The following is a 56693-nucleotide window of genomic DNA, read 5'->3' on the forward strand; positions in this document are numbered from 1 at the left end:
CGTCGCCGAGCGCGAGGGTGTTCAACCCGCGCGCGCTGAGCATCGCCAGCGCGGCGCCGACCAGCAGGAAGGGGGCGACCTGCTCCAGCGCGTCGTAGGTGGCGCCGCCCACGCCGCCGATCTGCCAGGAGCGCACGCTGTCTCCGATGTCCGAGCGCGGCAGCATCACGGCGCTGATGAACGAGGTCAGCGCGGCTCCGGTGGCGGCGCCCGCGAGGGCGAGCTTGAGCGGGGTCGCCCCGCCCTGCCCGAGAGATCCCAGCGTGTAGACCAGCACGGCGGTCAGCGAGGCGCCCGCGATCGCCACCCAGATGTAGCTCGAGGCGACGGTCAGCCCGAAGTGCGCGATCCCGATGACCACGGCGAGGGACGCCCCGGTGTTGATGCCGAGGATCCCGGGATCGGCCAGGGGGTTGCGGGTCACGCCCTGCATCACCGCGCCGGAGACGGCGAGCGCGGCGCCGGCGACCACGGCGAGCAGTGTGCGGGGGATCCGGGTCGCGACGGCGGCCGGGCCGAAGCCCTCGGTGGATCCGCCCAGCGCCGCGAGGATGTCCTCGAGCCCCACCTCCCGGGAGCCGATCACCACCGAGACCGCCATGAGCACGCCGAGCACCGCGAGGGCGGGAAGGAGCCACAGCAGGCGCGTGCGCGAGGACCGCCGCAGTGCGGCGGCGGTCCTCGAGGCGGTGGCGCCCGGAGTGCTCGGAGATGCGGTGGTCATGGCGTCGGAGGGTCAGGCGCCGGCGGTGGCCGCGGCCTCGAGCTCGGTGAGGTAGTCCTCGAGGATGTAGGGGATCGCGAGCGGGGTGGGGTTCGCGGCGGTGCCCAGCGGGCTGTCCGAGGGCAGGCTCACCACGGCGTTGTTCTGCACGGCAGGCATCTGCGAGAGCAGCGGATCCGCCTGCAGCGCCTCGACCAGTGCGGCGTCGCCGTAGGTCACGATGATCTCGACGTCGTCGAAGGCGTCGGCCTGCTCGGCGCTGACGGTCGTGGAGAACTCGGGGGTCTCCTCGCTCGCGGCGACGACGCTCGGAGCGATCGCCAAGCCGAGGTCCTCGAAGAACATGGTGCGCGTGTCGTGCGCGGTGTAGAAGCTGACCTGGGAGAGGTCCGTGGTGTCCACATGGGTCAGGAACATCGCGTTCTTCCCGGCGAGCGCGGGGTGGCCGGCCACGGCCTCCTCGATCCGGCCCTCGAGCTCGGTGACCAGTGCCGCGCCCTCCTCGGCCCTCCCCATGCCGGTGGCGTTGACGGTGATCATCTCGCGCCAGGGCGTCCCCCAGGCGATCTCCGGGAAGGGGACCGTGGGCGCGATCTCGGAGAGGGTGTCGTAGTCCTCCTGGGTGAGCCCCGAGTAGGCGGCGAGGATCACGTCGGGGGCGGTGTCGGCGACGCCCTCGAAGTCGATGCCGTCGGACTCGTCGAAGAGCACCGGGGTCTCGGCACCGAGCTCGTCGAGCGCCTCCTTCACCCACGGGAGCAGGCCGTCGGCGTCGTCGTCGCCGAAGTTCGCGGCGGCCATGCCGGCCGGCACGACGCCGAGCGCGATCGGCACCTCGTGATTCGCCCAGGCGACGGTGGTGACCACCTCGACCTCTGCGGGGACCGTGGTGGAGCCGAAGGCGTGCTCGACCGTGGTGCCCCCGTCGGAATCCGCGGCGCCCCCGCCGTCGGAGGATCCCGCGCCGGACCCCTCGGAGGAGGAGCACGCGGCCAGCGCGGCGGCGAGGGCGGCGGCAGCGGCGGAACCGGCGAAGGCGCGACGGGAGAAGCGGGTCATGGGGGCCTTTCGGGAGGCCGCGGAGCGGCAGGGGCCCGGTCCGGTGGGGCCCGGAGCGGGGGTCAGGACGATCCCGACCGGCCGGACGCATCACGGCGGCCCGCGCCGGAGCGGTCGGACCGGCGGTCCGGGGACCGTCCGTGAGCGCCTCGATGCGCGGCTGAGGATTGCCTCACCAAAGTACTGGCGGTCCCTCGTCCCCGCAAGACGGCACCGGGGAGCCCTCCGCCGCGCAGGCCCTCCTGCCGCGGTCGCCGCCTCGCCCGAGCATCCGCTGTGCCGGAGCTCACAACCGGGGTGACCTGGCAGGGGTGCGCGCGGACCGCGCCCAGCGCGGCGGTCAGTCCGCCTCGCGGTGCGCGATCCCGGCGTCGCGGGCGACCGCGCGCCAGTCCTCGGCCAGGGAGGAGACGGTGGCGTGGGCGTTCAGGCCGCTGGGCTGCGGCACCACCCACAGCCCGATCTCCGCGGGCCACCCCGGCACGAGGGACGCGTCCTGCCGCCCCAGGCGCGCCGACGGCAGGGCATAGGCGGTGCGGAAGGCCGTGATCCCGGCGATCGCGACGGTCCGCGGCCGCAGTCGGGGGAGCCGGTCGATCAGCGCGGACCCCGCCGCCCGCAGCTCGTCCCGGCTCAGCTCGTCGGCCCGCGCCGTGGCCCGTCCCAGCAGGTTCGTGATCCCGATGCCGCGCTCGTGCAGGTCGCTCTCGTCCTCGGTGTCGAGCCCGCGGGAGGCGTCCACCGGGCGGGAGGTGAGGCCGGCCCGGTGGAGCGAGGGCCAGAAGCGGTTGCCGGGACGGGCGAAGGGGGCGTTGACCGCGGCGGTCCAGAGCCCGGGGTTGATCCCCACGATGAGCAGGCGCAGCTCCTGGCCGCGCGCGGGATCCGGCAGCACGTCGTCGATCGCGTCCGGTGCGGGGACGGCGAAGCGGGCGAGGTCCTCGCGGGTGGGCTTCCGTCCGGCCAGGGGAGAGGGGCGCCGCGTGCTCATCCCCGCACTGTAGCGATCCCGGCGGCTCCCGGGCGGGGTCGCGAGCGCGCGTACCCTGGCCGCATGCGCGCCAGGGAGGCAGGACCGCTGCACGTGATCGCCGGGCCGATGTTCGCCGGGAAGACGGAGGAGCTGCTCCGCCGTGTCCACCGCGCGCAGCTGGCCGGGAGGCAGGTGGAGGTGATCGGCCATCGGCTGGACACCCGCCCGGGGGCCGAGGTGCTGCGCACCCATGTCGGCCGCACCGCCCCGGCGCGGATGCTCGCCGCGCCCGAGCCCCTCCGGGAGCTCCTCGACGATCCGCGTCCCGACCTGGTCGCGATCGACGAGGCGCAGTTCTTCGGCCCGCGGATCGTGCCGATCGTCGAGGAGCTGCTGGCCGCCGGGATCCAGGTGGAGGTCGCCGGTCTCTGCGTCACCTACGACGGGGAACCCTTCGCGCCGCTGCCCGATCTCATGGCGGTCGCCGAGGAGGTCGTGAAGCTCACCGCGGTCTGCGCCGTCTGCGGGGCGGATGCGGCCTTCCACGTCCGCCTGATCGCAGGCGGCGGCGACGCGACGCGCGCCACCGCGGAGCAGATCGGCGGCGCGGAGTCCTATCAGGCGCGGTGCCGCAGCCACCGCTGAGGGGTGGAGCTCAGGTGAGGGGCTCGGCCCCGTCCTCGACCAGCTCGATGCCGTCGAGGTCCCACTGCCCGTCCACACGGCGCACGTAGTAGCGCAGCGAGACGTCCACCTCCTCGCCGTCGACCGAGTACGTCTCGGTGACCTCGAAGATCGCGTAGCCCCGGCGGTTGATCCGCTCCTCGACCCGGTACTCGACCGAGGAGATCCCGCCCAGGTTCTCCTCGAAGACCTCGCAGCTGGTCAGGCCCGTCATCTCGCGGTACTGCTCGGTGGTGGAGTCCATGAAGAGCGCGCAGTCGGTGCTCTCCAGTGAGGTGTAGAAGTCATCCAGGGTCGATTCCGGATCGCCGCGGGTCAGGAGCTGGACGGCGATGACGATCGCGAACACGCCCACCACCAGCAGGCCCAGCAGCGCGATGCCGGCCAGCACCAACCAGTGCCACAGCGGCCGCCCGGCGCGGCCCGGGCCGGGGCGCGGACCCCCGCCCTGTGGAGCCTGTGCATGGACCATCTCGTCCCCCGCTCGTCGCGTCCCCTGGGGCGGAGTATTCCGCAGATCGGGCCGTCGTGCATCGTCCGGCGCGGATCCGCCGCGCGGTCGGGTGCGCGACCCGCGCGGCGCGCCGCCCACCGCGCGCGCAGTCGCTAGCCTGACGGGCATGGATGTCTCCGTTGACCAGGGCCCTGTCGGATCTCCCACCAGCAAGGACGGTGCGGGCTTCCTGGCCCGCACCGCCGTGCGCTACGCGACGCGCCCCGGCGAGAGCGCGGCGGCGGCGCTGCCGGCGCTCGAGGACGTGCCCTCCGCCGTCGGCCGCACCGTCGAGGAGGGGGACGTGCTGCGGGTCTTCGTGCATCCGCGGCTGGACGCGGGGCAGACCTGGGGCGCCACGTACGTCGCGGTGGATCTTGTGTTCACCGATGGCTCGCGGCTGTCGGAGCTCGCCCCGCAGGACCAGTACGGAACGCTCGCCACGGCGCGCGGGATCGGCGAGGGCCGGATCCTCTACGCGGACCAGTGGAACGACGTCCAGGTCGCGCTCGACGCCGCGGCCGGGCGCACCGTCGCCGAGGTGCTGTGCGTTCTCGAGGTGCCCGAGGACGAGGAATCCGATCTGCTCGATGCGCCCGACGGCACCGAGCCGGCGCCCGCCGCGGAGCCGGAGGAGATGATCGGCTGGATCGACGGACCCTACGTGGGCCCGCTGCCCGCGGACCCGCCGACGGACGACCCCGTGGCCTGGGTCGACACCCGACGGGGGACGCACGCCAGCGGCGACTTCTCCCGGGGGAACAACCTGCCGCTGACCGCGGTCCCGAACGGCTTCGCCTTCTTCACCCCCGCGACCGACGCCCGCACCCGGCGCTGGGTGTACGAGTACCACCGCGCGGGCGGCGAGGACAATCGTCCCCGCCTGCAGGGCATGGCGCTGTCCCACCAGCCCAGCCCGTGGATGGGGGACCGGCTGCAGCTGCAGCTGATGCCCCTGCTGGGTGAGGCGCCGGATGCGAGCCCCGCGGCTCGCTCCCTCGGCTTCGACCATGCAGGGGAGACCGCGCGCCCCGACCTGTACCAGGTGGCCCTGGACGGCGGCACCGCCCTGCGCCTGGCGCCCACCGACCACGGCGCGATCTGCGAGGTCGACTATCCCGACGGCACCGAGGGCCGTCACCTCCTCGTCGAGGGGATCGACGAGCACCACCGGATCGAGGCGGCCGGCGCGGTCTTCGACGGCCGGCTCACCGGATGGGTCGATGCCGGACCGGAGCTGGGCCACGCCCGCGCCGACGGCGCCACCCGCCTGTTCGTCCACGCCGAGGTGTCCCCGGCGCCGGTGGCCGTGGAGCGAGCCCGGGGCGACTCTCGCGGCAGCGTGCTCACCTTCGCTCCCGGCACGGAGCGGGTCGCGCTCCGCCTGGTCACCAGTTTCGTGGGGCTCGAGCAGGCCGAGCGCACCTTCGCCCAGGAGCTCGCCGGGCGTTCCTTCGAGGAGGTCCGCGCGGCCGCGCACGCCGCCTGGACCGAGCGCCTGCGGGTGATCGAGGTGCCCGAGGCGACCCCCGCCCAGCGCCGCACCCTCTGCGGGAACCTCTACCGGCTGAACCTGTACCCGAACTCCCACTGGGAGAACGCCGGCACCCCGGAGCGCCCGCAGCCCGTCCACGCCAGCCCGGTGCTGCCGGTGCGCGGCGAGGCCACCGACTCCCGCACCAACGCCCAGGTGCTGCCCGGGACGATGTACGTCAACCACGGCTTCTGGGACACCTACCGCACCGCGTGGCCCGCCTATGCGCTGCTCTACCCCGAGCTCGCCGCGGAGCTCGCCGACGGCTTCGTCCAGCAGCACCGCGAGGGCGGGTGGATCGCCCGCTGGTCCTCTCCGGGCTATGCCGACTGCATGACCGGCACCAGCAGCGACATCGCCTTCGCCGATCTCCAGGTCAAGGGCGTCGAGCTGCCCGATGCCCTCTCCGCCTACGAGTCCGGGCTGCGCAATGCGACCGTCGCCCCCGCGTTCCCCGAGGTGGGGCGCAAGGGCAACGAGCGGGCCGTGTTCACGGGCTACGTCGACACCGACACCGAGGAGTCCGTCTCCTGGGCGCTCGAGGCCCACATCAACGACGCCGGTCTGGCCGCCCAGGCCCAGCTGCTCGCCGAGCGGGCGGAGGCGGAGGACCAGCGGGAGCGGGCCGCGCAGCTGCGCGAGGAGTCCCACTACCTGCGAGCACGCTCCAGCAACTACCTGCTGCTGTTCGACCCCGCGGTGCGTTTCTTCCAGGGGCGACGGGCCGACGGCGCCTTCGCCCAGACCCCTGAGGAGTTCGACCCCACCGTCTGGGGCGGGGACTTCACCGAGACCGACGGCTGGAACTTCGCCTTCCACGTCCCCCACGACCCGGAGGGCCTCGCGGCGCTCTACGGCGGCCGGGACCTGCTGCGCGGGAAGCTCGAGGAGTTCTTCGCGACCCCCGAGCGGGCCGACAAGAAGGGCACCTACGGTCACGTGATCCACGAGATGGACGAGGCGCGCGCGGTGCGGATGGGCCAGTTCGGCGTCTCCAACCAGCCCTCCCATCACATCCCCTTCCTCTTCCACCACGTCGGCGCGCCGGAGGAGGCCTCCCGGGTGGTGCGCGAGGTGCATCGGCGCCTCTTCGTCGGCGAGCAGATCGGCCAGGGCTACCCCGGGGACGAGGACAACGGCGAGATGAGCGCCTGGTGGCTGTTCACGGCGCTGGGCCTGTACCCGTTGCAGCTGGGCACCCCTCGCTACCACCTGGTGGCGCCGCTGTTCGATCGGGCGACGGTCCGCCCCCTGGGCGGCGCCCCGTTCACCGTCACGGCCGAGGGCCAGGCGCCCGGGAACGACTGCATCACCGGGTGCTTCCTCGACGACCGCGAGCATCCGCAGTCCTGGATCGACCACACCGAGCTGCGGGGCCGGGTGCACGTCACGCTCGGTCCCGAGCCCACGGGGTGGGGCGAGGTGCCTCCCTCGCCCACCGCCCCGGGCGAGCGGCCGGAGCCGCTGCGCGATCTGTTCGCCGCGGACCCCGCGGACCCGCTGCGGGACGACGACTCCCGCACCGAGATCGCCCTGGACCGTGCGAGCGCCGTGATCGACCTCCCCGAGCTCGGCGAGCCGATGGTCGCGCGCTTCCTCACGCTGACCTCCTCGGCCGAGCCCGGCGGGGATCCCGTCGCCTGGCGCCTCGAGGGGTCCGCGGACGGCGACACCTGGGAGGTGCTCGATGCGCGCTCCGCGCAGAGCTTCCGCTGGCGTCGCCAGACCCGCCCCTTCGAGATCGCCTCGCCGCGAGCCTGCACGCACCACCGCCTGGTCATCACGACCTCCCAGGGCCCGCTGCGCCTGGCCGAGCTCGAGCTGCTGGGCTGACGGCCGCGAAGGGCTCCCCGCGGGGCGCGCCTGAGGCGTCGGCCATGGTCTCGGCGCTCGGTCGGGCCCTGCGGCGCCCCGGCCGCTACCATCGACGCACCCTGCGCCGACCGCACCCGAGGAGAGACCCGATGTCCCAGGCCTACCATGCCGATTCGACCGATCTGCAGACCAAGGAGGTCCTGGGCTGGGAGCAGTTCGGCACGGCCTCCCGCGAGCTCGCGCAGACGATCGCCGATTCGGGCTTCGGACCCGAGATCGTCATCGCGGTCGCGCGCGGCGGGCTGCTGCCGGCCGGCTCGCTCTCCTACGCGCTCGGGCTGAAGCTCGCCGATGCGATCAACGTCGAGTTCTACACCGACGTGCACGAGACCCTGCCGGACCCGGTGCTGCTGGCTCCGATGCTGGACACCGAGTCGCTCGTGGGCAAGCGCCTGCTGGTCGTCGACGACGTCGCGGACTCCGGCCGCACCCTGTCCCTCGTCCTGGAGCTGCTGCGCGAGCAGGGCGCCGATGCCCGCAGCGCGGTGCTGTACGCGAAGTCGGCCTCCGTGGTGTCGCCGGACTTCGTGTGGCGACACACCGACGAGTGGATCGTCTTCCCCTGGTCCGCCGAGGAGCCGGTCACCCCGGCCGCCGGCACCGCCGTGGAGGCCTGAGAAGCCCCTCGGGGCCCGGGCCGCGGGTGCTCAGCGCTCCTGGTCCTCGGGCGCCTCGGCGGTCGCGGGCGCTGCCTCCTCGTCGCCGTGCGACGCGCCCGTCGCCCCGTGGTGCCCGAAGGGCAGGACGTGCATGATCGCCGCGACGACGCCGCCGATGAGCAGGCCGAGCACGAAGGAGAAGGCGGTGTTGACCAGCCAGCCCAGGAATCCGCCGAGAGCCGGGGCGCCGGCGGCGATCCCCTCCAGGTGGTGCACGAATCCGTAGGGCTGGGCGAGGCCGAGGTCATGGGTGCCCACCAGCAGGATGTGGCCGCCCACCCAGAGCATGGCGACCATGCCCACGTAGCTGATGACGTCCATGACCCGCGGCATGGCCCGGACCAGGCCGTCGCCGAAGCGCTGCCTGGCGGGGGAGGACTCGTCCGCGGCGAGCTTCAGACCGACGTCGTCCATCTTCACCAGGATGCCGACGGCGCCGTAGACCAGGGCGGTGATGGCCAGTGCGATGACGATCAGCACCGCGGCGCGCATCCAGAGGCTGTCGGTGTCCACGGAGTTCATCGAGATCACCATGATCTCGGCCGAGAGGATGAGGTCGGTGCGCACGGCGCTGGAGACGATCCGGTCCTCGGCCTCGGCGCCCTTCGCGGTGGCCGGGGCGTCCTTGGGCTTCCCGCGCACCAGCTCCCAGATCTTCTCCGCGCCCTCGAAGCTGAGATACAGCCCGCCCAGCATGAGGATCGGGGTCAGCAGCCAGGGTGCGAGGACGCTGAGCAGCAGCAGCGCGGGCAGGATGAACAGCAGCTTGTTGCGCAGCGAGCCCTTGGTGATCCTCCAGATGATCGGCAGCTCGCGCGCGGGCTTGATGCCCTGGACGTACTGCGGGGTCACCGCGGCGTCGTCGACCACCACCCCGATCGCCTTCGAGCCCGCCTTCGCGGAGGCCGCGGCGACGTCGTCGGCGCTGGCGGCCGCCAGGCGGGCGAGCGCGGCGACGTCATCGAGCAGTGCGGCGAGGCCACCGGCCATTGAAGTTCCTTCCCCCGAGGAGAGCGGACCGCCGTCGCGGCGGCCCGGGCCAGGATAGCGGGGCGCAGCGCTCGCGAGGGCCGATGGTCGCACTCTCGACGCCCTGCGATGCGAGTGACACAGTGGGGGCATGGAGATCGCACTCATCGGAGGACATGGCAAGGTCGCGCTGCTGGCGGCACCGCTTCTCGTGCAGGCGGGTCACACCGTCCACGCGGTGATCCGCAACCCCGAGCATGCCGAGGAGGTCGAGGCCACCGGGGCGAGCCCCGTGCTGGCCGACATCGAGACCCTCGACGCCGGCGGCTGGGACGCGCTGCTCGAGGGCCGGGACGCGGTGATCTGGTCCGCGGGGGCCGGCGGCGGCGACCCCGCGCGCACGATCGCGGTGGACCAGGAGGCGGCGATCGCCTCGATGGAGTCCGCGCAGCGCGTCGGCGCACGGCGCTACCTGATGGTCAGCTACTTCGGCGCCGCGCTGGACCACGGTGTCCCCGAGGACAACCCCTTCCACACCTACGCCGAGGCCAAGGCGCGCGCCGACGAGCACCTGCGCGGCACCGCTCTGGACTGGACGGTGCTGGGCCCCTCTGGTCTCACGCTCGAGGAGCCGACCGGGCGGATCGACCTCGCCGCCGCGGAGGCCGGCACCGTCTCCCGCGCCAACGTGGCCCGCGTCATCGCGGCGACGGCAGAGGAGCCCGCCACGGTGGGCCGGACCGTGCGCTTCAATGACGGCGACACCCCGATCGCCGAGGGGCTCGCCGGCACCGCCTGAGCCGGCCCCGAGGGGCCCCGGCACCGTCCGGTGCCGGGGCCCCGCCCTGCTTCCGCCGCCGCACGCGATGCCGTATCGTGGCAAGGCTGTCCTCGCGCGCACCGCGAGGTCCGTTCTGCCAGCAGTTCCCCGGACAGGCCGGGGCGAGGACCGTCAGGAGGATTCGTGGAGAGCGCGCGTCGATGGGCAGGGGTGGCGACCCTCGCCGTGGGGATCTTCGTGCTCATCACGATCGAGGAGCTGCCCATCGGGGTGCTGAGCGTGATGGCGCCGGACCTCGGCGTCTCCGAGGGCGTCGCGGGCCTCACCGTGACGGTCCCGGGGATCCTCGCCGGGGTGGTCGCGCTGGCCACCCCGGTGATCGTGGGCCGGCTGGATCGTCGCCTGGTGCTCGTCATCGCGCTGGCCTCCGTGGTGCTCTCCTGCGCGCTCAGCGTGGTGGCCCCGAACTTCGCGATCCTGCTGGTCGCGCGTCTGTTCGCGGGGATCTCGATCGGCCTGTACTGGGCGGTGATGGCCATCGTCGCGATCGGCCAGGTGCCGCCCGCGCACACCGCTCGCGCGCTGACGGTCGCCTTCAGCGGCGCCGGGGGAGCGCTCGTGCTCGGCGTCCCGGTGACCGCATGGATCGGCGCGCACGTGGGCTGGCGGATGAGCTTCGCCGTGGTCGGCGCGCTCGCGGCGGTGGTCGCGGTGCTGATCTTGGTGCTGGTCCGCCCCGTGCGCTCCACGGCGAGGATCACGGGGCCGATGATGCTGCGCGCGGCCCGCACCCGCGGCGTGCGCTACGCCTTCGCCATCACCGCCCTGGCGGTGGTCGGCCAGTTCGCCACCTACAGCTACGTCAGCCCCGTCCTCATCGAGCGCGCCGGGGTGTCGACCACCGATGTCGGCCTCATGCTCCTGGCCTACGGCATCGCCGGGCTCATCGGCAACTTCGCGGTGGGACCGCTGGTGCGTCGCAGCGCGTCGATCGGTGTGCTCGTCGTGATGACGGGCACCGCCGGCTCCCTCCTCCTCGTGCTGCTCCTGATGCATGGGGAGCTGTCCGCACTCGTGATCATGCCGCTGTGGGGCCTGTTCGTCGGCGCGATCTCCGTGGCCGTGCAGGCCTTCATCACCTCGGAGGCGTCCGAGGTGCTCGAGGAGGCCACCGCGATGAACAGCGCCGCCTTCAACGCCGCGATCGCGGTGGGCGCCCTGATCGGCGGGCTGATCCTCGACGCCGCCGGGCAGACGCCGATGATCCTCACCTCCATGGTGATGGTGGGCCTGGGCGCGGCGATCGCCCTGCTCTACCGGCGCCGGGCGGGCATCCCCGCCTGATCAGTCGTTGTCGCCCCCGGTGTCGTCCCCGGCGCCGGCGACCTCCTGCTCGTCCTCCCAGGTCCACTCGAGCACCTCGGGAACGTCCTCGCCGTGCTCGTAGGCGTGGGCACGGGCCCGGATCCGCGCGTCCTGCAGCCGCTGCCGCAGCCCGGCGCAGCGCGTGCCGAGCCCCTCGACGCGGTCGATCACGTCGATCACCAGGTGGTAGCGGTCGGTGTCGTTGAGCATCAGCATGTCGAAGGGCGTGGTGGTGGTGCCCTCCTCCTTGTAGCCGCGCACGTGGAAGCGGGAGGTGCGGTCGTGGCGGTAGGCCAGACGATGGATGAGCCACGGGTACCCGTGATAGGCGAAGACCACCGGGAGATCGGCTCCGAAGATGCCCTCGAACTCCCGCCGGGAGAGGCCGTGGGGATGCTCGGTGTCCTCCTGCAGGCGCATCAGGTCCACCACGTTGACCACCCGCACCCGCAGCCCCGGCACCTCCTGGCGGAGGATCTTCGCGGCGGCGAGCACCTCGATGGTGGGGATGTCCCCGGCGGCGGCGAGGACCACGTCCGGCTCCTCGCCCGCGGTCTCGGTCCCCGCCCACTCCCAGATGCCCAGGCCCCGCGTGCAGTGCACGATCGCCTCGTCCATGCTCAGCCAGGTGGGACCGGGCTGCTTGCCGGCGACCACCACGTTCACGTACTGCGTGGTGCGCAGGCAGTGGTCGAAGGTCGAGAGCAGCGTGTTCGTGTCCGGCGGCAGGTAGACCCGCACGATCTCCGCCTTCTTGTTGACCATGTGGTCGATGAAGCCCGGGTCCTGATGGGAGAAGCCGTTGTGGTCCTGGCGCCACACATGGGAGCTGAGCAGGTAGTTCAGCGAGGCGATGGGGCGGCGCCATTCGATCTCGTTCGTGACCTTCAGCCATTTGGCGTGCTGGTTCACCATCGAGTCGACGATGTGGATGAAGGCCTCGTAGGAGGAGAACATGCCGTGGCGACCGGTGAGCAGGTAGCCCTCGAGCCAGCCCTGGCACTGGTGCTCCGAGAGCATCTCCATCACCCGTCCGGCGCGGGCGAGGTGCTCGCTGCGGTCGTGCTCCTCGTAGTCGGCGTTCCACTGCTTGGCGGTGACGTCGTAGACGGCCTGGAGCCGGTTCGAGGCCGTCTCGTCCGGGCCGAAGATCCGGAAGCTCTTCGGGTTCTGGGCGACGACGTCGCGCAGCCAGGTGCCCAGCACCCGAGTGGCCTCGGCGACGGTGGCGCCCGGATGGGGGACGTCGACGGCGTGCTCGCGGAAGTCCGGCAGCCGCAGCGCCTTCAGCACGCTGCCACCGTTGGTCGACGGATTGGCGGACATCCGCTGCTCGCCCGCGGGGGCGGCCCCCGCGACGAGGTCCACCACCCGGCCCTCCTCGTCGAACAGCTCCTCGGGGCGGTACGAGCGCAGCCAGGTGTCGAGATCGGCGAGATGCTCGTCGGTGTCGCGCGCGTTGGCCAGCGGCACCTGGTGGGAGCGCCAGGAGCCCTCGGTCTGCTTCCCGTCGATGGTCGCCGGGCCGGTCCAGCCCTTGGGGGTGCGGAAGACGATCATCGGCCAGGCGGGCCGCTCGGTCTCCCGTCCGGCCTCCGCGTCCTCGCGCGCCTGCTCCTTGATCGCCGCGATGCGGTCCAGAGCGGTGTCGAGCACCTCGGCGTAGCGACGGTGCGCCGCGGCCGGGTCCTCGCCGTCGAATCCGCCGGTGAAGAACAGCGGCTCGTGGCCGTAGCCGCGCAGCAGCGCCTCGAGCTCGTCCTCGCCGATCCGGGCGAGCACGGTGGGGTTGGCGATCTTGTAGCCGTTCAGGTGCAGGATCGGCAGCACCACTCCGTCCTGCTGGGGGTTGAGGAACTTGTTGGAGTGCCAGGAGGTGGCCAGCGGGCCGGTCTCCGCCTCGCCGTCGCCCACCACGGTGAAGGCGATCTGCTCGGGATTGTCGAACATCGCCCCGTAGGCGTGGGAGAGGGCGTAGCCCAGCTCGCCGCCCTCGTGGATCGACCCGGGCGTCTCCGGCGCCACGTGGGAGGGGATGCCGCCGGGGAAGGAGAACTGGGTGACCAGCCGCTTCAGGCCCGCCTCGTCCCGGCTCACTGCCGGGTAGACCTCGGAGTAGGTGCCCTCGAGGTAGCTCGCGGCGACCAGGCCCGGACCGCCGTGTCCGGGCCCGGTGATGAACATGGCGCGCAGCCCGCGCTGACGGATGGCCCGGTTCGCATGGGCGTACAGGAAGGTGAGCCCGGGGGTGGTGCCCCAGTGCCCGAGCAGACGCGGCTTGACGTGCTCGCGCTGCAGGGGGCGGCGCAGCAGCGGATTGTCCTTGAGGTAGATCTGCCCGACGGAGAGGTAGTTCGCTGCCCGCCACCATGCGTGGAGCTGATCGAGCTCCTCCTCGGTGAGGGGATGGCTGGCGGAGTTCGGCCACGGGGCGAGAGCAGTCATGACGCCTTCCTGATGCGAGGAGTCCTCGGGCCTTCCCGAGAGGACGATCACACCGTACGGCGGAGTGCCACGGCGGCGGAAGGGACCTTCGGCGAGCTGCGCCGTCGCGCCGATGAGACCCTGGTCAGACCGCGATGAGAGTGTTCTCAGGCTCTGCGGCGGCCTCCGGGCGCGCCCGTAGGCTGGCTCCATCGACCATGCGCCGGGGACTCCCGGCCCGAAGGAGGCAGTCATGACCCGCACCATCGCCCGCCGCCGCGGTCCCGTCCGCGCCGCGGCCCTCGGTGCCCTCGTCGTCGCCCTGGCCGCCGGCTGCTCCGGCGGCGCGGAGGAGGACCCCGCGGCCACGGAGGCCGGGGGTACGACGAGCAGCGACGGCGGAGCGGCCGACGGGCCCGCGGGCGATGGCGCCGCGGGCGATGACGACGCGACCGACGACGGCGCGGCCGATGACGGCGCGGCCGACGACGGCGCGACCGACGACGCGGCCGAGGGTGGCGGGGACGCCTCACCGCTGCCCGGGTCCGCCGATCTCGCGACCGAGGAGCTGCCGGTCCCGGCCGAGGAGGCCCTGCGCCTGGCGACCGAGGCCGCCGGCGGCGGAGATCCGACGTCGATCCAGATCGACCACGACGACGACCGCGGCTGGGTGTGGGAGATCGAGGTGACCCTGGACGGCCGGGAGCACGAGATCGACCTCGACGCCACCACGGGCGAGGTCCTCGAGCACAGCGAGGACGAGGACCGGTACGTCGACCCGGCGATCGACGTCACCGACCCGCTGCCCTACGCCGAGGCGCTGGACCTCGCCGTCGCCGAGCAGGACGGCCGCGTGAGCGGCTGGGACCTCGACACCGACGACGGCCGTCCGCACTACCAGGTGGACATCGAGCAGGGCGACGAGGACGTCGAGGTGGACGTCGATGCCGAGACCCGAGAGGTCCGCGTCGAGCAGGACTGACGGCCCCGCGGGCGGCGCGCACCCCCGGGCCGCCGCCCGCGCGGGGATCGCCCGCTCGGCGCCCCCTCGCGCCGTCAGCGCGGCGCGATCACCGGTTCGCCGGCCGCATCGCGCCGCATGACCTCCCGGCCCTCCTGCCACACCCGCAGCGAGCGGTTCCGCACGTCCAGCGGGTCTCCCTCCCACAGCACGAGGTCCGCCTCCTTGCCCACCTCGATCGACCCGATCCGATCCGCGAGGCCCAGCACCTCGGCGGGATGGAGAGTGATCGCGCGCAGGGCGTCCGCCGGCGCCATCCCGTGCTTGACGGCGAACGCCGCCTGGTAGACGAGGTGCTCGATCGGGACGACCGGATGATCGGTGATGATGCTGACCTGCACTCCCGCGGCGGTGAGGATCCCGGGCGCCGTCGGGGTGCGGTGGCGCACCTCCACCTTCGAGCGGGAGACGATCAGCGGCCCGTAGAGCACCGGCACCCCGGCGGCGGCCACCCGGTCCGCGATCAGATAGGCCTCGGTGCCGTGATCCAGGACCAGGTCGTAGCCGAACTCCTCGGCGATGCGCAGCGCGGTGGCGATGTCGTCGGCCCGATGGGCGTGCTGGCGCCAGGGGATCTCGCGCTCGAGCACGCGGACCAGCGCCTCGGAGACCAGGTCCGCATCGCGCTCGGCGGGATCCTTCGCGGCCCACGCGCGGGCGGTGGCGAAGGCCTTGCGGATGGTGAGCGCGACGCCCAGCCGGGTCGAGGGGGTCTGCTTCATCTCGCCGTAGACCCGTTTGGGGTTCTCCCCGAGAGCGGCCTTGAGGCCCGAGGGGCTGCGCAGCACCATCTCGTCGACCACGCGGCCGTGGGTGCGCAGCGCCACGGCGAGCCCGCCGATCGGGTTGCCGGAGCCCGGATTCACGTTGACCGCGGTCACGCCGCCGATGATCGCGTCGTCGAAGCCCACCTCGACAGGATTGATCGCGTCGATCGCCCGCGCCGCCGCCATCACCGGATCGGTCATCTCGTTGGTGTCCTGGCCGGCCCAGCCCTCGCCCTCCTCGTCGACCCCGAGGTGCACGTGGGCGTCCACGAAGCCGGGCAGCAGCCAGCCGCCCTCGGCGTCGATGACTGCGGCGTCCGCCGGGATCTCGAGATCGGGGCCGGCCTCGAGGATCCGTCCCTCCCGGACGAGGACGGTGCCGTCGAAGGGCTCTCCCTGGATCGGCACGACATGGGCATGGATGATGGCGGTGCAGGTCATGGACAGACTCTTTCCCGAGGCCCACGCGGCGTCAAGCCGGGGCGCGGCTAGAGTGTCCCGATGGCTCCTCAGCACCCCCGTCACCCCGGCGTCCCCCGGGACCAGACCCCGCGCGGCGTCCCGATCCCGACGGGATGGGACGGCTCGGTCACCGCGATCGACCCCCGCTCCACCCCGGGCTTCACCGGAGGCAAGAAGGACGGTCGCCGGCGTCTGGCCGCGCTCGACGAGCCGGTCGACGAGCTGCAGGAGCGCCTGTTCGCGGACTCCCGTCCTGCCGGAGAGGGGCGCAGCGTCCTGCTGGTCGTGCAGGGCATGGACACCGCCGGGAAGGGCGGGATCATGCGGCACGTGGTGGGCAGCGTGGACCCGCAGGGCACCGAGATCGTCGCCTTCAAGGCGCCGACGGAGGAGGAGCGCGCCCACGACTTCCTGTGGCGGATCCGCCCGCACGCACCCCGTCCCGGCATGATCACCGTCTTCGACCGCTCCCACTACGAGGACGTGCTGATCCACCGCGTCCACGGCTGGGCCGACGAGGCGGAGATCGCGCGCCGCTACGAGGCGATCAATGCCTTCGAGCGGGAACTCGTCGACCAGGGCACCGAGATCATCAAGGTCATGCTCCACCTCTCCTACGAGGAGCAGGGCGAGCGGCTGATGGAGCGCCTCGAGCGGCCGGACAAGCACTGGAAGTTCGCCCCGGGGGACGTCGACGAGCGCGAGCACTGGGCGGCCTACCTGGCGGCCTACGACGCGGCGCTGCGGGCCACCTCCACCGCGCACGCCCCCTGGACCGTCGTCCCCGCGGACCGCAAGTGGTACGCCCGCATCGCCGTCCAACAGCTGCTGCGCGACGCCCTCGAACGGATCGACCCGCACTGGCCCGCGGCGGGCTTCGACGTCGCCGAGCAGATCGTGCGGCTGCGGGCGACGATGGCGTGAGGCGTCCGGGCTCCGGTCGGATGCGGGAGCCGGCGGGCGGCGACTTGTGCCGTCGCGCTCCCGGGGTCGATGATGAGGACATGGCTTCCATCACCTTCCAGAACACCCCTGCCACCACCGTCGGCGAGCTGCCCGCCACCGGTTCGACCCTCCCGGCGTTCGAGCTCGTCGGTCAGGACCTCTCCCCGGTCTCCTCCGCGGACCTCGCCGGCAAGCGGGTCGTGCTCAACATCTTCCCCTCGCTCGACACCGGCACCTGTGCGACGTCCGTGCGTCGCTTCAACGAGATCGCCGCCGGCCTCGAGAACACCGTCGTGGTGTGCGTCTCGAAGGACCTGCCCTTCGCGCAGGCCCGCTTCTGCGGCGCCGAGGGCATCGAGAACGTCGTCACCGGCTCCGCCTTCCGCTCCTCCTTCGGCGAGGACTTCGGCGTGACCCTGGCCGACAGCCCGCTGGCCGGTCTGCTCTCCCGTGCGGTGGTCGTGGCGGACGCCGACGGCACCGTGCTCCACACCGAGCAGGTCGCCGAGGTCACCGAGGAGCCGGACTACGAGGCCGCGGAGAAGGCCCTGGCCTGAGCGACGAGCTGCCGAGGAACGAGGCGGTAGGAGCTGAGGCGGACGAGCACGAGCCTGAGCGAGTCCGCACCGCACCTCCCGGGACCCGGTCCGCGCCCTGCGCAGGCCGGGTCCCGCGCAGTCCGCCCCGAGGAGGAGCCGTGATGAGCGCCCTGCGCATCGACCTGGCGCGCGTCCACGACCTGCTGGATGCCGGCGCCTCCGCGCCCGGTGAGCACCGCGTCCTCGTCGATCGCCTCTGGCCGCGCGGCATCTCGAAGACGCGCCTGGCCCTCGACGAGTGGGACCGGGACGCCGCCCCCAGCACGGACCTGCGCCGCGCCCTCCACCACGGCGAGATGGGCTTCGAGGAGTTCACCGCCCGCTACCGCCGCGAGCTCGACGCCTCGGGCGCGGCCCGTGCCCTGCGCGAGCGCGCCCTCGCCGCCGGCGCCGAGGACCTGACCCTGCTCTTCGCCGCGAAGGACACCGAGCACACCCACGCCCTCGTGCTGCGCGAGGCCCTCGAGGACTGCGAGCGCGCCGAGGGCTGAGCCGCGTGCCGCGACGGTGCGGCGCGGAGGTAGGGTCGTCCCTCGTGGAACCCGTCTCGCTGATCGTCCTGCTCGTCATGGGCACCCTCGCCGGAGCGATCAACGCGGCGGTCGGCTCGGGCTCCCTGCTCACGCTGCCGGTGCTGCTCGCTCTCGGCGTCCCACCCGGAGTGGCCGTGCGCACCAACACCATCGGCATCCTCTTCTCGACCATCGGCTCCACCTACGGGTACCGGCGCGAGATCGCTCAGGAGAAGGGGAACCTCGGGCCGCTGGTCCTGACCACCGCGCTGTGCGCGACCGCCGGCGCGCTCCTGCTGCTGATCTCGCCGTCCGAGGCCCTCGACGTCGTGGTGCCCGTGCTGATCGTGGTGGCGCTGGCGATGGTGATCTTCCAGAAGCCCCTGACCACCGCCCTGCGCCGGCGCGCCGAGCGACGAGCGGCACGGAGCGGGGGAGCGGAGGCGCCCGGCGCCGAGGACGCGGAGCGCAGCCCCCTGCGGTCGCGCGGCCTGCTCGGCGCGATGGGTGCCGCCTCGATCTACGGCGGCTACTTCACCGCCGCCCAGGGCATCCTCTACCTCGGCGTGCTCGGCATCTTCACGGGCCGCACGATGGGCTCGGTCAACGGCGTCAAGAACCTCATGAGCCTGGTGGTGAACCTGGCCGCGGCGACCGTCTACGTCGTGGCGCACTTCGTGCTCGGGGTGGAGGTCCTCTGGATCGCCACCGCCGCGATCGCCGTCGGCGCGCTGCTGGGCGGCTACTTCGGCGCCCACCTGGCCAAGCGCCTGCCCGAGGTGGTGCTGCGCGGCATCATCGTCGTCGTCGCGCTCGTCGCCTTGGTCCGGCAGGTCCTCTGACGCCCTGCACGGCCGTGCTCTCCGTCCGGCCGCGCCCGCGGGATCCTGACCCTGCCCTCGAGGGCAGCGCTGCAGGTCACTTCACCGTGTTATGACTCCCTGATTCCACGTCGGAGTGTCCTGCAGCGAACCGTCTGCCGCCGACACCGCCGGCCGCTCCCGCACCGCCGGCCGCGTGCGTCCCGCACCGTGGCGCACGCGGCGACGCCGGCCCGGTCCGCGCGGGGCGGGCCGGACCGGCGTCGTGGCGTTCCGTGGGGACAGGCGGCCTCAGAGGGCCGCGGAGATCTCCTCGAGGATGCGGTTGAAGGTCGCCGAGGGGCGCATCACGGCGGAGACCTTCTCCAGGTCCGGGCGGTAGTAGCCGCCGATGTCCGCGCTCTCGCCCTGCACGGCGAGCAGCTCGCCGGCGATGGTGTCCTCCGCCTCGGTGAGCTCCTTCGCGATCGGTCCGAAGGCCGTGGCGAGCTCGGAGTCATCGGCCTGCTGCGCCAGCTCCTGGGCCCAGTACATGGCCAGGTAGAAGTGGCTGCCGCGGTTGTCGATGCTGCCCAGCTTGCGCTGCGGGGACTTCCCCTCGTTCAGCAGGGTCTCGGTGGCGCGATCCAGGGCGTCGGCGAGCACGCGGGCGCGCTCGTTGTCCGCGGTGCGGGCCAGGTGGCGCAGCGACTCGGCCAGCGCGAGGAACTCGCCGAGCGAGTCCCAGCGCAGGTAGTCCTCTGCGACCAGCTGCTGGACGTGCTTGGGGGCGGAGCCGCCGGCGCCGGTCTCGAACAGTCCGCCGCCGTTCATGAGCGGGACCACCGAGAGCATCTTGGCGCTGGTGCCCAGCTCCATGATCGGGAACAGGTCCGTGAGGTAGTCGCGCAGCACGTTGCCGGTCACGGAGATGGTGTCCTGGCCGGCGCGCACTCGCTCGAGGGTGTGCTCGGTCGCGGCGACCGGGTCGAGGATCCGCAGGTCCAGGCCCTCGGTGTCCTCCTCGGCGAGGTACGCCTCGACCTTGGCGATGAGGTTGCGGTCGTGGGCACGGGCCTCGTCGAGCCAGAACACCGCGGGCATCCCGGACTCGCGGGAGCGGCGCACCGCGAGCTGCACCCAGTCGCGGATCGGGGCGTCCTTGGTCTGGCAGGCGCGGAAGATGTCGCCGGCGGCGACCTCGTGGCGCATGAGCGCCGCGCCCGCTCCGTCGCGCACCTCGACGGCGCCCGCGGCGGAGATCTCGAAGGTCTTGTCGTGGGAGCCGTACTCCTCGGCCTTCTGGGCCATGAGCCCCACGTTGGGGACGGTGCCCATCGTGGTGGGGTCGAAGGCGCCGTGGCGCTGGCAGTCCGCGATGGTGGCCTGGTAGACGCCCGCGTAGGAGGAATCGGGGATGACGGCGAGGGTGTCCTGCTCGGCGTCGTCCTTGTTCCACATGTGGCCCGAGGTGCGGATCATCGCCGGCATCGAGGCGTCGACGATGACGTCGGAGGGGACATGGAGGTTGGTGATGCCCTGGTGGGAGTTGACCATCGCCAGGTCCGGACCATCGGCGAGGTCCTGCTCGACGGCGGCCGCGATGCCCTCGCGCACCGACTCCTCGAGATCCTGGACCCCGGCGAGGATCCCGCCCAGGCCGTTGTTCGCGGAGAGCCCCGCGGCCGCGAGCTGGTCGCCGAACTGGGTGAACAGCGTGGGGAAGAAGGCGCGCACGGCGTGCCCGAAGAGGATCGGGTCCGACACCTTCATCATCGTGGCCTTGAGATGCAGCGAGAACAGCACTCCCTGCTCCTTGGCGGCGGCGATCTGCTCGCGCAGGAACGCATCCAGCGCCTCGGCGCGCATCACGGAGGAGTCGACGACCTCGCCGGCCAGCACCGGCAGGGAGGCCTTGAGGACGGTCTCGGTGCCGTCGGTCGCGACGTGGACGATCGAGAGGGTGTCCTCGGCCTCGGAGACCACGGACTGCTCGTTGGAACGGAAGTCGTCCTGACCCATGGTGGCCACGGCGGTCTTGGAGTCCTGGGTCCACTCGCCCATGCGGTGCGGGTGGGCCTTCACGAAGTTCTTCACCGCGGAGGGAGCGCGACGGTCGGAGTTGCCCTCGCGCAGCACCGGATTCACGGCCGATCCCTTGACCGAGTCGTAGCGGGCGCGGATGTCCCGCTCCTCGTCGGTCGTGGGGGACTCGGGGTAGTCCGGCAGGTCGATGCCCTGGCCCTGCAGCTCCTTGACCGCGGCCACCAGCTGGGGCACGGAGGCGGAGATGTTGGGGAGCTTGATGATGTTGGCCTCGGGCGTGCGCGCGAGCTCGCCGAGCTCGGCGAGGGCGTCGGCCTCCCGCTGGTCCTCCGGCAGCAGATCGGAGAAGGCCGCGACGATGCGGCCGGCCAGCGAGATGTCCCGGGTGGTGACGTCGATCCCGGCGGTGTCGGAGAAGGCGTCGAGGATCGGCAGGAACGAGGCCGTGGCCAGCATCGGCGCCTCGTCGGTATGGGTGTAGATGATGCGCGCCATGTGTCGCGGGGCTCCCTCGGGTCGGTGCAGCATTTGTCTTGACGTCAAGACTAATCGACGGCGGGCGCGAACCCGACCGGTCGATCCGGACGGGTCCACGGTACGTGACGAGGGCCTCGTCACCTACCCGCTCAGTAGACGGGCTCGTCCTCGAGGACCTCGACGTCCCAGGGGTCCGAGACCACCACGTGGGTGGTGCCCTCGGCATCCACCGTCGCCGCGACCGCGTGCGCGCGATAGGTCCCGGGGGAGAGGGCCGGGGTGTGGCACGCCCCCTGCGTTGTCCAGGCCGTCTCGGCGCGGGTCATGCCGTCCTCGCCGAGCCACTGCAGCGGGATCTCCGGGCTGTTGCGAGCGCCGGCGACGATGGTGCCGGTGGCCGGGTCCGTCAGGACCACGCCCGGCAGCAGGGCGCGCGTGCCGAGGTCCTCGGAGGTGACGGTGACCTCCGCGGTGACTCCTCCGGCCCCGTCCTCCGGAGGTGTGGTCGAGACGGACTGTGCCGCATCGCTCGCCGTGATCGCGAGGCCGTCGCCGTCGCCCACCGCCCGGAGCTCCGCGCCGCAGGCGAGAGGGCCGAGGTCCGCAGGGATCTCGCCGCCGGGCGCGGTGACCGCGCCGGGCACCGGCTCGAGGGCTCCGCCGACGACGTCCACGAGCACGTCCCCACTCGCGCTCCAGCCCGCGTCGTCCTCGCCGCGTCCGGGTCCGTCGAGCTCCCCGCCGGTCAGCCGCAGCAGGTACTGGCCGTCCGGCAGCGGGGCGTCGTCGCAGGTGCCGAGGGTCAGCTGCGCCGTCGCCGCGGACGGCGCGGGGGACTGGCCGCCGCTCTCGACCCGTTCGCGCACCACCATCGGCGGCACCGGCGCCCCCTCGACGCCGAGCTCCCCGTCGTAGCCCTCGAGGGGACTCCCGCGGTCCTCCGGTGCCGCCGGGAGCATCACACCCACCGGGGTGAAGCCGGCGTAGTCGTAGCCCTCCTCGAGCCGGAAGGGCCCCGAGACCTGGAGGTCGTTCCCCTCGGCCCGCACCGTCTCGGGGATGAGGGTGCCGCCCTCCGCGGAGCGCAGCGGGGGCTCGTCCTCCCCTGGGTGGCAGAGCCAGCCGGGGTCCACCGGGGTGGTCGCGGCGGCGGCGACCTCCTCGGGATCCATCGGCTCCCCGCGCGCGGCGGGCTGTGAGGTGCCGCCCGGGTCGACGCCGGGGAGACGATCGCACGCGGTCGGGGTGAGCGCCAGCACTCCGACCCCGAGTGCGGCGAGCGCGCGGGCGGCGAGGCTCCGCGCCGCCCGGTGCGGCCGGGCGGCGGGGCGCGCGGACCGACCGCGACGGTCGGCGCCGCTCCGCGACAGATCGCTCATCGGCTCGCCCCCTCGGTCTCCTCAGCCGTCCTGATCGGCGCGGACAGGATCTGCGCCAGAACGTACCGGACCTCCGCCGGTGATCACAGCACCAGCAGCGTGAGCGCCATGATCGCCATCCCGCCGATCAGCGAGTAGATGACGGTGTGGTGCTCCCCGGTCTCCTCCGCGGCCGGCAGCAGCTCGTCGAGGGAGACGAACACCATCACCCCGGCGACCCCGGCGAGGATCGCGCCCATCGTGGTGCCGTCGAGGAAGGGGCCCAGCAGCAGGTAGCCGATCACGGCGCCGGCGGGCTCGGCCATCCCGGACATGGTCGCGAGCCAGAAGGCCTTCGACCGCGAGCCGGTCGCGCGGCGCACGGGCACCGCAATCGCGAGCCCCTCGGGGATGTTGTGCAGGGCGATGGCGGCCACCACCGGGATCGCGATCTCGGGCGCCTGCAGGGCGGCCATGAAGGTCGCGAAGCCCTCGGGCACGTTGTGCAGGGCGAGCGCGCCGGCGGTCACGAGCCCTGTGCGCAGCAGCCGGGCGCGCAGCGCCCTGTCGGCCGCCTGTTCCTCGGCGTCGCGCACCTCCGGTCGGCCGCCGCTGCCGCTCATCCGTCCGGCGAACTCATGGGGATTGACCGCGGTGGGCACCAGGCGGTCCACGACGGCGATGACGAGGATGCCCACGAAGAAGGAGAGGACGGCGAGGGCGGTGCCGCGCGGGGTGGCCGCGCCGCCGCCGGAGAGCACGCTCGCCCCCTCGGGCAGCAGCTCCACGAAGGAGACGTAGAGCATGACGCCCGCGGAGAGGCCCAGGCCCCCGGCCAGCACCTTCGGGCTGGTCCCGCGACCCATCACGCCGAGGGCGGCGCCGATGCTCGTGGTCGCGCCGGCGAACAGGGTCAGGAGGAAGGCGAGGAGCACGAGGACGACCATAGCGGCGCCGCGCGCCCCGGGCGGCGCGCACCGGCGGCGCGTCGCGCCACGCCCGTAGACTGGCCCGCATGTCCGATGCCGCCCCGTTCCTCGCCGTGACCGACCTGCGCTCCCGCCGCCTGAGCAGCGCCGAGCTCCACGCGACCCTGCCCCGCGCCGCCCTCGACGTCGAGGCCGCGACCGCCGCGGTGCGCCCCGTGGTCGAGGACGTCGCCGCGCGCGGAGCCGCGGCGGTGCTCGACGCCTCCGAGCGCTTCGACGGCATCCGGCCGGAGCATCTGCGCGTCCCTGCCGCGGAGCTCGAGCGTGCCCTGGAGGAGCTGGATCCGCAGATCCGCGCCGCTCTCGAGGAGTCCGTGGCCCGGGTGCGGCGGGTCGACGGCGCGCAGACCCGCGCGGAGGAGTCGGTGCAGGTGGTCCCCGGCGGCACCGTCACCCAGCGCTGGGTGCCGATGCGCCGCGTGGGCCTGTACGCCCCCGGTGGGCGCGCCGTCCTGCCCAGCTCCGTGGTGATGAACGTGGTCCCCGCCCAGGTGGCCGGGGTGGAGCAGATCGTGCTGGCCTCCCCGCCGCAGAAGGAGTTCGGCGGTCTGCCGCACCCCACGATCCTCGCCGCCTGCGCCCTGCTCGGCGTCGACGAGGTGATCGCCGCGGGCGGCGCCCAGGCGATCGCCCTGCTGGCCCACGGCGCCGAGGACCTCGGCGACGGCACCCCGCTGCCGGGTGTGGACCTGGTGACCGGTCCGGGCAACGTCTATGTCGTCGCGGCCAAGCGCCTGGTGCGCGGCCGGGTCGGGATCGATGCCGAGGCTGGCCCCACGGAGATCGCGATCCTCGCCGACGCCGCCGCGGACCCGTCCTATGTCGCCGCCGATCTGATCTCCCAGGCCGAGCACGACCCGCTCGCCGCGAGCGTGCTGGTCACCGATGCGCCGGAGCTCGTGGCCGCGGTCGAGCGGGAGCTGGCCGTGCAGGTCCCCGCCGCGCTCCACCGCGAGCGGATCGAGGAGGCGCTGCGCGGTCCCCAGAGCGGCGCGGTCCTCGTCGACGATGTGGAGCAGGGACTCGCGGTGGTCGATGCCTACGGTGCCGAGCACCTCGAGATCCAGACCACAGACGCCGCGGCCGTCGCGGCCCGGGTGACCAATGCCGGCGCGGTCTTCGTCGGTCCGCACAGCCCGGTGAGCCTGGGCGACTACGCCGCCGGCTCCAACCACGTCCTGCCCACGGGCGGCACCTCCCGCTTCACCGGCGGCCTGGCCGTCCAGACCTTCCTGCGCGGGATCCACGTGGTCGAGTACGACCGCGAGGCGCTGCACGGCGCCCGGGAGGCGGCGACCTCCCTCGCGGCGGCCGAGGGCCTGCCGGCGCACGGGAGCGCGATCGACATCCGCTTCACCCGCTGAGCGCGGGGGGCAGCGTCCGGGCTCTGACCTGGCCGTCAGTGCGCCCCGGTGCATATCGCATCGTCCTCTTGCATCGATGCGTCGTGAGGGTTGCTCTCCGCCATGGAAGCGCTTACGCTCGAAGCAGCGGGTTGTAAGCGCTTCCGGCCGTGGCCTCCGACCACGCCGGATCGCTGTGCGACTCCCGCAGGGCACTCGATGACGAGGAGGTTCGACGATGTCCACCAGAACACCCGGATCCGGCGCCACGATCTACCAGGTCGCCGCGCTCGCCGGGGTGTCCATCGCGACCGTCAGCCGCACCTTCGGCAGCAGCGAGAGCGTCGCACCCCGAACCCGTGAGGCGGTGCTCGCCGCAGCCCGGGAGCTCCACTACGTCCCCACCGCCTCCGCTCGGGCGCTCGCCGTGCGCCGCAGCAGGGCGCTGGGCGTGGTTCTGCCGCACATCGACGGCGCGTACTACGCGGAGCTCCTGGTCGGCTTCGAGGTGGCCGCCTCGAAGCTCGGCCTCTCCATCGTCCTGGCGCTCGAGAGGCCCGGGGCGGCGCGCCCCTCGACACTCACGGATCTCCTGGGCCGGGTGGACGGCGTGGCCTTCATGGCCCGCAGTGGTGCGGATGACGAGACGGTCCGTCGCGTCGCCGAGGTGCGCCCGGCGGTGAGCGTCGCCCGCGGCCAGGTCGACGGGGTCGACGCCTTCTTCTCCGAGAATCGCCGAACCGCGCAGGACATGACCGAGCATCTGATCGGGCACGGCCGGCGGCGCATCGGCTTCGTCGGCCGTCCCGAGGCCGGCTCGGACATCGGCCAGCGTCACCAGGGATATCTCGAGGCGCTCTCGGATGCGGGGCTCCGCCCCGCACGGCAGTGGCCCGTCGACCCGGTCGAGGAGGCGGGCGTCGAGGTCGCCGGCCAACTGCTCGCCGACGGCGGACCGGGTGATCTCGACGCGCTGGTCTGCGGCAATGACGAGCTCGCCGCGGCGATCCAGGACCGCCTCACCGCTGGTGGGGTCGAGGTGCCGGATCGCCTGGCTCTCACCGGATGGGATGACACCGTCACCGCGCGGTATCTCCGCCCCGGTCTCACCACGGTCCGGCAGGACGTGGCGCGGCTCGGGGGCCTCGCCGCCCGGCGCCTCGCCGCGAGGATCGACGGAGATCCGGCACAGGAGGCGGTCACGGTCGGCACCTCCATCATCCTGCGCGGCTCCTGCGGATGCCCGCCCCACGATCCCGCACCTCCGGCGGGACCGGGCAGTCCCTGAGCACGACGACACGACCCCACCGCCACCAGTCCCGACCGACGAGCAGCATCGACGAAGGAGTCACCATGACCCGCTCACCGCACATCACCCGCCGCGCCCTCGTAGGACTGGGCGCCGCCGGAACACTCGGCGTCCTGACCGCCTGCGGTCGGGACGAGAGCGGCGGCGGCCCTGCCGAACCCGCCGAGCCCATTGCCGAGGGGCCGGCCACCGGCTCGCTCACCGTCTGGGCCATGGGTGCCGAGGGCGAGAAGCTCCCCGAGCTGCTCGCGAGCTTCGAGGAGGCGAATCCCGATGTCAGCATCGAAGTCACCCCGGTGCCCTGGGACAGCGCGCACGACAAGTTCACCTCCGCGATCGCTGCGGGCACTGCCCCTGACGTCGCCCAGGTCGGCTCGACCTGGATGGCCGAGTTCGTCAGCCTCGACGCCCTCGAACCCACGCCGGAGTCGATCGCCACCGACGACTATTTCGCCGGCGCCCTGGAGGGCGTCACTGTCGAGGACACCGTCTACGGGGTTCCGTGGTACGTCGAGACCCGCGTGGTCTACTACCGCACCGACCTCGCTGAACAGGCCGGCATCACCGAGCCGCCCACCGACTGGGACGGCCTGGTCGCCCTCGCCCAGGCCTACCAGGAGCAGGCCGGCGCCACCTGGGGGATCTCGCTCCAGCCCGGGGGCCAGGGCTCCTGGCAGACTGTCCTGCCGCTGATGTGGTCCAACGGCGGACAGGTGGTGGACGAGGCCGGGGCACAGTTCACCTTCGAGTCCGCGCAGAACGAGGAGGCGCTGGCCTACTACCAGTCCTATTTCACCGACGGGATCGCGAACCCCGCCCCGGCCGAGGGCGTCACCGAGCAGGACTTCGTCTCCGGCGACGTGCCGATGTTCATCTCCGGCCCGTGGATGATGTCCGCGGTCGAGGCGGTCGGTGGCGAAGGATTCGCCGACAAGTACGGCGTGTTCGTGATGCCCGCGGCGGAGACCAGCTCGAGCTTCCTGGGCGGAGCGAATCTCGGTGTCTTCCAGGGGACCCAGAACCGGGACGCGGCCTGGAAGCTGGTCCAGCACCTGTCCATGCCCGAGGTGCAGGTGGAGTGGTTCGGCCTCTCCACGGACCTGCCCTCGCTGCAGCAGGCCTGGGAGGACGAGTCCGTGTCCTCGAACGAGAAGTTCGAGGTGTTCCGCACCCAGCTGGACACCGCCCTGGCTCCGCCCGTCGTCGCCACGTGGGAACAGGTCGCTTCGAAGTTCGACGCACAGATCGAGGAGGTCTGCAAGAACGACCTCGCCCCGGCGGAGGCGCTCGCCACCACCCAGTCCGAGGCGCAGGGCATCGGCACCGGAGTCTGAGATGAGCCACGCCCCCAGCACCCCCGTCGGCGCGAGCAGCGCCCTTGGCGCGGTCGCCCCGCGCCGCGGGCGCTCGCGCCGCGGCGGAGCGGAGGCCCGCGCGGGCCTGCTGCTCTCCCTGCCCTTCGTGATCCTGTTCCTGGTGTTCACCGCCTGGCCCGTCGTGCAGTCGATGATCATGTCCTTCACGGACATGCGGATCACCGACATCCGCTCGCCCTTCGCGGTGGAGTTCGTGGGCCTGGAGAACTACCTCACCGCCTTCCAGGACCCGGTCTTCCGTCGGGCCGCCGCGAACACCGCAGTTTTCGTCCTCGTCGGCGTCCCACTGACGATCGCGGCGGGCCTCGCCGCCGCACTCGCCCTGGACCGCGGCGTGGGAAAGCTGCGCGCGGTCTACCGGGTCGGCTTCTACACCCCGGTGATCACCTCGATCGTCGCGGTCGCGGTGGTGTGGCGATTCCTCCTGCAGCCCGAGAACGGGCTCGTCAACACGGTGCTGGCGTGGGTGGGCATCGACGGCCCGCACTGGCTCGGCGACCAGCGCACCGCCCTGCTCTCGCTGATCGTGATGGCCGTCTGGCGCAACTTCGGCACCTCGATGGTCATCTTCCTGGCGGGCCTGCAGGCCGTGGACCGTCAGCTGCACGAGGCCGCGGCCCTCGACGGCGCCGGCGCGTGGCAGCGCTTCCGCAACGTCACCCTGCCCTCGATCCGGCCGACGATGCTGTTCGTCCTGGTCACCACCTCGATCGGGTATCTGCAGTTCTTCGAGGAGCCGTTCGTCATGACCGGAGGCGGGCCGCTGAACTCGACCATCTCCGCCTCGATGTACACCTACAACCAGTTCGGCTTCGGGAACTACGGCGTGGCGGGGGCGATGGCGTACCTGACCTTCCTGGTCATCGCGATCGTGACCGTCATCCAGTTCCGTCTGATGAGGGAGAAGCGATGATCGAGAAGCGTCGCCCCGTCCTCACCTACGTGGTGCTGAGCATCTTCCTGCTGCTGGTGATCACACCGTTCCTGTGGATGATCCTCGGCAGCATCAAGACCCAGGGCGAGCTGCTGCGCGTCCCGCCCACCTGGTGGCCGGAGGAACCCACGCTCGACAACTTCCGCCGCCTATTCGAGCGGCCCTTCGCCCGGTACTTCACCAACTCGACCGTCGTCGCGGTGGTGGTGACTGCTGGCAACCTGCTGATGTCCTCGATGTTCGGGTACGCCCTCGCACACCTGCGCTTCCCCGGCAAGCGGATCCTCTTCGCCACCGTTCTCGCGTGCCTGATGATCCCGGGGCTGGTGACCTTCATCCCCCAGTACGTGCTGGTGGTGAACATGGGGCTGGCCAACACGATCCCGGCACTGATCCTGCCGTTCCTGGTGCAGCCCTTCAGCGTGTTCCTCATGCGCCAGTTCTTCCTGGGCATCCCGCGCGAATTGCAGGAGGCCGGGCGCCTCGACGGCGTCGGCGAGATCGCCATCTTCTTCCGCATCTACATGCCGCTGGCCGTGCCCGCCTTCGCGACGCTCGGTATCTTGACGTTCCTCGGCTCCTGGAACAACTTCCTGTGGCCGCTGGTGGTGTCCTCCTCCGAGAGCACCTACACGCTCCCGGTCGCTCTGGCCCTCATCTCCACCGGCCAGAACGAGACGGACTACGGGTTGCTGCTCGCGGGCGCGACGCTCATCGTGGCGCCGATCCTGGTTGTCTTCCTGTTCTTCCAGCGCCACTTCATCCAGGGCATCGCCGCCACGGGCATCAAGTGACCACCCGCCGCCGCACCATCCCGCACACCCGGCTAGTCCGGCCCGAGAGCCGGTTCGCCACCCACCGCCTCGAGGAGGCTCCGTGCACATCGTCGACCGACGCACCCTGCTCACCGTCCCCCTACTCGGCGCCGGCGCCCTGGCTGGCACCGCCGCCACCGCTCGCGCCGACGGACGCGGCACGACCGACAGCGACCGCCTCCTGCGCCGCTGGGCCGCGGACACCTGGCGATCGTTGGACGCGATGACCGTGGCCTCGACCGGTCTGATCTCCGACAACATCTCCGCGGATCTCGCCGGTCACTCCGGCCACACCTCGCCGACCAATATCGGCGGCTCTCTCTGGTCCGTGCTCATCGCGCGCGAGCTGGGACTGATCACCCCCGGGCACGCCCGCAGCCGCATCTCCCGGACCCTCGACGCGTTGGAGACGATGGAGCACCACGAGCCTTCGGGCATGTACGTGAACTGGTACGACGAGCGGGATGGCACCATCCTGCGGTCGTGGCCCGGAACGGGGGCACCAGTGGTCCCTTTCGTCTCCAGCGTCGATATGGGCTGGTTGGGTGCGGCTCTTCACGTGCTCGCCCAGGCAGATCCCTCGAACCGGCGGCGCGCGCGCCAGCTCTTCGACCGGATGCGCTGGGACGTGTTCTTCGACCGTGACGTCGCCTCTCAGCCCGGCCAGATCGTCGGCGGATTCTGGCTGGAGGACCCGCAGCGCGAAGGGGCGGAGCGGCGGCCCCTGTACGCGGACATCGAGGGTGCGGACGTCTGGTATCACTCCGCGCATCACTACGACACCGCCGTCTCCGAGGCACGCATGGTCACCTACCTCGGCATCATGACCGAACAGATCCCGCCCGCGGCATACTTCACCACCTTCCGCACCTTCCCGCCGGACTGGGACTGGGCGGAGATGCCACCGGTGGGAGAGTGGGCAGAGTACGAGGGCGTGACAGTCTTCGAGGGCGCCCATTCCTACCGTGGCATGCAGGTCGTGCCCGGATGGGGCGGGTCGATGTTCGAGGAGCTGATGCCGGACCTGTTCGTGCCTGAGGCGCACTGGGGCCCGGACAGCTGGGGTCTGAACCATCCGCTCCACGTCCGTGCTCAGCGTGAGCACGGCCTGGACGAGGCGGGCTACGGCTACTGGGGGTTCTCACCCAGCTCGGACCCGCACGGTGAGTACCGCGAGTACGGGGTCGATGCACTCGGTCTGAACCCCACCGGCTACTTCTCCGATGCCGAGGAGACCGACTGGCACCACGACCAGCCCGTCCCGAGGTTCGGGGACGGTGTGGTCACCCCGCACGCCGCGGCACTCGCCCTGCAGTACGAGCGCGACGAGGCGATCGAGAACCTCTCGCGGATCGAGACCGAACTGAGTGCTTACGGCCCCGGCGGCTTCCACGATGCCGTTGCCGTGCGTTCGGGGGTGATCGCCCGTCGGCATCTGTCACTGGATCAGTCGATGGTGCTCGGAGCCCTTGGCAACGTCCTGCTCGACGGCCAACTGCAGGAGTGGTTTGCGACCGACGAGGTCACAGAACGACTGCGCCCGGTTCTCGCCCAGGAGGTCTTCCATGCCCACGGCTGATGGTTCACTGCCCCGGCTCTCCAGCGCTGCGGATGGGACCCTCTTCCGGGATCTCGACGGCGACGGCGCAATGGCCCCCTACGAGGATCCTCGCCTCGCGGTCGAGGAGCGCACCGAGGATCTGCTGCTCCGTCTGTCCCTCGAGGAGAAGGTGGGCCTCCTGTTCCACACGGTCATCGAGACCGGCCCAGACGGGGAACTGCTGGAGGCCGCCGGAGCGATCTCCAAATCTCCCACCTCCACGGTCGTGCTCGACAAGGCCATGAATCACTTCAACGTGCACGGTCTGGAGAGCGCCGGGACATCTGCCCGCTGGCAGAACCGCCTCCAGGAACTCGCCGAGCACACGCCGCACGGCATCCCCGTGACAGTCTCCACCGATCCCCGGCACGGCGGAGCGCAGAACGCCGGCGCCTCCTGGGCGACCTCGTTCTTCTCCCTCTGGCCCGAGCCGTTGGGTTTCGGCGCCCTCGACGATCCCGACCTCGTGCGTCGCTGGGCGGACACTGTCCGCCGGGAGTACACGGCGGTCGGTATCCGAGCAGCCCTCCATCCGGTCGCGGATCTCGCCGCCGAGCCCCGTTGGGCACGCCAGCGGGAGTGCTTCGGGCAGGACCCCGCTCTGGTGGGACGGTTGCTCCGTGCCGCGCTCGACGGGCTCCGCGGTGCCGATGGCAAGCCGTCTGTTCAGACCACCGTCAAGCACTTCCCCGGTGCCGGACCGCAGCGGGACGGCGAGGACGCACATTTCCCGTACGGCCGGGACCAGGTCTACCCGGGCGATCGGTTCGAGGATCATCTGCTGCCGTTCCGTGCGGCCGTCGATGCCGGCGTCGACGCGATCATGCCCTACTACGGTCGGCCCGTCGGCCTGGAGGTGGACGGAGAGCCGATCGAGGAGGTGGGATTCGGGTTCAACCGCCAGATGCTGACCGGCCTGCTGCGCGAACAGCTCGGTTTCGACGGCGTCATCGTCAGCGACTGGGAGCTGGTCAACGACAACCATGTCGGGGACCAGGTGCTGCCCGCGCGGGCCTGGGGCGTGGAGGACCTCACCCCGTCCCAGCGCATGCAATGCATCCTCGAGGCCGGGGCGGACCAGTTCGGCGGCGAGGAGTGCACGCAGCTCCTGGTGGACCTGGTGCGCGCCAGCCTGGTCTCCGAGGAGCGGGTGACGGAATCCGCCCGGCGCCTGCTCCGGGTGAAGTTCCGGCTGGGCCTGTTCGATGATCCCTACGTCGACGAGTCCGCGGCCGACGCTCGGGTGGGAACCGCTGAGGACCGGCGCCACGGCCACGTGGCCCAGGCCCGCAGCGTCGTGGTCCTCCACGATGACGGGCGTGTGCTGCCGCTGACCAGCGCCGGCGGACGGCCACGCCTCTATGCGGAGGGGCTCCCGGACGAGGTCATCGCACGGATCGGGGAGAGGGTCGACTCGCCGGAGGAGGCGGACGTCGCTCTGCTGCGGATCGGCGCGCCCTACCAGCCCCGCGACGACCTCTTCCTCGAGGCTTGGTTCCACCAGGGGGATCTCGAGTTCCCGCCCGGGCTCGCCCACCGGCTGGCAAGGATCCGCGCCGCATGCCCGCTGATCCTCGACGTGGACCTGGACCGGGCGGCGGTGCTCACCGACATCGCGCCGCACTGCGACGCGCTCACCGGGAGCTTCGGCGTCTCTGCGGACGCCTGGACCGACGCCGTCACGGGAGCTGTCCCGGCCGAGGGTCGACTGCCCGTCGAGCTGCCGAGGTCGATGGCCGCGGTGCGTGCCGCACCAGAGGACGTTCCCGGGGGCACTGACGACCCGCTGTACTCGCGGGGCCACGGGCTCGGGACCGAAGGGATGTGGGGCAACAGCGGGTGACGACGGCCACCGGGCCGGGGCCTCAGGACGAGGCGGGGCGCGAGGACGCCTCCGTGCTCGAGCCCTGGTCGGCGTCCGAGGCGTGCTCGGAGTCGGCCGGGGCCGCATCGACCGAAGACTCGGTGGCCGGCGCATCGGAGGTGGTGGCCGTGTCGGGCGTCCCGCCCGTTGCGGTGCCGGGTGCGCCGGCTCGCCGCTCCCCGCGGGTGAGGTAGCTCGCGACGGCGCGCCAGCCGAGCATCAGCACCCCGGTCACCAGCGCCGTGGTGATGAGGAAGGACACTTCCGTGCCGGCGCCGAAGAGGGTGCGGATCGCCATGGCGGTCACGACGGTGATGGCCCACACGAACACCCCGTGCGGCCAGATCCGGAAGGGGGCGCGCCAGGCGCGGATCGCGAGATGCCCCAGCAACGTGCCCACCGCGAAGGGCCAGCCCACCAGGAAGATGTTCTCGGTGGTCAGCGGCGTGCCGTGCTGCACGAAGCCGATCGCGACGAAGAGGATGACGACCAGCAGGTCGCCGACCAGGGCACCCAGGGAGCGGAACATCGCTCCAGGGTACTGTCGCCCTCCTGCATGCGGCCCGGGCGTCGGGAGGTCTGTGAAGGGTGCCACGGACAGGGACGGCTCGAGGGCCCCGCGCGAATTAGGATGGTGTCCATGCCCGAGTCCTCCGCCCCGCCCCTCGACGCCTCCGTGCTGCCGATCCCGCGTGACGGCATCGCGGGCGCCGCCCCGTACGGCGCCCCGCAGCTCGAGGTGGAGCATGCCCTGAACGTCAACGAGAACCCGTTCGGGCCGTCCCCGGAGCTCGCCGAGGCCATCGGGCGCTCCGCCGCGGAGGCCGCCGCGGGGCTGAACCGCTATCCGGACCGCGAGGCGATCGCGCTGCGCGCCGAGCTGGGGGAGTACCTCGCCGCGGAGTCGGGGATCCCGGCTCCGCCCGCGCCGTCCGTGTGGGCCGCGAACGGCTCGAACGAGATCATGCACCAGCTGCTGCTGGCCTATGGCGGTCCCGGCCGCACGGCGCTCGGCTTCGCGCCGCACTACTCGATGTACCCCGAGTACGCCCGGGACACCTACACCCGCTGGGTCACCGCCGAGCGCGGTCCCGCCCCCGACTTCGCGCTCACCGCGCAGTCCGTGGTCGCCGCGATCGCGGAGCAGCGTCCCAGCATCGTGGTGCTCACCAGCCCGAACAACCCCACCGGCACCGCGCTGGACCTCGATGTGGTCGCGGCCGCCGCGACGGCGCTGCGAGGGTCCCGCGGCCTGCTGATCGTCGACGAGGCCTACGGCGAGTTCCGCCGCGACGGCGTGCCCAGCGCCCTGACTCTGCTCGATGAGCACCCGAACCTCGTGGTCACGCGCACCATGTCGAAGGCCTTCGCGCTCGCCGGGGCGCGGCTGGGCTATCTCGTCGCCGATCCGGCGATCGTCGACACCGTGCGCGTGGTGCGTCTGCCCTATCACCTCTCGGCCGTCACCCAGGTCGTGGCGCGCACCGCCCTCGCCCATCGTGAGGAGCTGCTGGGGAAGGTCGCGCTGCTGCGCTCGGAGCGCGACGCCCTCGCCGAGCATCTGGGCGCGCGCGGCCACGACGTCGCGCCCTCCGATGCGAACTTCGTCCTGTTCCGCACGTTCGCCGATCGCGACGCAGTGTTCGAGGGCCTCCTCGAGCGCGGCGTCCTGGTCCGTGCCGTCGGCCCCGCGGGCTGGCTGCGCGTGTCCATCGGCACCACGGAGGACAACTCCGCCTTCCGCGCCGCCCTCGAGGAGACCGACCCCCGATGACCATCCCCGCCTCCCGTCCGCCCCGCACGGCCACCCTCTCGCGCAGCACGCGCGAATCCTCCGTCGAGGTTTCCCTCGACCTCGACGGCACGGGAGAGGTGGACATCTCCACCTCCGTGCCGTTCTTCGACCACATGCTCACGGCGCTGGGCACCCATGCCCGCTTCGACCTCACCGTGAAGGCCACCGGGGACACGGAGATCGACGTCCACCATACCGTCGAGGACACGGCGATCGTGCTGGGACAGGCGCTGCGCGAGGCGCTGGGCGACAAGGTGGGCATCGCCCGCTTCGGGGACGCGATGGTGCCGCTCGACGAGGCCCTCGCCCAGGCGGTCGTCGACGTCTCCGGCCGGCCGTACTGCGTGCACACCGGGGAGAGCGAAGCCCAGGCGCTGCACCTCATCGGCGGTCACTTCACCGGGTCGCTGACCCGCCACGTCTTCGAGTCCCTCGCCCACCACGCCGCGATCTGCCTGCACATCCGCGTGCTCGACGGCCGCGACCCCCACCACATCGTCGAGGCGCAGTTCAAGGCGCTCGCCCGTGCGCTGCGCGTGGCCTGCGCCTACGATGACCGCGTCCACGACGTCCCCTCCACCAAGGGAGCACTGTGAGCACCGTCGACCCCGAAGACCCGACGCAGGGCGACCCCGGCGAGCAGCCGGAGGGCACCGGCCGTCCGGCCGACGACATCGATGCCGAGTTCGCCCGCCTCATGGAGGGCCTCTCGCTCGAGGACACCCCCCTGACCGTCGAGGACGTCCTGACCGAGGCCCCGGAGGAGAACGAGGTGCCCACCGTCGCGGTGGTGGCCACCTCGGTCTCGACCGCCAAGGCGCTGGCCGGCGTGGTCCGCCTGGGCCGTGAGGCGCGCACCGACGGGATCGACATCCCCGTCGGCACCCGCACCCTGGACACCCGCACCGGCGCCATCGCGGCCGGCCCGCTCCCCGAGACCGCCGCCCACGATCTCGCCGCGATCGCCTCCACCGCCCTGCAGCGCAACGGGATCGTGCTGTTCTGGCGCCGAGGCGACCGCATGACCGCCACCCGCTACAAGAACGGGGAGCGCGGCGAGGACATCTCGCCCGCGATCGTGCTCGGCGCGGTCGACGACCTCGTCGAGGAGCTGCTGCTGGGCACGAGGGAGCTCGACGAGCTGGGCGATGGCCTCGACCCCGCCGCCCTCTCCCGCAGCGAGGCGCTGGCCTGGATCGCCTCCGGGAAGAAGGGCACGTGAACGAGAACCCGATCGCCGCCTCGTCCGCCGCCCCGCGGGTGGTGGTCCTGGACCACGGATCCGGCAACGTGCGCTCGGTCGTGCGCGCCCTCGAGGCCGCCGGCGCCGCGGTCGAGCTGACCGCCGACCGCCGCGCGGCTCTCGAGGCCGACGGGCTCGTGGTCCCCGGCGTCGGCGCCTTCTCCGCGACCGTCCAGCAGATCCGCGAGGTCGGCGGGGACCGCATCGTGGAGCGTCGGCTCGCCGGGGGCCTTCCGGTGCTCGGCATCTGCGTGGGCCTCCAGGTCATGTTCGAGGCCGGCGACGAGCACGGCGAGCGGGCGCGCGGCCTGGGCCAGTGGCCCGGCGAGGTGACCCGGCTCGAGGCCGAGGTCGTCCCCCACATGGGCTGGAACACCGTCGAGCCCGCCACGGGCAGCGCGCTGTTCGAGGGCCTCGCGGGCGAGCGCTTCTACTTCGTCCACTCCTATGCGGCCCGCCGCTGGGAGATGGAGCAGATCGGCTCCCTCGCCCCGCCGCAGGTCACCTGGGCGGAGCACGGGGGCGACCGCTTCGTGGCCGCGGTCGAGAACGGTGCCCTGTGCGCCACCCAGTTCCACCCCGAGAAGTCCGGGGACGCCGGCGCCCGTCTGCTGGCCAACTGGCTGCGGGGCCTGCCCCGCCGGGCCGACGCTGCGCCGCAGCGCCCGGCCGACGCCCCGGGGGCGCCGTGATCCTCGCCTTCGTGATGCTGTTCGCCGGCGGCATGCTGCTGGGCGGCGCCTGGTCGTTCTTCCGCGCGAAGAAGCCCTGGTGGGCAGCGGCGGGCCTGCTCGTGCTGGGACTGATCTGCCTGGGCATCTCGTGGTGGCGCATCCAGTCCGGCTGACGCCCCTCCCTCGCGCCGCCCCTCCCGACCCCCGTACCGGTCCCGTCCCGGGACCTCCCCATGACCCATCGCCCCAGGAGGCACCCATGACCGCTCCCGTGCTCGAGCTGCTCCCCGCCGTCGACGTGCAGGGAGGTCAGGCCGTGCGCCTGGTGCAGGGCGAAGCCGGCTCCGAGACCGCCTACGGAGCGCCCCTGGACGCCGCGCTCGCCTTCCAGGAGGGCGGGGCGAGCTGGCTGCACCTGGTGGACCTCGACGCCGCCTTCGGCCGCGGCTCGAACGCCTCCCTGCTGGCCGAGGTGGTCGCCGCCGTCGACATGAACGTCGAGCTCTCGGGCGGGATCCGCGACGACGAGTCCCTCGCCGGCGCCCTGGCCACCGGCTGCCGCCGCGTCAACCTCGGCACCGCCGCCCTCGAGCACCCCGAGTGGACCGCGGACATCCTCGCCGAGCACGGCGACCGCATCGCCGTCGGGCTCGACGTGCGCGGCACCACCCTCGCCGCGCGCGGCTGGACCCGCGAGGGCGGCGACCTCTGGGAGACCCTCGAGCGGCTCGACGAGGCCGGCTGCCAGCGCTATGTGGTCACCGACGTCACCAAGGACGGCACCCTGCGCGGCCCCAACCTGGATCTGCTGCGCGAGGTCTGCTCCCGCACCGAGGCGAAGGTCGTCGCCTCCGGCGGCATCTCCTCCCTCGACGACCTGCGCGCCCTGCGCGGCCTGGTCGCCGACGGCGTCGAGGGCGCGATCGTCGGCAAGGCGCTGTACGCGCAGGCCTTCACGATGGGCGAGGCGCTGGACGTCGCGGGACGCCCGTGACCGGGGGCGCCGAGGACGGCGACGGCCGCGGCGGGCCGCAGCCCGGGAGCGGTCAGCGCGCCCTGCCCTCCCACTTCCGGGAGAAGTCGCCGCTGACGGACTCCGCGGGCGTGTCCTGGGAGGGACGTGACTACACCGTCAGCCCCTTCCCCGGGGACGACGGCTCCGCCCCGGACGCGGTGGCGGAGGCGCTCGCCGCGCACCGCGCCGGGGAGGACCCCGAGCGCGTCGGGGTGGTCGCCGCACTCGCCGCGGCGCGGGTGCTGGTGCCGATCATGGCGGTCGCCACGGAGACGGGCACCACCGCCCACGGGCTCACCGGGGACAACGGCGCCGACATGGCGATGGTCTCGATCACGGCGCCCGACGGTTCCACCGTGCTGCCCCTGTTCACCTCGGTCGAGGCGCTGTCCGCCTGGCGGTCCGACGCGCGCCCGGTGCCGGTGCTCACGGCCCAGGCGGCACAGGCCGCCGTGCAGGAGGGCTGCACGGCGCTGCTGGTCGACGCCGCCGCTCCCGCCGAGGAGGGCGGCCCGCTGCTGCTGCCCCGTTCCGTGCTGTGGGCACTCGCCCAGGGCCGGTCGTGGATCCCGCCCCACCGGGACCCCGAGCTGGCCACGGTCCTGTCCAGGGTGGGGGCGGAGGCCTCCGCGGAGGTCGTGGAGCTCGTCGCCCGGGCGGGGGAGCGCAGCGCCGAAGTGGACCTCCACCTGCGCCTGCGCCCGGGCCTGACGGCGCCCCAGGTCCGCGCCGTGGTGGAGTCGGTCAGCGCGGGACTGGCCGCCGAGCAGCTCGTCGCCGAGCGCATCAGCTCGCTGCGCCTCGTGCTCGGCTCCTGATCGCCCGCCCTCGCAGGGCGCCGTCGGCCGTGAGGGCCGGCGGCGCGCCGCAGGGGCCGCGGCTCAGGACACCCGGCCGGTGTACTTCTCGCCGGGAGCCTCCCCGGGCGCGTCCGGGAAGGGGAGCGCCTCCGCGAAGGCGAGCTGGAGCGAGCGCAGACCGTCGCGGAGCGGGAGCGCATGCTCGTTGCTGATCTCCGGGGCCGCGGCCGTGACCAGACCGGCCAGCGCGGTGATCAGCTTCCGGGCCTCGGCGAGGTCCTGGTACCGACCGGACTCCTCGTCCTCGGCCAGGCCCACCTTGACCGCCGCGGCGCTCATCAGGTGCACGCAGGCGGAGGTGATGATCTCGACGGCCGCCACCTCGGAGATGTCGCGCAGCGCCTCCTCGGCGGGGGCCTGCGCGTGCTCGCGCGCGGCGTCGTGATCGGGGTGGTCCGCCGGCTGCGCGGCGTCCTCGGGGTGGGTGTTCTCGTGCATGGAGGTCCTTCGCTGTCATGGGCGCGCCGCAGGGAGGGCGAGCCGGGTGGGTGCGGACGGCGCGGTCGCGCCGGCCGCGGGACGGGTCATCCGTCCAGGGGCAGGGTCCCCGCCTCGCCGCCGCTGCTGGTGAGGTCGATCTGCAGGGCGGTGGGCTCGGCGCCGATGGGGACGTCGTAGACCAGGTGGACGCTCTGCGCCTCGCCGGTGGGCACAACGCCGTAGCTCGTGGTCCCGGCGATGTGCGCGCGTCCCGCCGCGGCGTCCGGTGCGTGCATCGTGCCGTCCGCGGTCTCGAGCTCCGCCTCCGGCCAGCTGCTGAGGCTGGCCGCGGAGTCGTTGACGATCTCGAGGCCGATGATGACGTACTCGCCCTCGGGCTCGAGCGCCGAGGGGCCGCTGCCCACGGAGCTCACGCCCCGCTCGAGGCTCTCCTGACGTACCGTCACGTCCCCGATCTGCACCTCGCCGGTGCTCGGATCCGCGCTCACGGGTGCGGGGGAGTCCTCCGGCGGGGCCATCAGAGCCCGGTAGGCCAGGACGCCGCCGCCGACGGCGACGACCAGCACGAGCGCGACGACCAGCACGAGGCCGCCGATCAGGAGACCGCGCCGACGGGGAGGGGACGCCGGATGCTCCTCGGGGGCGAGGGCGGGCCGGCGGTTCGGGCGGGCCGGCCGCGGGGGCGGAGTCGGGAAGCCCTCGGGAACTGGGCGCAGGACGGCGCGGGGAGTGGTGAGCCGGGTCCCGGTGGCCGGGTCCGCGGAGGAGTCACCGTCCGCATCGGAGGCGTCCCCGACGGCCTCGGCGGGCACCTGCTCGGTCGGCTCCGCCTCCTGGGCCGGCACCTCGCCGTAGGTGTAGTCGTGCGCCGTCCCGGGGCGCGGGTTCGGCGAGTCGTCCGCCCGGTCGGGTCCCCGGGGGGCGTCGGGGTCGGTCTCCACCAGAACTCCTCGCTGATCGCTGCTCGCGGGCGCGACGCACATCACCTGGACTCCGGCCGCACTCCTGCTAGGATAGACGACTGGAGCAGGTCGAATACCCTCGTCACACGTTCCTCAAGTGGAGTCCCTTCCCACCTCGTGGCAGTCCGCTCGTGAGCTCGATCTCGCGGCGACCGGTCGCCAGGTCAGTATCGCAGCCGGGCCCTCGTGCCCGGGGAGCGGGCAGCAATGCCTCTCGGCGCTGCGCGCCTGCACCTTGGGGCCTCCGCATGATTGCGGGGGCCTTTCGTCGTGTTCCCCCGGACACCAAGGTGAGGAGCCAACATCAGCGAACAGCGCATCAATGGTCAGATCAGGGTCCCCAAGGTCCTTCTGGTCGGTCCCAACGGCGAACAGGTCGGTGAGGTCCGTGTCGAGGACGCTCTGCGTCTCGCCCAGGAAGCCGATCTCGACCTGGTCGAGGTCGCGCCCGGAGCGAACCCGCCGGTCGCCCGTCTCATGGATTACGGCAAGTACAAGTACGAAGCCAACCTGAAGGCCCGTGAGTCGCGGAAGAACCAGGCGAACACGGTCCAGAAGGAAATCCGGATGGGCCTCAAGATCGACAATCACGACTACGAGACCAAGCGCCGCAACGTTGAGAAGTTCCTGTCCGGCGGCGACAAGGTCAAGGTCATCATCCGCTTCCGCGGGCGTGAGCAGTCGCGCCCCGAGATGGGTGTGCGCCTCCTCGGTCGTATGGCGGAGGACGTCTCGGAGTACGGGTTCGTCGAGTCGCACCCGCGGCAGGACGGCCGCAACATGGTGATGGTCTTCGGACCGCACAAGAAGAAGGCCCAGGCCATGGCCGAGGCCCGCAAGCGCAAGACCGACGCCGAGAAGGCCGCCGCCCGGAAGCAGGACGATGAGTCCTCCTCCGGGGCCGAGGCCTCCTCCGGCGCCGAGTCCTGAAAACGTCACAAGGAGAATTGGCAGATGCCGAAGAACAAGACCCACTCGGGGATGAAGAAGCGCGTCCGCGTCACCGGCTCGGGCAAGCTCATGCGCGAGAAGGCCAACGCCCGCCACCTGCTGGAGCACAAGTCCTCGACGCGCAAGCGCCGCCTGGGCAGCGACACCACGGTCGCGAAGTCCGACGTCAAGCGCGTCAAGAAGCTGCTGGGCCGCTGATCGCCCCCGCGGGAACCCTGTTCCCGCGCCCCTGAACATTCGATCGAAGGAGTATCACGTGGCACGCGTGAAGAGGGCGGTCAACGCCCACAAGAAGCGTCGGGAAATTCTCGAGCAGGCCAGCGGCTACCGCGGTCAGCGCTCGCGTCTGTACCGCAAGGCGAAGGAGCAGGTGCTCCACTCGCAGACCTACAACTACCGCGACCGCAAGAAGCGCAAGGGCAACTTCCGTCAGCTCTGGATCCAGCGCATCAACGCGGCGTCCCGCGCCAACGGCCTGACCTACAACCGTCTCATCCAGGGCCTCGGCCTCGCGGGTGTCGAGGTCGACCGTCGCATGCTCGCCGAGCTGGCCGTCAACGACGCCCCGGCGTTCGCCGCCCTGGTCGAGGTCGCCAAGAACGCCCTCCCCGAGGACGTCAACGCCCCGGCGGCCTGATCGCACCGCGATCACAGCGATGTCCGAGCGCCCGGATCAGTCCCCGATCACCTCTCCCCGCTCCGCGCGGGTGCGCAGGGTGGCGGCACTGACCGGGCGCTCGTCGCGTCGCAAGCAGGAACGCTTCCGCGTCGAGGGGCCCCAGGCCGTCCGGTCCCTGCTCGCTCACCGCGCGGACCTGGCGCGCGAGGTCTTCGCCACGTCCCGTGGCATCGCGGAGCACCCCGAGCTGCAGGAGCTCGCCCGGGCGGCGGCGGTCCCGCTGCGCGAGGTCGACGAGCAGATCCTGCGCGCGATGGTCCGCGCCGACGCAGCCTCCGGAGCCGACGGAGCCCGAGACGCCGAGGCGCCCGCCGCGAGTGACGGCGACGGGGGCACGCTGGTCTCCCCGCAGGGCGTCCTCGCCGTGGGCGCTCTGCCCGCCGAGGACCCCGCTGCCGCCTCGGCCGCCGTCGCCGCGCTCCCGCCGGGGGCGCCCGTGACCGTCGTCGTGCTGCACGAGGTCCGTGACCCCGGGAACGTCGGCACCCTCGTGCGCACCGCGGACGCCGCGGGCGCCGACCTCGTTCTGCTGACCCGCACCAGCGCCGACCCCTTCTCGCCGAAGGCCGTCCGGGCGGCCGTCGGCAGCCTCTTCCATCTCCCCGTCATCACCGGCGCGGCGATCGAGGACCTGCTCGACGGTCTCGGCGGCGCCGGGATCACCGCGGCGGCGACCAGCGGTCACGCCGCCACGGACCTGTTCGACACACCCCTTCCCGAGCGCCTGGCCTGGATCGTGGGCAACGAGGCCCGCGGCCTGGATGCCGAGACGCTCTCCGCCGCGCCGCTGCGGGTGCGGATCCCGCTGCTCGGCCATGCCGAGTCGCTCAACGTGCACACCGCCGCCTCGGTCTGCCTCTTCGAGACCGTCCGGCGCCGACGAGCCGGCGCATGACCCTCCCCGCCGTTCCCGTCGCCCCCGGCCACGACACCTCCCGCACCGCCCGCCTCACCGCGCTCGCGATCCCGCTGCTGCTGCTCGTCACGATCCTCACGGCAGGGCTGGGGATGGCCGCGACCGGTGCGCTCGCCCCCGCCGAACTGGTCCCAGCCTCCCCCCTGGTGACCTGGGGGCTGCCCGTCGTCCGCGCCCTCCACCACCTCGGGATGGTGCTGGCGATCGGTGCCGGCGGCACGGCCGTGCTGCTGCTGCCCGGGCCCTCGCGCCGCGAGGTCACCGTGCTGGACCCGCCGCGCCGTCGCGCCGTCCGCCTGGCCGCCGCGGGCGCCGCCCTGTGGGCGGTCGCCTCCCTCGCCCAGGTCCCGCTGGGCGGCCTGGAGGCCGCCGGCGCCGGGGCCGACGTCGATGTCTGGGCGATCGCGCTCGACGGCGACCTGGGCCGGATCCAGCTGGCCATCGCGATCCTCGCGGGTCTGTCCGCCCTCGCCTACGTCCTCGCCCGTTCCACCGTGCTCGCCTGCTGGGGGCTCGCTCTCGCCGGTCTGGGGGTGCTGAGCCTGGGCCTGTCCGGGCACGCCGGCGCCAGCCTGGACCACGTCAACGCGGTCGACGGCATCGCCCTGCACCTGGCCGGCATCTCGATCTGGGCCGGCGGGCTGCTCGCCATCGCACTGCTCGCGCCGCACCTGGAGGACGCCGTGCTCGCCACGGTGATCCGGCGCTTCTCCCCATGGGCGCTCGGCGCGGTGATCACCCTAGCCCTCAGCGGGGTGCTGAGCGCCGCGATCCGCCTCTCGGCGATCTCGGACCTGGTGACCACGGGCTACGGTCGGGTCGTGCTGGTCAAGGCGGTCGGCCTCGTCGGGCTCGCGGTGCTGGGCGCGCTCCAGCGCCGGCGCCTCGGGGACCGGATCCGCTTCCGCCATCTGGCCGCCACCGAAGGCCTGCTGATGGCCGCGGTGATCGGCGCCTCGATCGCGCTGGGGCGCTCCGCCCCGCCCGTGCCGCAGGAGGTGCCCGCCGTCGGCGACCTGCGCACGCTCTCCCTCGTCGGGTACCTGCCGCCCTCGCAGGAGTTCGGCCCCTCGACGCTGTTCACGGTCGTCCAGATGGACTGGGCGGCGCTCGCGCTCGCGGTGGCCCTGGCGGGGGCGTATCTCGCGGGTGTGATGCGGCTGCGGCGGCGCGGGGACGCCTGGCCCTGGCACCGGGTGCTCGCCTTCGTCGCCGGCTGCCTGGCCTTCGCGTGGGTGATGAACGGGGGAGCGGCCGCCTGGGGACGGTTCCGCTTCGACGCGCACATGGTCCAGCACATGGCGATGATGATGATCGTGCCGCCGCTGTGGGTGCTGGGTGCTCCGGTGACGCTGCTCTCCCGGGCGGCGGCGCCGCGGACCGACGGCTCCCGCGGGATCCGCGAATGGGTCCTGGCCGCTCTGCACTCCCGCTACGCGCAGGTGGTCTCCTGGCCGCCGATCGCGGGCGCGATCTTCGCCGGATCGCTGGTCCTGTTCTACTTCTCGCCGCTGTTCGAGGCGGCGATGTACTCGCACGTCGGCCATGTGCTGATGACGGTGCACTTCCTGGCCTCGGGCTATCTCTTCGCCTGGGTGCTGATCGGGATCGATCCCGCGCCGCGGCCCATCAACCCGGTCCTGAAGCTGATCACGCTGCTGGTCACGCTCGCCTTCCACGCGTTCTTCGGCGTCGCGCTGGCCTCCGCGACCTGGCTCGTCGCGGAGCACTGGTACCTGGACCTGGGGATGTACTCGCCGGAGCGGCTGGAGCTGATTCAGCTGCGGGGCGCGACGATCATGTGGGCGATCTCGGAGATCCCGACGGTGGGCTACGCGCTGATCGTCGCCCTGCAGTGGATGAAGTCCGAGGACCGTCGGGCCCGGCAGTTCGACCGCAAGGCGGCGCGGGACGGCGGCGCGGAGCTCGCCGCCTACAACGCCTACCTGGCGAGCCTCGACGCGCGCGCGGGGACGTCCACCGTCGGGGCCGACGCGGCCGACACGGAGACCCCCTCGCCCCCGTCGGGTTCCGCCGATGCCGCGGAGGATGCCGAGGAGCCGTCGACCTCCGCGCCTCCGGCGAACGGGCCGGGGACGGCCTGACCGTCCGGGCCCGTGCCGGCACGGGGTCGTCGAGCGGCCCGCAGGGCGGCGGGTCCCCGGGCGGTCGCCACGAGAGGGGGCGGCCCGGACCGCGCCGCGACGACGGACGGCGGCGACCACCGGAGGGTGGTCGCCGCCGCCGTGAGACGGAGCTACGCGCTCAGAGCCAGTCGCCCTGCGCGGCCCGCTTCTCCGTGCCGATCGTGGTGTCCGGCCCGTGGCCGGTGTGGACCACGGTGTCCTCCGGGAGGGCGAACAGTCGCTCCCGGACCGACTCCTCGATGGTCTCCCGCGAGGAGAAGGAGCGCCCGGTGGCGCCGGGCCCGCCCTGGAACAGGGTGTCCCCGGTCATCACGGCACCCAGCTGCTCGGAGTAGTAGCAGGTGGAGCCGGGGGAGTGGCCGGGGGTGTGCAGGGCCTCGAGGTCGACGCCGGCGATGGTGAACATGTCGCCGTCGGCGACGTCGTCGTCCCAGGGCAGCTCGCCGTGGGTGAGCGCCCAGACCTCGCGGTCGGCGGGGTTGAGCAGGATCGGCGCCTCCAGCGCCTCGGAGAGCTCGGGAGCCATCCGCACGTGGTCGTCGTGCGCGTGGGTGAGCAGGATGCCCACGCACTCGCGCTCGCCGACCAGGTCGATCACGGTCTGCACGTCGTGCGGGGCGTCGAACACCACGCACTGCTCGTCGTCGCCGAGGACCCAGACGTTGTTGTCCACCTCATGGGTCTCCCCGTCGAGGCTGAAGGTGCCGGAGGTGACGGCGTGGGAGAGGCGGGCGGTCATCGGGCCACCTCCACCACGGTGCGCAGGGTCCGGCCCTCGTGCAGGGAGTCCAGCGCCGCGTCGACGCCCGCCAGGTCGGTCCGCCCGGTGACGAAGCGGTCCAGGGGCAGCCGCCCCTGCAGGAAGAGGTCGACGAGATACGGGAAGTCGCGCTCGGGCAGGCAGTCGCCGTACCAGGAGGACTTCAGCGCCCCGCCCCGCCCGAAGACGTCCAGCAGCGGCAGCGTGATCTCGACCCCGGGACGGGGGACGCCGACGAGCACCACGCGGCCGGCGAGGTCGCGGGCGTAGAAGGCGGTCTCGTAGGTCTGCGGGATGCCGACGGCGTCGACCACCACGTCGGCGCCGTGGCCACCGGTGAGCTCCTGCACCCTCTCGGCCACCTCCTGCGGGGACAGACCCGCCGTGTGCACCGTGTGGGTGGCGCCGAGCTCCTCGGCGGCCGCCAGCTTCTTCTCGTCCACATCCAGTCCGATGATCGTGGTGGCCCCGGCCAGCGCCGCGCCCGCGATCGCCGCGCAGCCCACGCCGCCCAGGCCGATGACGGCGAGGGACTCGCCGCGCTGCACCGCGCCGGTGTTGATGGCGGCGCCGATGCCGGCCATCACGCCGCAGCCCAGCAGCCCGGCGACCTCCGCCGGGGCGTCCTCGGAGACCTTGGTGCACTGGCCCTGGTGGACCAGCGTCTTCTCGGCGAAGGAGCCGATGCCCAGCGCCGCGGTGAGCTCGGTGCCGTCGGTGAGGGTCATGGGCGTCGAGGCGTTGTGCGTGGCGAAGCAGTACTGCTGCACGCCCTTGCGGCAGGCGCGGCACTCACCGCACACGGCGCGCCAGTTCAGCACCACGTAGTCGCCGATCTCCACGTGGGTCACGCCCTCGCCGATGGCGGAGACGCGACCGGCGGACTCGTGCCCCAGCAGGAAGGGGAACTCGTCGTTGATGCCGCCGTCACGGTAGGCGAGGTCGGTGTGGCAGACGCCGGTCGCCTCGATGTCGACGACCACGTCGTAGGGGCCGGGGTCGGGGATCACGATGTCCACGAGCTCGGCGGGCTGCTTCTCGGCACGGGCGATGACGCCCTTCACGGTCCAGGTCACGGAGAACTCCTCGGTCTCGTCGATGTCGGGACGAGCCTATCGGTGAGGAGCGTCGCGGCGGACCGATGCGACGCCCTGCGCCGCGGCTCCTAGAATGGTCCGCGGTGCCCGCGCCCCGGCGAGCGCATCCCCCTGCCCACCGGACGAAAGCGAACCCTGTGTCCGAGTCACCCTCGACCCCCGACGCCCCGGTCATCGACGAGGCGTCCATCGGCGCCGCCGTCGATGCCGCGCTCGCCGCGATCGCGGCCGCCACGACCACCGCGGACCTCAAGGCCGTCCGCATCGCCCACACGGGCGATGCCGCGCTGCTGTCGCGGGCGAATCGTGCCATCAAGGACCTCCCCAAGGACCAGAAGGCCGCCGCGGGCAAGCTCGTGGGGCAGGGCAAGGGTCGCGTCCAGAAGGAGCTGGCCGCGCGCCAGCAGGTGCTCGCCGCCGCCGAGGAGGAGGCCGCGCTCGCCGCGGAGACCGTCGACGTCACCCTCCCCACGGACCGCCGGCCGCGCGGCGCGGCGCACCCGCTGACCACGCTGCAGGACCGGATCGAGGACTTCTTCGTCGGCATCGGCTGGGAGATCGCCGAGGGGCCGGAGATCGAGTCGGAGTGGATGAACTTCGACGCGCTCAACGCCGATCCGGAGCACCCCTCCCGCTCGCTCCAGGACACGCTGTACGTCGCGCCGGAGGGCTCCGGGATGCTGCTGCGCACCCAGACCTCCCCCGTCCAGATCCGCGCGATGCTCGAGCGCGGCGCTCCGCTGTACGTGGCCTGCCCGGGCACCGTCTTCCGGGCCGACGAGATCGACGCGACCCACTCCCCGGTGTTCCACCAGGTCGAGGGACTCGCGATCGACAAGGGTCTGACCATGGCGCACCTCGTGGGCACCCTCGACGCCCTCGCCGCGCACCTCTTCGGCGGTGCGCCGATCACCCGCCTGCGCCCCAATCACTTCCCCTTCACCGAGCCCAGCGCGGAGATGGACTTCCGCTGCTTCCGCTGCGACGCCCGGCTGGGCCTGGACCACGACGCCGATCCGGCCTGCCGGGTCTGCGGGGGCACCGGCTGGATCGAGATGGGCGGCTGCGGCATGGTCCATCCGAACGTGCTGCGCGCGGCCGGGGTGGACCCCGAGGAGTACCAGGGCTTCGCCTTCGGCCTCGGGATCGAGCGCATCCTGATGCTCCGCAACTCGGTGGCGGACATGCGCGACATGGTGGAGGGCGATGTCCGCTTCTCCCAGCACTACGGGACGGAGATCTGAGATGCCACGCATTCCCCTGACCTGGCTCGCCGAGCACGTCGAGCTGCCCGCCGGCACGAGCGCCCAGCAGGTCGCCACCGACCTCTCGCGGATCGGCCTCGAGGAGGAGGCGATCTTCGGGGCCCAGGTGACGGGCCCGCTGGTCGTCGGCCGCGTCCTCGACCTCGTCAAGGAGCCGCAGAAGAACGGCAAGACGATCAACTGGGTGCGCGTGGACGTGGGCCCCGAGCACAACGAGGACGCCGACGACCCGAAGGACCCCCAGCCCGGCGCGGAGCGCCCCAGCCGCGGCATCATCTGCGGCGCGCACAACTTCGTCGAGGGCGACCTGGTGGTCGTCTCCCTGCCCGGCACCGTGCTGCCCGGGGACTTCGCGATCGCCGCCCGGAGGACCTACGGCCACACCTCCGACGGCATGATCTGCTCCGGCGACGAGCTGGGCCTGGGCGAGGACCCCAGCGGCGAGGACGGCATCATCGTGCTGGGCCGCGGGCATGCCGAGGGTCTGACCGCGGAGCCCGGGGACGACGCGATCGCCCTGCTGGGCCTCGCCGACGAGACGGTCGAGATCAACGTGACCCCGGACCGCGGCTACTGCTTCGCGATGCGCGGCGTGGCCCGCGAGTACTCCCACGCCACCGGAGCTGCCTACACCGATCCGGCCGCCGCGGTCGCGGTCCCCGCGGCCACCGGCCCCGGCATCGAGGTCCGCCTGCAGGACGAGAGCCCGCTGCGCGAGACCCCGGGCTGCTCGCGCTTCGTCGCCCTCGAGGTGCACGGCGTGGATCCGAGCGCCCGCACTCCCCGCTGGATGGCGCGCCGGCTGAACCAGGCCGGCATGCGGCCGATCTCCCTGATCGTCGACGTCACCAACTACGTGATGCTGGACCTCGGGCAGCCGCTGCACGCCTACGACGCCCAGAAGCTGGTCGCCCCGATCGTGGTGCGCCGTGCCCGCGCGGGCGAGAAGCTCACGACCCTCGACGACGTCACCCGCGCGCTCGATCCGGAGGATCTGCTGATCACCGACAGCGCCGGCGGCGAGGGGGCGCGCGTGCTCGGTCTCGCGGGCGTCATGGGCGGGGAGTCCACCGAGGTCTCCGCGGACACCACCAGCATCGTGCTCGAGGCCGCGACCTTCCAGGACGTCGGCGTGGCCCGCACTGCGCGACGCCACCGCCTGCCCTCCGAGGCCTCCAAGCGCTTCGAGCGCGGTGTCGACCCGCTGCTGCCGGCGGTGGCGGCGCACCGCGCCGCCCAGCTGATCGTCGCCCTCGGCGGCGGCGAGATCGCCGCGTCGTGGACCGACGAGGGCGGCGTCTCCGCGCCGGCGCCGATCACCCTGCCGCTCGGGGACGCCGAGCGCGTGGTAGGGATCGCCTACACCGCCGAGCAGGTGCGCGACAGCCTCGCGGCGATCGGCTGCACCGTCGAGACGGGGACCGAGGACGCCCTGGTCGTCACCCCGCCGAGCTGGCGGCCCGACCTCACCCTCCGCGAGGACCTGATCGAGGAGATCGCCCGGCTGGTCGGCTACGAGGCGATCCCCTCGGTGCTGCCCACGGCCCCCGGCGGACGCGGCCTCACCCGCGCCCAGCAGGCCCGCCGCAGCGCGCGCCGGGCGCTCGTCGAGGCCGGCCTGACGGAGGTCGCCTCCTACCCGTTCGTCGGCGAGGGCGTCTTCGAGACGCTGCGCTACGGGACCGAGGACGTGCGCCGACGCGCCGTGCGCCTGCTGAACCCGCTGGCCGAGGACGAGCCGCTGCTGCGCACCTCGCTGCTGCAGACGCTGCTGCCGGTGGCCCGGCGCAACCTGGGCCGCGGCGAGGACGCGACGGCGATCTTCCAGGTGGGCACCACCGCGACCGCGCGCACCACCGGGGACCGCGCGCCCGTCCCCGCGGCCGCACAGCGTCCCACCGCGGCCGAGCTCGAGGAGATCCTCGCGGCGCTGCCGGAGCAGACCCGCACGCTCGCGGCCGTGATCGGCGGCGCCTCGGGCCCCGGATCCTGGCAGGGCGAGCCCGAGGCCTGGGGATGGGCCGATGCCCTCGAGCTCGCGCGCCGGGCAGCCGCCGCCGTCGGCGCGGTGCTCGAGGTGCGCCAGGTCGAGCACGCCCCCTTCCACCCCGGCCGCGCCGGCGAGCTGCGCGTGCGCACCGCCGAGGGCGAGGAGCAGGTGGTGGGGCATGCCGGAGAGCTCCACCCGTCGGTGATCTCGGCGTTCTCGCTTCCGGCGCGCACCAGCGCGCTCGAGCTGGACCTCGCCGCGCTCATCGCGGCGGCCCCGGCCGTGGTGCGCGCCGCCCCCGTGCCCACCTACCCGCCGGCCAAGGAGGACTTCGCCTTCGTCGTCGCGGAGTCCGTCCCGGCGAGCGCCGTCGAGGCGGCGATCGTCGTGGGCATCGGCGACCTCGCCGAGAAGGTCCACCTCTTCGACGTCTTCACCGGGGAGCAGATCGGTGCGGGGAAGAAGTCGCTGGCCTTCTCCGTCCGGCTCCGCTCCACCGAGGGCACCCTGTCCGCGGAGCAGATCGGGGAGGCCCGCTCGCGGTGCATCGCCGCGGTCGCTGCGGCCGTGGGCGGCGAGCTGCGCGCCTGATCCCGGCAGCTCCGAGGGCGAGGGCCCGGTCCGCGGACCGGGCCCTCGCGGCGTCCCCGGCCCGTGAGTCGCCACATTTGGCTGTTCATGCATTCCTCTGTATATACTTCCGACATGTCGTCCATGCCTTCCCCCAGCAGCTCCACCGACCCGACGAGCGGAGCCGCCGGCCGCCGTCCCCGCGTCGCCGTGGTCGGCGCCTCCGGCTACGCCGGCGGGGAGACGCTGCGGCTGCTGTCGGGGCACCCCGGCGTCGAGGTCGCGACCGTCGCCGCGCACTCGAGCGCGGGCCGGCGGCTCAGCGAGGTGGCCCCGCACATCGATCTCGGGCACGATCCGGTGCTGCAGGAGACCACGGTGGAGAGCCTGCGCGGCCATGACGTGGTGGTCCTCGCGCTCCCGCACGGCGAGTCCGGGCGGATCGCCGCCGCCCTGCGGGCCGATGACCCCGAGGTGCTCGTGCTCGACCTCGGCGCGGACCACCGGCTCGAGAGCGCCGTGGACTGGGCCGACTACTACCGCACCGAGCATGCGGGCACCTGGACCTACGGCATGCCCGAGCTGCCGCTCGCGGACGGCACCCGCCAGCGCGAGCACCTCGTCGGCGCGCGCGAGATCGCGGTGCCCGGCTGCAACGCCACGGCCGTCACGCTCGCCCTCGCGCCGCTGGTCCGCGCGGGACTCGTGGACGGCAGCCGGCTCAGCGCGGTGCTGCCGGTGGGCTACTCCGGGGCGGGCCGCTCCCCGAAGCAGCACCTCCTGCTGGCCGAGGCCGCCGGCACCGCCTCCCCGTACGCCGTGGGGGGCACCCATCGCCACGTCCCCGAGGTGCTGCAGAACCTCCGCCGCGCCGGTGGGCAGGACGACCTCCGCCTGACCTTCACCCCGGTGCTGGTGCCGATGAGCCGCGGCATCCTCGCGGTGTGCAATGCGCCGGTCCCGGACGGCACCACCACCGCGGACCTGCTGGGCGCGCTCCAGGGCGACTACGCCGGCGAGCACTTCGTCGCCGTGCTGCCCGAGGGCACCTTCCCCGCCACCGGCGAGGTGGCCGGTGCGAACACGATCCGGATCGGGGCCGCGGTGGATCGCCGCAGCGGACAGGCGACCGTGGTCGCAGCGATCGACAACCTCGTCAAGGGCACGGCCGGGGCGGCGATCCAGTCGCTCAACCTCGCCCTCGGCCTCACGGAGTCCACCGGACTCACCCGGACCGCGCTCGCCCCCTGATCCTCGCGGGGACCCCGTATCCCGTCGGCTCACCTCCCTCATCCCTCCCGACCCTCAGGAGCCCCCTGTGTCGATCACCCGCCCCCGCGGCTTCCGCGCCGCCGGCCTCGCCGCCGGCATCAAGAGCAGCGGCCAGCACGATCTCGCGCTGGTCCTCAACGATGGGCCGCGGGACGCCGCCGCCGCCGTGTTCACGGCCAACCGCGTCCAGGCCGCCCCGGTGGTCTGGTCGCGCACCGCGGTCGCCGACGGGCGCGCCCGGGCCGTGGTGCTCAACTCCGGCGGCGCCAACGCGTGCACCGGACCGGACGGCTTCGCGGACACCCACCGCACCGCCGAGCACCTCGCCGCGCTGCTCGAGGTCTCGAGCCAGGACGTGCTGGTCTGCTCGACCGGGCTGATCGGCGAGCGCCTGCCGATGGAGCCGCTGCTGGCCGGTGTCACCGCCGCCACGGGGCAGCTCGACGCGGGCGCCGCCGCGGACGAGGCCGCCTCCCGCGCGATCATGACCACCGATTCCGTGCCGAAGACCGCCGAGGCCACCACGGCGTCGGGCGTGACCGTCGGCGGGATCGCCAAGGGCGCCGGGATGCTCGCCCCGCAGCTGGCGACCATGCTGGTGGTCCTCACCACCGATGCCGACGTCGACGCGGCCACCGCCGACACGGCCCTGCGCGCGGCCACCGCCACCACCTTCGACCGGGTCGACTCCGACGCCTGCATGTCCACCAACGACACGGTGATCCTGCTGGCCTCCGGCGCGAGCGGCGTGAGCGTGGGCCTCGAGGAGCTCACCGAGGCGGTGCGGGCCGTCAGCGCGGATCTTGCCCGCCAGCTGGTGGCCGATGCCGAGGGTGCCAGCCACGACGTGCACGTGGTCGTCACCTCGGCCACCACCGAGGACGCCGCACTCGCCGTCGCCCGCGAGATCGCCCGCTCGAACCTGGTCAAGGCCGCGATCTTCGGCAACGATCCCAACTGGGGCCGGATCGTGGCGGCGGCCGGCTGCGTCAGCGCCGATCGCGCGCCCTTCGAGGTCGATCAGCTCTCGGTCCGCGTCAACGGCGTGGAGGTGTGCCGCGGCGGCGGCGCCCACCGCGACCGCTCCGAGGTGGACATGACCCCGCGCGAGACCCTCATCGAGGTGGACCTCGGCGCGGGCGATGCCACCGGGGACATCTGGACCAACGACCTCACCCATGACTACGTCGAAGAGAACAGCGCCTACTCCTCATGACACCTGAACCCACCGAGGCGATGGTCGGCAAGAACCCGCTCGCCCAGCTCGACGCCGCGCGCACCGAGGCGCGCGAGAAGTCCGAGGTGCTCGTCGAGGCGATGCCCTGGATGCAGCGCTTCCGCGGGAAGATCGTCGTGGTCAAGTACGGCGGTAACGCCATGGTCGACGACGAGCTGCGCCGCGGCTTCGCCGCCGACATCGTCTTCATGCGCCTGGCGGGCATCCGCGTGGTCGTGGTCCACGGCGGCGGTCCGCAGATCAACACGATGCTCGAGCGGCTCGGCAAGGAGTCCACCTTCCGCGGCGGCCTGCGGGTGACGGACTCCGAGACCATGGACATCGCCCGGATGGTGCTGGTGGGCCAGGTCGGCCGGCAGCTGGTGGGCCTGATCAACCAGCACGGCCCCTTCGCGATCGGCATGTCCGGAGAGGACACCCGGCTGTTCACCGCGACCCGCCGCGGCACCGTGGTGGACGGCGAGGAGGTGGACCTCGGACACGTGGGCGCGGTCGCCTCGGTGAACATCGACGCCATCAGCGATCTCCTGGACAGCGAGCGGATCCCGGTGATCTCCTCGATCGCCCCGGAGGTCGACGAGCAGGGCGTCCCCACCGGGGAGGTGCTGAACATCAATGCGGACCTCGCCGCGGCGGCTCTCGCCGAGGGTCTGGACGCGGAGAAGCTGGTGATGCTCACCGATGTCGAGGGCCTGTACCGGGACTGGCCCGATCGCAGCTCCCTGATCCCCGAGATCTCCGCGAGCGAGCTGCGCGCGATGCTGCCCTCCCTCACCGCGGGGATGATTCCCAAGGCCGAGGCGCTGCTGGGAGCGGTCGACGCGGGCGTGCGCACCGCCGCCATGATCGACGGGCGCATCGAGCACGCGGTGCTGCTGGAGGTCTTCACCACGCGCGGCGTGGGCACGATGGTTCGGAGGGACGACTATGTCTGAGCACGACGCACGGTCCGCGCAGGACGCGCAGAGCACCACCGGTCTCGAGGACCGCTACCGCGACGCCCTGCTGCCCGTCTTCGGGACGCCGCAGCGGGTCCTCGCCCGCGGCGAGGGCACCCGGGTCTGGGACACCGACGGGAAGGAGTACCTCGACCTGCTCGCCGGCATCGCGGTCAACGCGCTCGGCCACGCCCATCCGGCGCTGCTCTCCGCCGTCACGAAGCAGGCGGAGACCCTGGGGCACGTCTCGAACTTCTTCGCCTCGGCGCCTCAGATCGAGCTGGCCGAGAAGCTGCTGGACCTCGCCCGCGCGCCCGAGGGATCGGGCGTCTTCTTCGCCAACTCCGGCACCGAGGCCAACGAGGCGGCCTTCAAGATCGCCCGCCGCACCGGGCGCCCCCGCATCCTCGCGCTCCGCAACTCCTTCCACGGCCGCACGATGGGCGCGCTCGCCCTCACCTCGAAGGAGGCCTACCGGGCCCCCTTCGAGCCGCTCCCGGGCGGCGTCGAGTTCCTCGAGGTGGGCGACGTCCCCGCCCTCGAGGCGGCGCTCGCGCCCGGGGACGTGGCCGCCGTCTTCGCCGAGCCGATCCAGGGCGAGGCCGGCGTGCGCCCCCTTGGCGAGGACTACCTGCTGGCCCTGCGCCGCCTGACCCGCGAGCACGGCACCCTGCTGGTGCTCGACGAGGTCCAGACCGGGGTGGGCCGCACCGGGGACTGGTTCGCCCACCAGGCGGTGCCCGGCCTCCAGCCGGACGTCATGACGCTGGCCAAGGGTCTGGGCGGCGGGTTCCCCCTGGGCGCCGTCATCAGCTACGGGCCCGCGGTGCACGACCTGCTCCAGCCCGGCCAGCACGGCACCACCTTCGGCGGCAACCCGCTCGCCGCCGCCGCAGGGCTCGCCGTGCTCGGCACGATCCGCGAGGACGCCCTGCTCGAGCACGTGCGCTCCGTCGGCGACCGCTTCGCCCGGGACGTCCTCGCCCTGGGCGATGACCGCATCGAGGAGGTGCGCGGCCGTGGGCTCCTGCTCGGCATCGGCCTCCGCGCGCCGATCGCGAAGCAGGTCGTCGCCGCGGCCCTCGAGGAGGGGTTCATCCTCAACGCACCGGACGAGCGCACCCTGCGGCTCGCGCCGCCCCTGATCATCACCGAGCAGGACCTGGGCACCTTCCGTGATGCCCTCCCCGCCCTGCTCGAGGCCGCTGCGGCCGAAGGAGAGAACTGAGATGCCCCGTCACTTCCTGCGCGACGACGACCTGAGCCCCGCCGAGCAGAAGGAGGTCCTCGCCCTCGCCCTCGAGCTCGCCGAGGACCGCTTCGCGAAGCGTCCGCTCGAGGGGCCGCGCACCGTCGCCGTCCTGTTCGACAAGTCCTCCACCCGCACCCGCATCTCCTTCGCGACCGGCATCGCCGAGCTCGGCGGCAGCCCGCTGGTCATGGACGCGGGCAGCAGCCAGCTGGGCCGCGGGGAGTCCGTCGCGGACACCACCGAGGTCCTCACCCGGATGGTCTCGGCGATCGTGTGGCGCACCTTCGGCCAGGAGAGGATCGAGGAGATGGCAGCCCACGCGACCGTCCCCGTCGTCAACGCCCTGACCGACGAGTTCCACCCGTGCCAGATCCTCGCGGACCTCCAGACCATCGCCCAGCACAGCGGGGGACTGTCCACGGGGGATGCCGCCCTCGCGGGCCGCTCGCTGGCCTACCTCGGCGACGGCGCGAACAACATGGCCCACTCCTACCTGCTGGGCGGCGTCACCGCCGGCATGGACGTGCGCATCGCCTCGCCCGCCTCGCACCGGCCCGACCCGCAGATCGTGGCCCGGGCCGAGGAGATCGCCGCGAGCACCGGGGGAGCGGTCACGATCACCGACGACCCCCGGGCCGCGGCCGACGGCGCCACAGCGGTGCTCACCGACACCTGGGTGTCGATGGGGCAGGAGGGCGAGGGCGGACGCGGCGAGGAGACCTTCGCCCCCTTCCAGGTCACCGCCGAGCTGATGGAGCTCTCCGGCGGGATGTTCCTGCACTGCCTGCCCGCCTATCGCGGCAAGGAAGTCACCGCCGAGGTCATCGACGGCCCCGCCTCCCGGGTGTGGGACGAGGCGGAGAACCGCCTGCACGCGCAGAAGGCCCTGCTCACCTGGCTGCTCGAGCACCCGGACGGCTCCACGGCCGCCCACGCCCGACCGGTGGCCGCACACCGATGACCGACGCGCGGCGGCCGCTCGCCCAGACCAAGACCTCCCGTCAGCAGCGGATCGTGCAGCTGCTGACCCAGCAGGAGGTCTCCTCCCAGTCGCAGCTCGCCCAGCTGCTGACCGCCGAGGGCACCGAGGTCACCCAGGCCACGCTGTCCCGGGACCTGGTCGAGCTGCAGGCGGAGAAGGTGCGCGGCTCCGCCGGCGGCCTCGTGTACCGACTCCCGCCGGAGGGCGGCACGCCGCGCCCGGCGACCACGCCCGAGAACGAGCTGCTCGAGGCGCGCCTGCCCCGCCTCGCCGAGGGCCTGCTGGTCTCCGCAGAGGCCAGCGGCAACCTGGTGGTGGTGCGGACCCCGCCCGGGGGTGCGCAGTATCTCGCCTCCGCCCTGGACCGCTCGGTGATGCCGGACGTCCTCGGTACGATCGCGGGGGACGACACCGTGCTGCTGGTCTCCCGCGACCCCGCCGGGGGCGACCGGCTCGCCGAGCGCCTGCTGGATCTCGCCGAGGGCCGGCGGGAGACCGCGGAGCCCGACGCCGTCGGCAGCGACCCCGGCCCCGACGACCGCCTCGCCGGCGAACGACCCTGAACCCCATCGACCCATCCCTCTAGGAGCCCCATCGTGACCGAACGCATCGTCCTCGCCTACTCCGGCGGCCTCGACACCTCCGTGGCCATCGGCTGGATCCACGACGCCACCGGCGCCGACGTCATCGCCTGCGCGGTCGACGTCGGCCAGGGCGGGGAGGACCTCGAGGTCATCCGCCAGCGCGCCCTGGACTGTGGCGCCGTCGAGGCCTACGTCGCCGACGCCCGCGACGAGTTCGCCGAGGAGTACTGCATGGCGGCGCTCAAGGCGAACTCCCTGTACATGGACGCCTACCCGAACGTCTCGGCGATCTCGCGCCCCGTCATC

Annotated in this window: 53 protein-coding genes (2 of these 53 only partly in view); 38 read left to right on the forward strand and 15 right to left on the reverse strand. The window is 72.8% G+C overall.

The window, feature by feature from the left end; translation table 11 throughout:
- The 3 genes from CXH06_RS07895 to CXH06_RS07905 form a co-directional block, all read right to left on the reverse strand.
- A protein-coding gene (locus tag CXH06_RS07895; protein ID WP_114854629.1) for an iron ABC transporter permease crosses the window boundary here: on the reverse strand, positions 1-724 show its 5' portion. It extends 335 nt beyond the left edge of the window; the window shows 724 of its 1059 coding nt (coding positions 1-724); it begins with the start codon at positions 722-724; its stop codon lies off the left edge, out of view.
- Between the two features lie 12 nt (positions 725-736).
- On the reverse strand, positions 737-1783 hold the full coding sequence (locus tag CXH06_RS07900) for an iron-siderophore ABC transporter substrate-binding protein (protein WP_114854630.1): 1047 nt from the start codon (positions 1781-1783) through the stop codon (positions 737-739).
- A gap of 340 nt (positions 1784-2123) precedes the next feature.
- Positions 2124-2774: a mismatch-specific DNA-glycosylase gene (locus CXH06_RS07905; RefSeq protein WP_157975657.1), complete on the reverse strand. Its 651-nt coding sequence runs from the start codon at positions 2772-2774 to the stop codon at positions 2124-2126.
- Between the two features lie 63 nt (positions 2775-2837).
- Here CXH06_RS07905 and CXH06_RS07910 point away from each other — a divergent pair, with 63 nt between their 5' ends.
- Positions 2838-3401: a thymidine kinase gene (locus CXH06_RS07910; protein ID WP_114854631.1), complete on the forward strand. Its 564-nt coding sequence runs from the start codon at positions 2838-2840 to the stop codon at positions 3399-3401.
- 10 nt (positions 3402-3411) lie between these two features.
- Here CXH06_RS07910 and CXH06_RS07915 read toward each other — a convergent pair whose 3' ends face one another.
- Positions 3412-3912, reverse strand: a complete 501-nt coding sequence (locus tag CXH06_RS07915) for a hypothetical protein (RefSeq protein WP_157975658.1) — start codon at positions 3910-3912, stop codon at positions 3412-3414.
- A 148-nt stretch (positions 3913-4060) separates the two neighbouring features.
- Between CXH06_RS07915 and CXH06_RS07920 the strand changes: the two genes are divergently transcribed.
- Positions 4061-7300: a GH92 family glycosyl hydrolase gene (locus tag CXH06_RS07920; protein WP_114854633.1), complete on the forward strand. Its 3240-nt coding sequence runs from the start codon at positions 4061-4063 to the stop codon at positions 7298-7300.
- Positions 7301-7431: 131 nt separating this feature from the next.
- Positions 7432-7959: a phosphoribosyltransferase gene (locus CXH06_RS07925; protein ID WP_114854634.1), complete on the forward strand. Its 528-nt coding sequence runs from the start codon at positions 7432-7434 to the stop codon at positions 7957-7959.
- Between the two features lie 30 nt (positions 7960-7989).
- On the opposite strand, the gene CXH06_RS07930 is transcribed toward CXH06_RS07925, so the two are convergent.
- Positions 7990-8991 (reverse strand): DUF808 domain-containing protein, encoded by a 1002-nt coding sequence (locus tag CXH06_RS07930; protein WP_114854635.1) that lies wholly within the window; start codon positions 8989-8991, stop codon positions 7990-7992.
- A gap of 130 nt (positions 8992-9121) precedes the next feature.
- On the opposite strand from CXH06_RS07930, the gene CXH06_RS07935 reads away from it, so the two are divergent.
- On the forward strand, positions 9122-9769 hold the full coding sequence (locus CXH06_RS07935) for an SDR family oxidoreductase (protein WP_114854636.1): 648 nt from the start codon (positions 9122-9124) through the stop codon (positions 9767-9769).
- A 165-nt stretch (positions 9770-9934) separates the two neighbouring features.
- Positions 9935-11095: an MFS transporter gene (locus CXH06_RS07940; protein ID WP_114854637.1), complete on the forward strand. Its 1161-nt coding sequence runs from the start codon at positions 9935-9937 to the stop codon at positions 11093-11095.
- Here the strand turns inward: CXH06_RS07940 and CXH06_RS07945 are convergent, their stop codons facing one another.
- Entirely contained in the window at positions 11096-13561 is a 2466-nt protein-coding gene (locus tag CXH06_RS07945; protein ID WP_114854638.1) for a phosphoketolase, read from the reverse strand. It abuts the gene before it with no gap.
- Positions 13562-13793: 232 nt separating this feature from the next.
- Between CXH06_RS07945 and CXH06_RS07950 the strand changes: the two genes are divergently transcribed.
- Complete coding sequence (locus CXH06_RS07950; RefSeq protein ID WP_114854639.1) at positions 13794-14522, forward strand: PepSY domain-containing protein; 729 nt, start codon at positions 13794-13796, stop codon at positions 14520-14522.
- A gap of 74 nt (positions 14523-14596) precedes the next feature.
- On the opposite strand, the gene CXH06_RS07955 is transcribed toward CXH06_RS07950, so the two are convergent.
- The gene (locus tag CXH06_RS07955) at positions 14597-15769 is read right to left on the reverse strand and encodes an amidohydrolase (RefSeq protein WP_114854640.1); all 1173 of its coding nucleotides are present in this window, start codon (positions 15767-15769) and stop codon (positions 14597-14599) included.
- 60 nt (positions 15770-15829) lie between these two features.
- Here CXH06_RS07955 and CXH06_RS07960 point away from each other — a divergent pair, with 60 nt between their 5' ends.
- The 4 genes from CXH06_RS07960 (at position 15830) to CXH06_RS07975 (ending at position 18688) form a co-directional block, all read left to right on the forward strand.
- On the forward strand, positions 15830-16714 hold the full coding sequence (locus CXH06_RS07960; RefSeq protein WP_114854641.1) for a PPK2 family polyphosphate kinase: 885 nt from the start codon (positions 15830-15832) through the stop codon (positions 16712-16714).
- An 80-nt stretch (positions 16715-16794) separates the two neighbouring features.
- Positions 16795-17292, forward strand: a complete 498-nt coding sequence (tpx, locus tag CXH06_RS07965; protein WP_114854642.1) for a thiol peroxidase — start codon at positions 16795-16797, stop codon at positions 17290-17292.
- Between the two features lie 143 nt (positions 17293-17435).
- A complete protein-coding gene (locus CXH06_RS07970) occupies positions 17436-17825 on the forward strand; it encodes a DUF488 domain-containing protein (RefSeq protein WP_114854643.1) in 390 nt (129 codons plus the stop codon).
- Positions 17826-17869: 44 nt separating this feature from the next.
- On the forward strand, positions 17870-18688 hold the full coding sequence (locus CXH06_RS07975) for a sulfite exporter TauE/SafE family protein (protein WP_114854644.1): 819 nt from the start codon (positions 17870-17872) through the stop codon (positions 18686-18688).
- A gap of 270 nt (positions 18689-18958) precedes the next feature.
- Here CXH06_RS07975 and CXH06_RS07980 read toward each other — a convergent pair whose 3' ends face one another.
- The 3 genes from CXH06_RS07980 to zupT all read right to left on the reverse strand — a co-directional run bounded on the left by CXH06_RS07980 (position 18959) and on the right by zupT (position 23462).
- Complete coding sequence (locus tag CXH06_RS07980) at positions 18959-21187, reverse strand: NADP-dependent isocitrate dehydrogenase (protein WP_114854645.1); 2229 nt, start codon at positions 21185-21187, stop codon at positions 18959-18961.
- Between the two features lie 131 nt (positions 21188-21318).
- Positions 21319-22548 carry a hypothetical protein gene (locus CXH06_RS07985; protein WP_114854646.1) on the reverse strand — a complete coding sequence of 410 codons (1230 nt, stop codon included), beginning with the start codon at positions 22546-22548 and terminating at the stop codon, positions 21319-21321.
- Between the two features lie 83 nt (positions 22549-22631).
- Entirely contained in the window at positions 22632-23462 is an 831-nt protein-coding gene (gene zupT / locus CXH06_RS07990; protein ID WP_114854687.1) for a zinc transporter ZupT, read from the reverse strand.
- Between the two features lie 80 nt (positions 23463-23542).
- On the opposite strand from zupT, the gene hisD reads away from it, so the two are divergent.
- The 7 genes from hisD to CXH06_RS08025 all read left to right on the forward strand — a co-directional run bounded on the left by hisD (position 23543) and on the right by CXH06_RS08025 (position 32736).
- Positions 23543-24880: a histidinol dehydrogenase gene (gene hisD / locus CXH06_RS07995; RefSeq protein WP_114854647.1), complete on the forward strand. Its 1338-nt coding sequence runs from the start codon at positions 23543-23545 to the stop codon at positions 24878-24880.
- Positions 24881-25097: 217 nt separating this feature from the next.
- Positions 25098-26147: a LacI family DNA-binding transcriptional regulator gene (locus CXH06_RS08000; RefSeq protein WP_114854648.1), complete on the forward strand. Its 1050-nt coding sequence runs from the start codon at positions 25098-25100 to the stop codon at positions 26145-26147.
- A 65-nt stretch (positions 26148-26212) separates the two neighbouring features.
- Positions 26213-27502: a sugar ABC transporter substrate-binding protein gene (locus CXH06_RS08005; RefSeq protein ID WP_114854649.1), complete on the forward strand. Its 1290-nt coding sequence runs from the start codon at positions 26213-26215 to the stop codon at positions 27500-27502.
- Position 27503: 1 nt separating this feature from the next.
- A complete protein-coding gene (locus CXH06_RS08010; RefSeq protein ID WP_114854650.1) occupies positions 27504-28457 on the forward strand; it encodes a carbohydrate ABC transporter permease in 954 nt (317 codons plus the stop codon).
- On the forward strand, positions 28454-29272 hold the full coding sequence (locus CXH06_RS08015) for a carbohydrate ABC transporter permease (RefSeq protein ID WP_114854651.1): 819 nt from the start codon (positions 28454-28456) through the stop codon (positions 29270-29272). Before CXH06_RS08010 ends, CXH06_RS08015 begins: the two co-directional genes overlap by 4 nt.
- A gap of 82 nt (positions 29273-29354) precedes the next feature.
- Positions 29355-30872, forward strand: coding sequence for a glucoamylase family protein (locus CXH06_RS08020; RefSeq protein WP_114854652.1), 1518 nt, complete (start codon positions 29355-29357; stop codon positions 30870-30872).
- Positions 30859-32736, forward strand: coding sequence for a glycoside hydrolase family 3 protein (locus tag CXH06_RS08025; RefSeq protein WP_114854653.1), 1878 nt, complete (start codon positions 30859-30861; stop codon positions 32734-32736). Before CXH06_RS08020 ends, CXH06_RS08025 begins: the two co-directional genes overlap by 14 nt.
- A gap of 22 nt (positions 32737-32758) precedes the next feature.
- Here the strand turns inward: CXH06_RS08025 and CXH06_RS08030 are convergent, their stop codons facing one another.
- Positions 32759-33286, reverse strand: coding sequence for a DUF3054 domain-containing protein (locus tag CXH06_RS08030; RefSeq protein WP_114854654.1), 528 nt, complete (start codon positions 33284-33286; stop codon positions 32759-32761).
- Positions 33287-33388: 102 nt separating this feature from the next.
- Between CXH06_RS08030 and CXH06_RS08035 the strand changes: the two genes are divergently transcribed.
- From CXH06_RS08035 to CXH06_RS08065, 7 genes are all read left to right on the forward strand, one after another.
- Positions 33389-34531: a histidinol-phosphate transaminase gene (locus CXH06_RS08035; RefSeq protein WP_114854655.1), complete on the forward strand. Its 1143-nt coding sequence runs from the start codon at positions 33389-33391 to the stop codon at positions 34529-34531.
- Entirely contained in the window at positions 34528-35148 is a 621-nt protein-coding gene (gene hisB / locus CXH06_RS08040; RefSeq protein ID WP_114854656.1) for an imidazoleglycerol-phosphate dehydratase HisB, read from the forward strand. The genes CXH06_RS08035 and hisB overlap by 4 nt, the downstream gene beginning before the upstream one ends.
- Complete coding sequence (locus CXH06_RS08045) at positions 35145-35774, forward strand: hypothetical protein (RefSeq protein ID WP_114854657.1); 630 nt, start codon at positions 35145-35147, stop codon at positions 35772-35774. The genes hisB and CXH06_RS08045 overlap by 4 nt, the downstream gene beginning before the upstream one ends.
- The gene (gene hisH / locus CXH06_RS08050; protein WP_157975660.1) at positions 35771-36487 is read left to right on the forward strand and encodes an imidazole glycerol phosphate synthase subunit HisH; all 717 of its coding nucleotides are present in this window, start codon (positions 35771-35773) and stop codon (positions 36485-36487) included. Before CXH06_RS08045 ends, hisH begins: the two co-directional genes overlap by 4 nt.
- An 11-nt stretch (positions 36488-36498) precedes the next feature.
- Positions 36499-36642, forward strand: coding sequence for a hypothetical protein (locus CXH06_RS18430; RefSeq protein ID WP_198684044.1), 144 nt, complete (start codon positions 36499-36501; stop codon positions 36640-36642).
- A gap of 86 nt (positions 36643-36728) precedes the next feature.
- On the forward strand, positions 36729-37463 hold the full coding sequence (gene priA / locus CXH06_RS08060) for a bifunctional 1-(5-phosphoribosyl)-5-((5-phosphoribosylamino)methylideneamino)imidazole-4-carboxamide isomerase/phosphoribosylanthranilate isomerase PriA (protein ID WP_114854660.1): 735 nt from the start codon (positions 36729-36731) through the stop codon (positions 37461-37463).
- Positions 37460-38302: an SseB family protein gene (locus CXH06_RS08065; protein WP_114854661.1), complete on the forward strand. Its 843-nt coding sequence runs from the start codon at positions 37460-37462 to the stop codon at positions 38300-38302. Before priA ends, CXH06_RS08065 begins: the two co-directional genes overlap by 4 nt.
- A gap of 63 nt (positions 38303-38365) precedes the next feature.
- Here CXH06_RS08065 and CXH06_RS08070 read toward each other — a convergent pair whose 3' ends face one another.
- Positions 38366-38782: a DUF1844 domain-containing protein gene (locus tag CXH06_RS08070; protein ID WP_114854662.1), complete on the reverse strand. Its 417-nt coding sequence runs from the start codon at positions 38780-38782 to the stop codon at positions 38366-38368.
- An 86-nt stretch (positions 38783-38868) separates the two neighbouring features.
- On the reverse strand, positions 38869-39726 hold the full coding sequence (locus CXH06_RS08075; RefSeq protein ID WP_114854663.1) for a DUF4352 domain-containing protein: 858 nt from the start codon (positions 39724-39726) through the stop codon (positions 38869-38871).
- 372 nt (positions 39727-40098) lie between these two features.
- Here CXH06_RS08075 and infC point away from each other — a divergent pair, with 372 nt between their 5' ends.
- From infC to CXH06_RS08100, 5 genes are all read left to right on the forward strand, one after another.
- Entirely contained in the window at positions 40099-40677 is a 579-nt protein-coding gene (infC, locus tag CXH06_RS08080; protein ID WP_232820266.1) for a translation initiation factor IF-3, read from the forward strand.
- Between the two features lie 24 nt (positions 40678-40701).
- Positions 40702-40896, forward strand: a complete 195-nt coding sequence (gene rpmI / locus CXH06_RS08085) for a 50S ribosomal protein L35 (RefSeq protein WP_114854665.1) — start codon at positions 40702-40704, stop codon at positions 40894-40896.
- 58 nt (positions 40897-40954) lie between these two features.
- Positions 40955-41335 carry a 50S ribosomal protein L20 gene (rplT, locus tag CXH06_RS08090; protein ID WP_114854666.1) on the forward strand — a complete coding sequence of 127 codons (381 nt, stop codon included), beginning with the start codon at positions 40955-40957 and terminating at the stop codon, positions 41333-41335.
- A 79-nt stretch (positions 41336-41414) separates the two neighbouring features.
- Entirely contained in the window at positions 41415-42272 is an 858-nt protein-coding gene (locus tag CXH06_RS08095) for an RNA methyltransferase (protein ID WP_232820261.1), read from the forward strand.
- Entirely contained in the window at positions 42269-44398 is a 2130-nt protein-coding gene (locus CXH06_RS08100) for a cytochrome c oxidase assembly protein (RefSeq protein WP_114854668.1), read from the forward strand. The genes CXH06_RS08095 and CXH06_RS08100 overlap by 4 nt, the downstream gene beginning before the upstream one ends.
- A 160-nt stretch (positions 44399-44558) precedes the next feature.
- Here the strand turns inward: CXH06_RS08100 and CXH06_RS08105 are convergent, their stop codons facing one another.
- Both CXH06_RS08105 and CXH06_RS08110 read right to left on the reverse strand, forming a co-directional pair.
- Positions 44559-45179, reverse strand: coding sequence for an MBL fold metallo-hydrolase (locus CXH06_RS08105; RefSeq protein ID WP_114854669.1), 621 nt, complete (start codon positions 45177-45179; stop codon positions 44559-44561).
- Entirely contained in the window at positions 45176-46276 is a 1101-nt protein-coding gene (locus CXH06_RS08110) for an S-(hydroxymethyl)mycothiol dehydrogenase (RefSeq protein WP_114854670.1), read from the reverse strand. The genes CXH06_RS08105 and CXH06_RS08110 overlap by 4 nt, the downstream gene beginning before the upstream one ends.
- Before the next feature lie 158 nt (positions 46277-46434).
- On the opposite strand from CXH06_RS08110, the gene pheS reads away from it, so the two are divergent.
- The 9 genes from pheS to CXH06_RS08155 form a co-directional block, all read left to right on the forward strand.
- On the forward strand, positions 46435-47541 hold the full coding sequence (pheS, locus tag CXH06_RS08115; protein ID WP_114854671.1) for a phenylalanine--tRNA ligase subunit alpha: 1107 nt from the start codon (positions 46435-46437) through the stop codon (positions 47539-47541).
- 1 nt (position 47542) lies between these two features.
- Entirely contained in the window at positions 47543-50143 is a 2601-nt protein-coding gene (gene pheT, locus CXH06_RS08120) for a phenylalanine--tRNA ligase subunit beta (RefSeq protein WP_114854672.1), read from the forward strand.
- A 123-nt stretch (positions 50144-50266) separates the two neighbouring features.
- A complete protein-coding gene (gene argC, locus CXH06_RS08125) occupies positions 50267-51373 on the forward strand; it encodes an N-acetyl-gamma-glutamyl-phosphate reductase (protein WP_157975663.1) in 1107 nt (368 codons plus the stop codon).
- Between the two features lie 67 nt (positions 51374-51440).
- Positions 51441-52610 carry a bifunctional glutamate N-acetyltransferase/amino-acid acetyltransferase ArgJ gene (gene argJ / locus CXH06_RS08130; protein WP_114854674.1) on the forward strand — a complete coding sequence of 390 codons (1170 nt, stop codon included), beginning with the start codon at positions 51441-51443 and terminating at the stop codon, positions 52608-52610.
- The gene (gene argB / locus CXH06_RS08135; RefSeq protein ID WP_232820262.1) at positions 52607-53566 is read left to right on the forward strand and encodes an acetylglutamate kinase; all 960 of its coding nucleotides are present in this window, start codon (positions 52607-52609) and stop codon (positions 53564-53566) included. The genes argJ and argB overlap by 4 nt, the downstream gene beginning before the upstream one ends.
- Positions 53559-54797 carry an acetylornithine transaminase gene (locus CXH06_RS08140; protein WP_114854676.1) on the forward strand — a complete coding sequence of 413 codons (1239 nt, stop codon included), beginning with the start codon at positions 53559-53561 and terminating at the stop codon, positions 54795-54797. The genes argB and CXH06_RS08140 overlap by 8 nt, the downstream gene beginning before the upstream one ends.
- A gap of 1 nt (position 54798) precedes the next feature.
- Complete coding sequence (argF, locus tag CXH06_RS08145) at positions 54799-55782, forward strand: ornithine carbamoyltransferase (protein ID WP_114854677.1); 984 nt, start codon at positions 54799-54801, stop codon at positions 55780-55782.
- On the forward strand, positions 55779-56366 hold the full coding sequence (locus tag CXH06_RS08150; RefSeq protein WP_114854678.1) for an arginine repressor: 588 nt from the start codon (positions 55779-55781) through the stop codon (positions 56364-56366). Before argF ends, CXH06_RS08150 begins: the two co-directional genes overlap by 4 nt.
- 33 nt (positions 56367-56399) lie before the next feature.
- Positions 56400-56693: the 5' end (the start) of an argininosuccinate synthase gene (locus CXH06_RS08155; protein ID WP_114854679.1), read on the forward strand. 945 nt of this gene lie beyond the right edge of the window; 294 of the gene's 1239 nt are visible here — the first part of the coding sequence; its start codon is at positions 56400-56402; its stop codon lies beyond the right edge, outside the window.

The organism is Brachybacterium sp. YJGR34 (genome assembly GCF_003347015.1).
Taxonomy (GTDB): domain Bacteria; phylum Actinomycetota; class Actinomycetes; order Actinomycetales; family Dermabacteraceae; genus Brachybacterium.

Bases quoted from the DNA above. Each gene is read 5' to 3' on its own strand.
- CXH06_RS07900 (WP_114854630.1), bottom strand. From the start codon at position 1,783: ATGACCCGCTTCTCCCGTCGCGCCTTCGCCGGTTCCGCCGCTGCCGCC.
- CXH06_RS07905 (WP_157975657.1), bottom strand. From the start codon at position 2,774: ATGAGCACGCGGCGCCCCTCTCCCCTGGCCGGACGGAAGCCCACCCGC.
- CXH06_RS07910 (WP_114854631.1), top strand. From the start codon at position 2,838: ATGCGCGCCAGGGAGGCAGGACCGCTGCACGTGATCGCCGGGCCGATG.
- CXH06_RS07915 (WP_157975658.1), bottom strand. From the start codon at position 3,912: ATGGTCCATGCACAGGCTCCACAGGGCGGGGGTCCGCGCCCCGGCCCG.
- CXH06_RS07920 (WP_114854633.1), top strand. From the start codon at position 4,061: ATGGATGTCTCCGTTGACCAGGGCCCTGTCGGATCTCCCACCAGCAAG.
- CXH06_RS07925 (WP_114854634.1), top strand. From the start codon at position 7,432: ATGTCCCAGGCCTACCATGCCGATTCGACCGATCTGCAGACCAAGGAG.
- CXH06_RS07930 (WP_114854635.1), bottom strand. From the start codon at position 8,991: ATGGCCGGTGGCCTCGCCGCACTGCTCGATGACGTCGCCGCGCTCGCC.
- CXH06_RS07935 (WP_114854636.1), top strand. From the start codon at position 9,122: ATGGAGATCGCACTCATCGGAGGACATGGCAAGGTCGCGCTGCTGGCG.
- CXH06_RS07945 (WP_114854638.1), bottom strand. From the start codon at position 13,561: ATGACTGCTCTCGCCCCGTGGCCGAACTCCGCCAGCCATCCCCTCACC.
- CXH06_RS07950 (WP_114854639.1), top strand. From the start codon at position 13,794: ATGACCCGCACCATCGCCCGCCGCCGCGGTCCCGTCCGCGCCGCGGCC.
- CXH06_RS07955 (WP_114854640.1), bottom strand. From the start codon at position 15,769: ATGACCTGCACCGCCATCATCCATGCCCATGTCGTGCCGATCCAGGGA.
- CXH06_RS07960 (WP_114854641.1), top strand. From the start codon at position 15,830: ATGGCTCCTCAGCACCCCCGTCACCCCGGCGTCCCCCGGGACCAGACC.
- tpx (WP_114854642.1), top strand. From the start codon at position 16,795: ATGGCTTCCATCACCTTCCAGAACACCCCTGCCACCACCGTCGGCGAG.
- CXH06_RS07970 (WP_114854643.1), top strand. From the start codon at position 17,436: ATGAGCGCCCTGCGCATCGACCTGGCGCGCGTCCACGACCTGCTGGAT.
- CXH06_RS07980 (WP_114854645.1), bottom strand. From the start codon at position 21,187: ATGGCGCGCATCATCTACACCCATACCGACGAGGCGCCGATGCTGGCC.
- CXH06_RS07985 (WP_114854646.1), bottom strand. From the start codon at position 22,548: ATGAGCGATCTGTCGCGGAGCGGCGCCGACCGTCGCGGTCGGTCCGCG.
- hisD (WP_114854647.1), top strand. From the start codon at position 23,543: ATGTCCGATGCCGCCCCGTTCCTCGCCGTGACCGACCTGCGCTCCCGC.
- CXH06_RS08000 (WP_114854648.1), top strand. From the start codon at position 25,098: ATGTCCACCAGAACACCCGGATCCGGCGCCACGATCTACCAGGTCGCC.
- CXH06_RS08005 (WP_114854649.1), top strand. From the start codon at position 26,213: ATGACCCGCTCACCGCACATCACCCGCCGCGCCCTCGTAGGACTGGGC.
- CXH06_RS08010 (WP_114854650.1), top strand. From the start codon at position 27,504: ATGAGCCACGCCCCCAGCACCCCCGTCGGCGCGAGCAGCGCCCTTGGC.
- CXH06_RS08015 (WP_114854651.1), top strand. From the start codon at position 28,454: ATGATCGAGAAGCGTCGCCCCGTCCTCACCTACGTGGTGCTGAGCATC.
- CXH06_RS08025 (WP_114854653.1), top strand. From the start codon at position 30,859: ATGCCCACGGCTGATGGTTCACTGCCCCGGCTCTCCAGCGCTGCGGAT.
- CXH06_RS08030 (WP_114854654.1), bottom strand. From the start codon at position 33,286: ATGTTCCGCTCCCTGGGTGCCCTGGTCGGCGACCTGCTGGTCGTCATC.
- CXH06_RS08035 (WP_114854655.1), top strand. From the start codon at position 33,389: ATGGTGTCCATGCCCGAGTCCTCCGCCCCGCCCCTCGACGCCTCCGTG.
- hisB (WP_114854656.1), top strand. From the start codon at position 34,528: ATGACCATCCCCGCCTCCCGTCCGCCCCGCACGGCCACCCTCTCGCGC.
- priA (WP_114854660.1), top strand. From the start codon at position 36,729: ATGACCGCTCCCGTGCTCGAGCTGCTCCCCGCCGTCGACGTGCAGGGA.
- CXH06_RS08070 (WP_114854662.1), bottom strand. From the start codon at position 38,782: ATGCACGAGAACACCCACCCCGAGGACGCCGCGCAGCCGGCGGACCAC.
- rpmI (WP_114854665.1), top strand. From the start codon at position 40,702: ATGCCGAAGAACAAGACCCACTCGGGGATGAAGAAGCGCGTCCGCGTC.
- CXH06_RS08100 (WP_114854668.1), top strand. From the start codon at position 42,269: ATGACCCTCCCCGCCGTTCCCGTCGCCCCCGGCCACGACACCTCCCGC.
- CXH06_RS08105 (WP_114854669.1), bottom strand. From the start codon at position 45,179: ATGACCGCCCGCCTCTCCCACGCCGTCACCTCCGGCACCTTCAGCCTC.
- pheT (WP_114854672.1), top strand. From the start codon at position 47,543: ATGCCACGCATTCCCCTGACCTGGCTCGCCGAGCACGTCGAGCTGCCC.
- argC (WP_157975663.1), top strand. From the start codon at position 50,267: ATGCCTTCCCCCAGCAGCTCCACCGACCCGACGAGCGGAGCCGCCGGC.
- argB (WP_232820262.1), top strand. From the start codon at position 52,607: ATGACACCTGAACCCACCGAGGCGATGGTCGGCAAGAACCCGCTCGCC.
- CXH06_RS08140 (WP_114854676.1), top strand. From the start codon at position 53,559: ATGTCTGAGCACGACGCACGGTCCGCGCAGGACGCGCAGAGCACCACC.
- argF (WP_114854677.1), top strand. From the start codon at position 54,799: ATGCCCCGTCACTTCCTGCGCGACGACGACCTGAGCCCCGCCGAGCAG.
- CXH06_RS08150 (WP_114854678.1), top strand. From the start codon at position 55,779: ATGACCGACGCGCGGCGGCCGCTCGCCCAGACCAAGACCTCCCGTCAG.